General features: G+C 64.8%; 56 protein-coding genes (2 of these 56 running past the window's edge). 24 read left to right on the top strand and 32 right to left on the bottom strand.

Annotated features, from left to right (window positions below):
- The 15 genes from P5704_018125 to P5704_018055 all read right to left on the bottom strand — a co-directional run.
- Positions 1–693 carry the 5' portion of an HPP family protein gene (locus tag P5704_018125; GenBank protein WOF77933.1) on the bottom strand. The gene continues 447 nt to the left of window position 1, outside the view, so only the first 693 of its 1140 coding nucleotides appear in the window; its start codon is at positions 691–693; its stop codon lies off the left edge, out of view.
- A 100-nt stretch (positions 694–793) separates the two neighbouring features.
- Complete coding sequence (ccoN, locus tag P5704_018120; GenBank protein ID WOF77932.1) at positions 794–2239, bottom strand: cytochrome-c oxidase, cbb3-type subunit I; 1446 nt, start codon at positions 2237–2239, stop codon at positions 794–796.
- Between the two features lie 271 nt (positions 2240–2510).
- Positions 2511–3620 (bottom strand): methyl-accepting chemotaxis protein, encoded by a 1110-nt coding sequence (locus P5704_018115; GenBank protein ID WOF77931.1) that lies wholly within the window; start codon positions 3618–3620, stop codon positions 2511–2513.
- Positions 3621–3630: 10 nt separating this feature from the next.
- Entirely contained in the window at positions 3631–4374 is a 744-nt protein-coding gene (locus tag P5704_018110) for an SDR family oxidoreductase (protein ID WOF77930.1), read from the bottom strand.
- A 117-nt stretch (positions 4375–4491) separates the two neighbouring features.
- Positions 4492–5682, bottom strand: coding sequence for an NnrS family protein (locus tag P5704_018105; GenBank protein WOF77929.1), 1191 nt, complete (start codon positions 5680–5682; stop codon positions 4492–4494).
- 328 nt (positions 5683–6010) lie between these two features.
- Complete coding sequence (gene tatA / locus P5704_018100) at positions 6011–6193, bottom strand: twin-arginine translocase TatA/TatE family subunit (protein ID WOF77928.1); 183 nt, start codon at positions 6191–6193, stop codon at positions 6011–6013.
- 49 nt (positions 6194–6242) lie between these two features.
- Complete coding sequence (locus P5704_018095) at positions 6243–6800, bottom strand: nitrous oxide reductase accessory protein NosL (GenBank protein ID WOF77927.1); 558 nt, start codon at positions 6798–6800, stop codon at positions 6243–6245.
- A gap of 29 nt (positions 6801–6829) precedes the next feature.
- On the bottom strand, positions 6830–7660 hold the full coding sequence (locus tag P5704_018090) for an ABC transporter permease subunit (GenBank protein WOF77926.1): 831 nt from the start codon (positions 7658–7660) through the stop codon (positions 6830–6832).
- Positions 7657–8583 (bottom strand): ABC transporter ATP-binding protein, encoded by a 927-nt coding sequence (locus tag P5704_018085; protein WOF77925.1) that lies wholly within the window; start codon positions 8581–8583, stop codon positions 7657–7659. Before P5704_018085 ends, P5704_018090 begins: the two co-directional genes overlap by 4 nt.
- A complete protein-coding gene (locus tag P5704_018080) occupies positions 8580–9893 on the bottom strand; it encodes a nitrous oxide reductase family maturation protein NosD (GenBank protein WOF77924.1) in 1314 nt (437 codons plus the stop codon). The genes P5704_018085 and P5704_018080 overlap by 4 nt, the downstream gene beginning before the upstream one ends.
- Before the next feature lie 127 nt (positions 9894–10020).
- Complete coding sequence (gene nosZ, locus P5704_018075) at positions 10021–11934, bottom strand: TAT-dependent nitrous-oxide reductase (protein ID WOF77923.1); 1914 nt, start codon at positions 11932–11934, stop codon at positions 10021–10023.
- Between the two features lie 67 nt (positions 11935–12001).
- The gene (locus P5704_018070; GenBank protein WOF77922.1) at positions 12002–14179 is read right to left on the bottom strand and encodes a 4Fe-4S binding protein; all 2178 of its coding nucleotides are present in this window, start codon (positions 14177–14179) and stop codon (positions 12002–12004) included.
- Positions 14180–14436: 257 nt separating this feature from the next.
- A complete protein-coding gene (locus tag P5704_018065; GenBank protein ID WOF77921.1) occupies positions 14437–15687 on the bottom strand; it encodes an acyl-CoA dehydrogenase family protein in 1251 nt (416 codons plus the stop codon).
- 167 nt (positions 15688–15854) lie between these two features.
- On the bottom strand, positions 15855–16295 hold the full coding sequence (locus P5704_018060) for a hypothetical protein (GenBank protein WOF77920.1): 441 nt from the start codon (positions 16293–16295) through the stop codon (positions 15855–15857).
- Between the two features lie 70 nt (positions 16296–16365).
- A complete protein-coding gene (locus P5704_018055) occupies positions 16366–16719 on the bottom strand; it encodes a hypothetical protein (GenBank protein ID WOF77919.1) in 354 nt (117 codons plus the stop codon).
- Between the two features lie 209 nt (positions 16720–16928).
- Between P5704_018055 and P5704_018050 the strand changes: the two genes are divergently transcribed.
- Entirely contained in the window at positions 16929–17348 is a 420-nt protein-coding gene (locus P5704_018050) for a DUF488 domain-containing protein (GenBank protein WOF77918.1), read from the top strand.
- On the opposite strand, the gene P5704_018045 is transcribed toward P5704_018050, so the two are convergent.
- On the bottom strand, positions 17332–18327 hold the full coding sequence (locus P5704_018045) for a TRAP transporter substrate-binding protein (GenBank protein ID WOF77917.1): 996 nt from the start codon (positions 18325–18327) through the stop codon (positions 17332–17334). The genes P5704_018050 and P5704_018045 overlap by 17 nt on opposite strands.
- Before the next feature lie 347 nt (positions 18328–18674).
- Positions 18675–19634, bottom strand: coding sequence for a TRAP transporter substrate-binding protein (locus tag P5704_018040; protein ID WOF81275.1), 960 nt, complete (start codon positions 19632–19634; stop codon positions 18675–18677).
- A 393-nt stretch (positions 19635–20027) separates the two neighbouring features.
- Between P5704_018040 and P5704_018035 the strand changes: the two genes are divergently transcribed.
- Both P5704_018035 and P5704_018030 read left to right on the top strand, forming a co-directional pair.
- Positions 20028–20975 (top strand): NAD(P)/FAD-dependent oxidoreductase, encoded by a 948-nt coding sequence (locus P5704_018035; GenBank protein ID WOF77916.1) that lies wholly within the window; start codon positions 20028–20030, stop codon positions 20973–20975.
- 271 nt (positions 20976–21246) lie between these two features.
- Positions 21247–22623, top strand: a complete 1377-nt coding sequence (locus P5704_018030; protein WOF77915.1) for an L-serine ammonia-lyase — start codon at positions 21247–21249, stop codon at positions 22621–22623.
- A 160-nt stretch (positions 22624–22783) separates the two neighbouring features.
- On the opposite strand, the gene P5704_018025 is transcribed toward P5704_018030, so the two are convergent.
- Positions 22784–24340 carry a sigma-54-dependent phenylalanine hydroxylase transcriptional regulator PhhR gene (locus P5704_018025; protein WOF77914.1) on the bottom strand — a complete coding sequence of 519 codons (1557 nt, stop codon included), beginning with the start codon at positions 24338–24340 and terminating at the stop codon, positions 22784–22786.
- A 252-nt stretch (positions 24341–24592) separates the two neighbouring features.
- Between P5704_018025 and phhA the strand changes: the two genes are divergently transcribed.
- The 7 genes from phhA to codA all read left to right on the top strand — a co-directional run bounded on the left by phhA (position 24593) and on the right by codA (position 31512).
- Positions 24593–25378: a phenylalanine 4-monooxygenase gene (gene phhA / locus P5704_018020; protein WOF77913.1), complete on the top strand. Its 786-nt coding sequence runs from the start codon at positions 24593–24595 to the stop codon at positions 25376–25378.
- 274 nt (positions 25379–25652) lie between these two features.
- Complete coding sequence (locus P5704_018015) at positions 25653–26009, top strand: 4a-hydroxytetrahydrobiopterin dehydratase (GenBank protein ID WOF77912.1); 357 nt, start codon at positions 25653–25655, stop codon at positions 26007–26009.
- On the top strand, positions 26009–27205 hold the full coding sequence (locus P5704_018010) for an amino acid aminotransferase (GenBank protein ID WOF77911.1): 1197 nt from the start codon (positions 26009–26011) through the stop codon (positions 27203–27205). The genes P5704_018015 and P5704_018010 overlap by 1 nt, the downstream gene beginning before the upstream one ends.
- Before the next feature lie 203 nt (positions 27206–27408).
- Entirely contained in the window at positions 27409–28170 is a 762-nt protein-coding gene (locus tag P5704_018005) for a phytanoyl-CoA dioxygenase family protein (GenBank protein ID WOF77910.1), read from the top strand.
- 83 nt (positions 28171–28253) lie between these two features.
- Positions 28254–28703 carry a cyanase gene (gene cynS, locus P5704_018000; protein WOF77909.1) on the top strand — a complete coding sequence of 150 codons (450 nt, stop codon included), beginning with the start codon at positions 28254–28256 and terminating at the stop codon, positions 28701–28703.
- A 282-nt stretch (positions 28704–28985) separates the two neighbouring features.
- On the top strand, positions 28986–30263 hold the full coding sequence (codB, locus tag P5704_017995; GenBank protein ID WOF77908.1) for a cytosine permease: 1278 nt from the start codon (positions 28986–28988) through the stop codon (positions 30261–30263).
- A gap of 13 nt (positions 30264–30276) precedes the next feature.
- Positions 30277–31512: a cytosine deaminase gene (gene codA, locus P5704_017990; protein WOF77907.1), complete on the top strand. Its 1236-nt coding sequence runs from the start codon at positions 30277–30279 to the stop codon at positions 31510–31512.
- On the opposite strand, the gene P5704_017985 is transcribed toward codA, so the two are convergent.
- Complete coding sequence (locus tag P5704_017985; protein ID WOF77906.1) at positions 31506–32192, bottom strand: c-type cytochrome; 687 nt, start codon at positions 32190–32192, stop codon at positions 31506–31508. The genes codA and P5704_017985 overlap by 7 nt on opposite strands.
- Positions 32193–32527: 335 nt before the next feature.
- On the opposite strand from P5704_017985, the gene P5704_017980 reads away from it, so the two are divergent.
- On the top strand, positions 32528–33031 hold the full coding sequence (locus P5704_017980) for an acyl-CoA thioesterase (protein ID WOF77905.1): 504 nt from the start codon (positions 32528–32530) through the stop codon (positions 33029–33031).
- Between the two features lie 118 nt (positions 33032–33149).
- Positions 33150–33494 carry a zinc ribbon domain-containing protein YjdM gene (locus P5704_017975; protein WOF77904.1) on the top strand — a complete coding sequence of 115 codons (345 nt, stop codon included), beginning with the start codon at positions 33150–33152 and terminating at the stop codon, positions 33492–33494.
- 36 nt (positions 33495–33530) lie between these two features.
- Here the strand turns inward: P5704_017975 and P5704_017970 are convergent, their stop codons facing one another.
- Entirely contained in the window at positions 33531–34259 is a 729-nt protein-coding gene (locus tag P5704_017970) for a cold shock and DUF1294 domain-containing protein (protein ID WOF77903.1), read from the bottom strand.
- A 128-nt stretch (positions 34260–34387) separates the two neighbouring features.
- On the opposite strand from P5704_017970, the gene P5704_017965 reads away from it, so the two are divergent.
- A complete protein-coding gene (locus P5704_017965) occupies positions 34388–35218 on the top strand; it encodes an NYN domain-containing protein (GenBank protein ID WOF77902.1) in 831 nt (276 codons plus the stop codon).
- Between the two features lie 10 nt (positions 35219–35228).
- On the opposite strand, the gene P5704_017960 is transcribed toward P5704_017965, so the two are convergent.
- Positions 35229–36635, bottom strand: a complete 1407-nt coding sequence (locus tag P5704_017960) for a diguanylate cyclase (GenBank protein WOF77901.1) — start codon at positions 36633–36635, stop codon at positions 35229–35231.
- A gap of 217 nt (positions 36636–36852) precedes the next feature.
- On the opposite strand from P5704_017960, the gene P5704_017955 reads away from it, so the two are divergent.
- Positions 36853–37233, top strand: a complete 381-nt coding sequence (locus P5704_017955) for a hypothetical protein (GenBank protein WOF77900.1) — start codon at positions 36853–36855, stop codon at positions 37231–37233.
- 12 nt (positions 37234–37245) lie between these two features.
- Here the strand turns inward: P5704_017955 and P5704_017950 are convergent, their stop codons facing one another.
- The 6 genes from P5704_017950 to P5704_017925 are packed head-to-tail and all read right to left on the bottom strand — an operon-like array spanning position 37246 to position 43395.
- Positions 37246–38172, bottom strand: a complete 927-nt coding sequence (locus P5704_017950; GenBank protein WOF77899.1) for an ABC transporter permease — start codon at positions 38170–38172, stop codon at positions 37246–37248.
- Complete coding sequence (locus P5704_017945; protein WOF77898.1) at positions 38172–39308, bottom strand: ABC transporter permease; 1137 nt, start codon at positions 39306–39308, stop codon at positions 38172–38174. Before P5704_017945 ends, P5704_017950 begins: the two co-directional genes overlap by 1 nt.
- Entirely contained in the window at positions 39301–40875 is a 1575-nt protein-coding gene (locus P5704_017940; protein WOF77897.1) for an ABC transporter ATP-binding protein, read from the bottom strand. Before P5704_017940 ends, P5704_017945 begins: the two co-directional genes overlap by 8 nt.
- Positions 40872–41975: a BMP family ABC transporter substrate-binding protein gene (locus tag P5704_017935; protein ID WOF77896.1), complete on the bottom strand. Its 1104-nt coding sequence runs from the start codon at positions 41973–41975 to the stop codon at positions 40872–40874. Before P5704_017935 ends, P5704_017940 begins: the two co-directional genes overlap by 4 nt.
- 26 nt (positions 41976–42001) lie before the next feature.
- Positions 42002–42388: a VOC family protein gene (locus P5704_017930; protein WOF77895.1), complete on the bottom strand. Its 387-nt coding sequence runs from the start codon at positions 42386–42388 to the stop codon at positions 42002–42004.
- Positions 42385–43395: a 2-oxoglutarate and iron-dependent oxygenase domain-containing protein gene (locus P5704_017925; GenBank protein ID WOF77894.1), complete on the bottom strand. Its 1011-nt coding sequence runs from the start codon at positions 43393–43395 to the stop codon at positions 42385–42387. Before P5704_017925 ends, P5704_017930 begins: the two co-directional genes overlap by 4 nt.
- A 378-nt stretch (positions 43396–43773) precedes the next feature.
- Between P5704_017925 and P5704_017920 the strand changes: the two genes are divergently transcribed.
- The 3 genes from P5704_017920 (at position 43774) to P5704_017910 (ending at position 46416) form a co-directional block, all read left to right on the top strand.
- Complete coding sequence (locus P5704_017920) at positions 43774–44223, top strand: DUF2231 domain-containing protein (protein ID WOF77893.1); 450 nt, start codon at positions 43774–43776, stop codon at positions 44221–44223.
- Entirely contained in the window at positions 44220–45512 is a 1293-nt protein-coding gene (locus P5704_017915) for a sorbosone dehydrogenase family protein (GenBank protein WOF77892.1), read from the top strand. Before P5704_017920 ends, P5704_017915 begins: the two co-directional genes overlap by 4 nt.
- A 508-nt stretch (positions 45513–46020) precedes the next feature.
- Positions 46021–46416: a VOC family protein gene (locus P5704_017910; protein ID WOF77891.1), complete on the top strand. Its 396-nt coding sequence runs from the start codon at positions 46021–46023 to the stop codon at positions 46414–46416.
- Positions 46417–46563: 147 nt separating this feature from the next.
- Here the strand turns inward: P5704_017910 and P5704_017905 are convergent, their stop codons facing one another.
- Positions 46564–47589, bottom strand: coding sequence for a CNNM domain-containing protein (locus P5704_017905; GenBank protein WOF77890.1), 1026 nt, complete (start codon positions 47587–47589; stop codon positions 46564–46566).
- A 226-nt stretch (positions 47590–47815) separates the two neighbouring features.
- On the opposite strand from P5704_017905, the gene P5704_017900 reads away from it, so the two are divergent.
- Positions 47816–48316, top strand: a complete 501-nt coding sequence (locus P5704_017900; protein ID WOF77889.1) for a hypothetical protein — start codon at positions 47816–47818, stop codon at positions 48314–48316.
- Between the two features lie 39 nt (positions 48317–48355).
- On the opposite strand, the gene P5704_017895 is transcribed toward P5704_017900, so the two are convergent.
- The gene (locus P5704_017895) at positions 48356–48814 is read right to left on the bottom strand and encodes a carboxymuconolactone decarboxylase family protein (GenBank protein ID WOF77888.1); all 459 of its coding nucleotides are present in this window, start codon (positions 48812–48814) and stop codon (positions 48356–48358) included.
- 93 nt (positions 48815–48907) lie between these two features.
- Here P5704_017895 and P5704_017890 point away from each other — a divergent pair, with 93 nt between their 5' ends.
- The 3 genes from P5704_017890 (at position 48908) to P5704_017880 (ending at position 52183) form a co-directional block, all read left to right on the top strand.
- Entirely contained in the window at positions 48908–49708 is an 801-nt protein-coding gene (locus tag P5704_017890) for a helix-turn-helix transcriptional regulator (GenBank protein WOF77887.1), read from the top strand.
- Between the two features lie 216 nt (positions 49709–49924).
- The gene (locus P5704_017885) at positions 49925–50914 is read left to right on the top strand and encodes a GlxA family transcriptional regulator (GenBank protein WOF77886.1); all 990 of its coding nucleotides are present in this window, start codon (positions 49925–49927) and stop codon (positions 50912–50914) included.
- Between the two features lie 87 nt (positions 50915–51001).
- Complete coding sequence (locus tag P5704_017880; protein WOF77885.1) at positions 51002–52183, top strand: MFS transporter; 1182 nt, start codon at positions 51002–51004, stop codon at positions 52181–52183.
- A gap of 34 nt (positions 52184–52217) precedes the next feature.
- On the opposite strand, the gene P5704_017875 is transcribed toward P5704_017880, so the two are convergent.
- The 3 genes from P5704_017875 to rutR all read right to left on the bottom strand — a co-directional run bounded on the left by P5704_017875 (position 52218) and on the right by rutR (position 53876).
- Complete coding sequence (locus P5704_017875; protein WOF77884.1) at positions 52218–52667, bottom strand: hypothetical protein; 450 nt, start codon at positions 52665–52667, stop codon at positions 52218–52220.
- Positions 52668–52682: 15 nt separating this feature from the next.
- Positions 52683–53057: a glyoxalase/bleomycin resistance/dioxygenase family protein gene (locus P5704_017870; protein WOF77883.1), complete on the bottom strand. Its 375-nt coding sequence runs from the start codon at positions 53055–53057 to the stop codon at positions 52683–52685.
- A 108-nt stretch (positions 53058–53165) separates the two neighbouring features.
- The gene (gene rutR / locus P5704_017865; protein WOF77882.1) at positions 53166–53876 is read right to left on the bottom strand and encodes an HTH-type transcriptional regulator RutR; all 711 of its coding nucleotides are present in this window, start codon (positions 53874–53876) and stop codon (positions 53166–53168) included.
- A 283-nt stretch (positions 53877–54159) separates the two neighbouring features.
- Here rutR and rutA point away from each other — a divergent pair, with 283 nt between their 5' ends.
- The 3 genes from rutA to rutC all read left to right on the top strand — a co-directional run.
- Positions 54160–55242, top strand: a complete 1083-nt coding sequence (rutA, locus tag P5704_017860) for a pyrimidine utilization protein A (GenBank protein ID WOF77881.1) — start codon at positions 54160–54162, stop codon at positions 55240–55242.
- Positions 55242–55988: a pyrimidine utilization protein B gene (rutB, locus tag P5704_017855; GenBank protein ID WOF77880.1), complete on the top strand. Its 747-nt coding sequence runs from the start codon at positions 55242–55244 to the stop codon at positions 55986–55988. Before rutA ends, rutB begins: the two co-directional genes overlap by 1 nt.
- Positions 55989–56066: 78 nt before the next feature.
- Positions 56067–56351, top strand: the 5' portion of a protein-coding gene (gene rutC, locus P5704_017850) for a pyrimidine utilization protein C (protein ID WOF77879.1). 102 nt of this gene lie beyond the right edge of the window; the window shows 285 of its 387 coding nt (coding positions 1–285); its start codon is at positions 56067–56069; its stop codon lies off the right edge, out of view.

Raw genomic sequence — 56351 nt, 5'->3', positions numbered from 1 at the left:
CAGGGCGTGCTTCTCGGTCTGCTTGATCAGGCGGGCGAGATCGTCGCGGGTGATGTCGACGTACTCGCCGAATTCGGCCAGCGCCCGGTCGACGTCGTCCTGGACGAAGCTCATTCGCTCGCCTGGTCGAGGGTCGCGGGTGTGGTGCTCGTTTTCGCGCGGCAGGCGCGCCTTGGGATAGGGATTACCCGTGAGGTTGTTGAACAGCAGCGCGAAGGTCACCAGCAGCAGCGAGTTGAACATCACTGGCCAGAGCAGGCCGAAGTGCAGCTGGTGCAGGTCGGGGCTGCCCACGGCGGCCACCAGCGCCAGCGCGATGCTCGGCGGATGCAGGCAGCGCAGCGCAAAGAGACACAGCAGCGTCGCGGCGCCGGCCAGCGTCGCAGCGAGCACGCTGGGCAACCCAGTGAGCCCCAGGGAGACGCCGATCAGCGCGGCGAACAGGTTGCCACCGATGACTGACCAAGGCTGCGCGAAAGGGCTCGACGAGGCGACGAACACCAGCACGGCGGAGGCGCCAACCGGCGCGATCACTTGCAGCGCCAGCCCGGTGCCGACCAGCCAGCGGTCGCTGAGAAATACCAGTGGCATGACCAGGGCGACGCCGATGGCGGCGCGCAGCCAGTGTCGAGGGGCCGCATTCAGGGGCGCGGGAATGAAGGATTTGAACCAGTCGATCAGATTGTCTTGCATGGAAGCTCTTGTCAGACGAAGCACCGGCTATGGGAGCGTAGCCGGGTAAAAAAAGGTCCGTCCCTGGACCCTCAGGAGCTACAAGGGTAGCGAGGGGAAATCAAGCGGTCACAGCGGTCAGCTCTGCGTCCCGGGCCGGGGCGCGCCGCGCGTGGCGCACGGTCAGCCAGGTGTTCAGCGCCATCAGCAGCATGCCGCTGGCGAAGATGCCGCCGCCGGCCATGCGCACGATGTACCCGGGATGGCTGGCTTCCAGTGCCTCGACGAAGGAATAGGTCAGCGTGCCGTCTTCGTTGATCGCACGCCACATCAGGCCCTGGGTGATGCCGTTCACCCACATCGAGGCGATATAGAGCACCGTGCCGATGGTCGCCAGCCAGAAGTGCGCATTGATCAGGCCGATGCTGTGCATCTGCTCGCGCCCCCAGAGCCGCGGAATCAGGTGGTACAGCGAGCCGATGGAGATCATCGCCACCCAGCCCAGCGCCCCGGCGTGTACGTGGCCGATGGTCCAGTCGGTGTAGTGCGACAGTGCGTTGACCGTCTTGATCGCCATCATCGGGCCTTCGAAGGTGGACATACCGTAGAACGCCAGGGAGACCACCAGAAAGCGCAGGATCGGATCGGTGCGCAACTTATGCCAGGCGCCGGAGAGGGTCATCATGCCGTTGATCATGCCGCCCCAGCTCGGCGCCAGGAGGATGATCGACATCACCATGCCCAGGCTCTGCGCCCAGTCCGGCAGCGCGGTGTAGTGCAGGTGATGCGGGCCGGCCCAGATGTAGATCGAGATGATCGCCCAGAAATGCACGATGGACAGGCGGTACGAGTAGATCGGCCGCCCGGCCTGCTTGGGCACGAAGTAGTACATCATCCCGAGAAAGCCGACCGAGAGGATGAAGCCCACCACGCTGTGCCCGTACCACCACTGCACCATCGCATCGGTGGCGCCCGAATACAGCGAATAGGACTTGAGCAGGCTCACCGGCACCAGCGCGTGATTGATGATGTGCACCATGCCGGTGACGATGATGAAGGCGCCGAAGAACCAGTTGCCGACGTAGATGTGCCGGATGCGCCGGCGCGCGATGGTGCCGAAGAACAAGTAGGCGTAGAACACCCAGATCAGCGTCACCCAGAGCGCGATCGGCCATTCCATCTCGGCGTACTCCTTGGACGTGGTGTAGCCCAGCGCGTAGCTGATCGGCATCGCCATGCAGGCGGCCTGCCAGCCCCAGAACACCACGGCGGCCAGCCGATCGGAAATCAGCCGGGCATGGCTGGTGCGCTGGACGATGTAGAAGGACGAGGCGAACAGCGCGCCGCCACCGAAGGCGAAGATCACCAGATTGGTGTGGATCGGCCGCAGCCGGCCGAAGCTGGTCCAGGGCAGATCGAAGTTCAGCTGCGGCCACACCAGCTGAGCGGCGATGAACACCCCGAGGCCCATGCCGAGCACACCCCAGACCAGCGTCATCAGGGTGAACTGGCGCACCACGTGGTAGTTGTAGGCAATCGGTTCGGGGCTATTGTGCAGTTCGCTCATGCTCGCCGGGCAGCCGACGCGGGCGCCAGGGAACGAACATCGAAATCTGCCAGCGCAGCGCTGGCAATGGTCGACGGACCGGCACGCCGCATCCGCTCGCCGCTCCTCCAGGGATCGGTTCATATCGAGCGCGGCGGATTGCCGCGCAGACGGAATGCGTGCGCATTGTCTGCGGCGGGTTGAATGTTATCTAACGAATAGTATTGCTCGATAAGCGCAATATTTTTGCATCAAGCACCCTACAAGCGGAGCCGCGGCTTCTGAAGCCGTATCAGGCCGCGTGACTCGTTCCTTTCTCGTACTGATCGACCACGGCGGTGACGATGCGCATCACCTCCAGGTTGGCGTCCTCCATCTGGCCCAGGTGGCGCAGCGCGGTTTCCAGGGCGTTCTGGGCGAATGCATCCAGTGCCGCCTGCCCCTGAGCATGCACCGCCGTATGGGGCCGCTCGATCTGCCGGAAGCAGTCCAGCGCCTGGATATCGCGGTTGCCCTCGCCGTAGTACCAGCGACCGAAACGACAGTCGCGCTCGCTCGGCAGCTGCGGAATCGGCTGTGCCCGGTCGCTCAGCAGGTGGTTGTAGACCACGAACTTCAGTGACAGCTCGTCGAGATTGGCCAGCTCGATGCCGGCCCGGAAGGAAGACGCGGCGCTGCTCGCACGCATCGCCCCGGCCAGCTGGTAGAGCATGCGCATCGCCTCGACCGCCACCTCGGTGGTTCGGCTGAAGCCCTTGGCGTGGCTGCCCTGCAGTTGGATGTAGTCATGCACATTGCGTATTTCGCCCTGCACTTCGCCAATCTTGCGCACGATGTCATCGGTCGCCAGCGCGGTCTTTTCCGCCAGGCTGCGAATCTCCCCGGCGACCACCGCGAACCCGCGCCCGGCCTCGCCGGCACGCGCCGCCTCGATCGCCGCATTCAGGGCCAGCAGGTTGGTCTGGCTGGCGATGCCGCTGATGAGATCGACGATGCCGTTGATCTCCTGCGAGCGCTCGGCAAGGGTATCGACCTTGTGCGAGGCCAGACCAAGGCCGTCCTCCATCTCGGCGGCCTTGCCCTGCAGCTCGCCGAAATGCTTCTGGTTGCTCAGCGCCGCGGCGGCGACCTCGCCGGCACGGGCCTTGTTATCGCCCAACTGCTCGGTGAGAAACTCGAACGACTCGCCGAGATGGGCCACCGAGGTGCTGAAGCGAATCAGCCTTTCCGACACGCCCCGGTAATAGTCGAGCTGTCGCTGGCGTTGCTGGCTGGCCGCTTCTGCCGCCTGCAGCTGCTGCTCCAACGCAGCGATGCGTGCCGACTGTTCGGCGTGGCTGGCCTGCAGCGCGTGCAGCTCGTGCTCCAGGCGCGTCGTGCTGTTCTTCCGCTTGAACCACATGCCGTGCACCTCAGCTGACGGTGTAACCGTTGTCCACCACCCAGTCCTGGCCGAACACGCCGCGCGCGCCCTGGGACAGCTGGAACAGGATGACGTTGGCCACCGCCGCCGACTCGAGGAAATGCCCCGGCAGCAGACGCTTGGTGACGCCGTCGGCGACCGCTTCGAGCTGGTCGTCGTTGAGCCCCAGCGAACCCCAGATGGCGGTGGCGGTCGGACCGGGCGAAACCATGTTGATGCGTACCTCCAGCGGCGCGAACTCCACCGCCAGCGTGCGCGCCTGCGCCGCCAACGCCGCCTTGCTGGCGATGTAGGCCGCCAGCCCGGGGAAGGTCGAGCGGATCAGGAAGGTGCCGACGAAGACCACCGAAGCCGGCTTGGCCAGCTCGGTGCGCAGCGCAGCGAAGGTGTTCAACGCACCGGCGCCATTGACCGCCCACTGCCGGTCGAAGGCGGCCATGTCCAGGCCATCGGCCAGTTCGGCGATACCGGCGTTGGGCACCAGGTAGTGCACCGGCCCCATCTGCGCGGCGCGGCGTGCCAGCTGGGCCAGATCTTCAGCCGAAGTGACGTCGCCGCTCAGCCACTGCAGCTGGTCGGCGTGGGTTTCCAGCAGCGGTTCGAGACCGCCGATGCTGCGCGACATCGCCAGCACCCGGGCACCGCGCTGCAGCAAGGCCGCGCACAACGCCAGACCGATTCCGGAACTGGCGCCGGTGACGACCGCCAGACGATCCTGAAACTCGCTTTTCATCATCCTCTCCGAGCTCGGCGCACGCCGAGTCACAAGCCGCCTCGCGGCAGCGGTTCTAAGGCTTGGTATTGACGGGCAGGCGCGACGGGCACCTGCCCCGGTGAAACGACTCGGTGCTCAGCCCGGATGGCCATCGACCCGCGGTGCGACCAGCATCGGCGCGTAGCGCCAGACATACAGAACGAAGGCCGCCGCCCAGCAGGCCGCTGCCAGCCACAGACCGCCGACCGGCCAGATGACGGAGAGGAATACCCGCGCTGCCGTACCCAGGTTGAACAGCACGAAGGCACCGATGATGCCGGCCGGCAACTGCAGCGGCCGGCCGGTGTGGCCGAGAGTCACGCGGGCGATCATCGCCAGGATCAGCCCGCCCATGGAGCCGACGCTCAGCGCATGCAGCGAAGGGCTGGACTGTGCCAGCAGACCGAAATGCCAGAGCGCCAGGCCGAAGGCGGCAACCACCAGCCAGAGCATCGCCAGGTGCAGCGACCAGAGCAGGCCGACCTTCCAGATGCCGTGGTCGTACCAGCGCGCCAGGCGCAGCAGATGGCCGACGCCGATGGCGACGAACAGCAGGCCCAGCAGCGGATGCGGCTGCAGGGCAACGCCGAAGGCGTGCAGCAGCGCGACGATCCCGGTGCCCACCAGCAGGGCGACATCCAGCCAGACCCAGGGCTTGACCGCCTCGACCTTGCCCAGGCCGCGCTGGGTGAAGAACGGAATCACCCGGCCGCCGATCAGCGCCATCAGCGCCGCGACCAGCCACAGCCCGGCGAGCACGCCCTGGCGCTGCAGCGCATCGTTACCCTGCAGCAGGCCGGTCAGGATCAGCACGTCAGCGCCGAACATCAGCGTCAGCACCACCACGATCGGGTAGTTGCGCTTCTGCCGTACGGCCCAGAGCATCCGCGCCATCATCCAGGCCAACGCCAGCAGGAACAGCAGATCGAGCGGTGCCAGCCATGCGGCCGGCAGGCCGAACAGCCAGCCCAGGCGCGCGGCCAGCCAGAGCATCGCCAACCCCATCAGGCGGTTGCCGGAGGGCGCGGTCTGCCCGGTCCAGGTCTGCACCGCGGTGAGCAGAAAGCCGGCGACGATCGCCATGGCGAAGCCGAACAGCATTTCGTGACGGTGCCAGGCCAGCCAGCCACCGGTGGGCTGAAAGCCCGGCGAGAGCCCGGTCCACGCGGCGACCCAGAGTGGAATCGCCAACAGCGCGAACAGGCTGCCAGCGAGAAAGAAGGGGCGAAAGGCGAGCCGCCAGATAGGCGGAATACTCAGGGCTTTTCGCCGATCGATAACTTGCACGGAAGGGCCTCCAGACGTTCTATGTCCGGCGGCACAACGAAGGCGCGCCGGACGAATGAGCGCTCCCGATTGCAGGAGCCAGGATTACTTTCTACAGGGTAGGCGCCATCGACAGACTTGATTGCGATCAGATTTTCGCGGAGGCGGCGGGAAAGTGACGGTCGGCACGCGGAGGCCACCTGCAGACGCACCGTTGCGGTGCGCAACGGCCGTGATCATCGAACAGTGGAGCCGTCCGGGCGGCCCTCTACGGCGATGGGCCTACCCTCCCCGGCAACGCGCATGCGCCTTGTCCGGGGGTGTTGGCCGAGCGGAGTGGTCGTTGTGCTTACTTGATTTCCTGCTTGACCGTCTCGGCCTGAGACGTGGTCTCGGCGTCACTCACCGATTTGCGGAAGCCGCTGATCGCGCTGCCCAGATCGGAGCCCAGGCCGCGCAGGCGCTTGGTGCCGAACAGCATGACGACGATCAGAAGAATGATCAGAAGTTGCCAGACGCTGATACCCATCATTGTGCTTACCTCGAATGTGTCGGAAGACTGGTTGCGGTCACCGAGTACCTCAGTGGCCCTGGTGTGCGTTGTGTGCATCGCCGGACGTGTGCTCGTGCATGCTCGCCGCCTCCTGCAGCAGCGCCTGATCGATCTGCTCGAAGCGCAATACGCGACCACCGTGTTCCTCGGCGAGGCGCATGGCGGCCTGCTCGTCGGCGAAGGTCGCCAGCGACGCACCCATGGCGCCCTTGAGCGACGTACCGACTACATAGTAGGCGCTGGTTGCGTCGATCAGGTGACTGTCATCCGGCTTTTCCCAGACGCTACGGCCCATATCGTGTACGTACAGCCTGGCATCGAGCAGACGATTCTCCGGCTGCAGCCACCAGCCGAGCATCTCGGCCGTGGAGCAGAACTTCTTCACGCCGCCCTTCTCCACCGCCTGGCCCTTGGGCCCGGGGAAGTCGCTGATGATCATGCCGCAGACGTGACACTCGTCAGCGGCATGAAAGGCCACCGGCTCGAGCGCTTGCTGGACCTTCTCCTTCTCGCCGCAGCCGGCCAGGCCGAAGGCGAGCAACATGGCCAGGAGCGTTCCGGCGCCGATGCGATGCAGTGCGTTCATAGAGGGATTTCCTTTTCGATTCATGGAAGTCAGGTCAGGCGCCGGCGAAAGATGCCGAACGCCAGCAGCAGCGACACGCCGATCCAGGCCAGCAGGCACAGCCAGAGTACCGAAGCCGGCACGGGCAGGTCGGCACCGAGCGACAGCACGCCCATTGCGCTGGCGCTGCCTTCGAAGCCGGACAGGTTGATCAGCCGGTAGATGTCGGTGGGGTTGAGCAAGAGCAGCCAGGGCAGCAGCTCCGGGTTGAACTTGCCTTCGCTGAGTACCAGCAGCGCGAGCAGGACCAGGTCGAACACCAGCACGAAGAGAAACCACACCCCGAGCGCCAGCCCGGCGGCACTGGACTTCTCGTTGACCTTGCCGCTGAGCACATAGGCGAAGGCGAGAAACACCCAGCCGAGCAGCGTCGAGGAGATCATGAAACGGCCGAACGCCCAGAACAGCATGCCGAGTTCGACACCTTCGACCAGCACGGCGATGGCCAGCGCCGCGCAACCGAAGCCGATCAGCACCGCCAGGGCGAGAATCAGCCCGTGGCCGACGAACTTGCCGAGCAGGATCTGCCCACGCCCCAGCGGATAGGTCAGCAGCAGCATCAGCGTGCCGCCCTCGTCCTCGCCGACGATGGCGTCGTAAGCGAGCAGCAACGCGATCAACGGCATCAGGAAGGTGGCCAGACTGGCCAAGCTGGCGATAGTCGCCGGAATCGAGGTGAAGCCGAGCTGCCCTGACGCCGCAGCGCCGAGCCAGGCGATACCCACCGCGAGCACGGCGAAGAGCAGGCTGATGGCGAGCAGCCAGCGGTTGCGCAGGCCATCGCTGAGTTCCTTGCGGGCGATGTTCCAGACCTGGTTCATGGGCGACCCTCCTGGGCGCGTACGTCACCGGCGCGCTCCATGTAATAGCGGTAGAGGTCTTCCAGCGACGGCTGGTGGATCTCGATGTCCTCCGGCTCGCTCTCACCCAGCAGCTGGCGCAGCAGCACCAGCTTGTGGCCGTTGACCGCGACCACTTCCAGGCTCGATTCGCTGAGGCCGCGGGCGCTGTGTCCGGCATCGGTCCAGCGTTGCAGCCAGCTGTCGCGCTCGCTGATGCCGCTGGCACGGATGCGCACCGGCAGCCCGGCTTCGGCACGCAGTTGCGACAGGCTGCCCACTGCCTGCAGGCGGCCCTTGGCGAGGATCGCCGCGCGGTTGATGTGCGCCTCCACACCCGGCAGCACGTGAGAGCAGAGAATGATGCTGGTGCCGCGCTGACGCAGGCGGTCGATCAGCAGATAGAGGTCCTGGGTGGCGATCGGATCGAGGCCCACGGTCGGCTCGTCGAGCAGCAGCAGGCGGGGTTCGCCGAGCAGCGCCTGGGCCAGACCGAGGCGCTGGCGCATGCCCTTGGAATAGGTCTTCACCCGGCGGTCGGCGGCATGCGCCAGGCCGACCTGCTCGAGCAGCTCGTCTACCTGGCTCAGGGCTGCGCCCTTCAGGCGAGCGAAATGGCGCAGGGTTTCGCGGCCGCTCAACTGCGGATAGAAGGTGACGTTCTCCGGCAGATAGCCGAGCTGACGGCGCACCTGCGGATCGTTCGGCGCGCGGCCGAGGACTTTCACCTGGCCCTCGCTCGGCGCAAGCAGGCCGAGAATCAGCTTCATGCTGGTGGTCTTGCCGGCGCCGTTATGGCCGAACAGCCCCAGCACCTCGCCCTCACCGAGGTTCAGGTTCAGATCGTGCAGCACGGTCATGCTGCCGTAACGCTGGCTTACGCCCTGGATCTCGACGGCGTTCATGACGTTGGTTCCTGCTTTTCGGTTAGGAGTTCTTCAGTCGGCAGCTTCATCAGCGGATGGCTGTCCTGCACGCCCGGCGACTTGACCACCGGGAAGGCCCGCTGCACCCAGCTCAGCACTTCGATGCTCGGGCTGTTCATCAGCAGGCGCACCTGCGGGTAGAGCCAGAGCAGGCGATCGACGTTGTCGTTGGGTTCGTAGGCGACATCGCCCAGGCCGTCGTCGTTGCGGTCCCAGCCCAGGTAGTCGCTCCAGTAATTGCCACGGCCGTCCACCGACCATTCCTGGGTGCGGGTCGCCACGTACTTGACCTGCTGCTGGTTGCCGACGAAGGCGTTGCCGGAAATGCGGTTGTCTTCGGAGCCGGCGGTCAGGTGGATACCGAGCGAGCTCTTCTCGAAGTGGTTGTTCTCGATGGTGTTGAACAGCGAGTTGTAGATGAACAGCGCCTTGCCCTCGCCGCCGCTGATCATGCTGTCGCCGCCGGTATCGCCACGCTGCACCTCGCTGACGAAGTTGCCGGTGATGGTCGAATAGGTGATGTAGTTCATCAGGATGCCGTAGTTCTGATCCTGCTCGGAGCGGTTGCCCGTGACGATCAGCTTGCGGCTCTGCATCAGCGCGTAACCGGTGCGGGTACGGCGGGTGACGTTGTCGATCACGCTGTTGTCGTTGGCGAACATGTAATGCACGCCGTAGCGCAGATCCTCGAGGACGTTGGCCTCCAGGTGGTTGCCGTTGGAAGTGTCGATGTAGATGCCATCGCGCGAGTTGCGCACGTGATTGCCGACGATACGCGCGCCCTTGACCGCAAACAGGTGAATGCCATTGCCGCGATCCTGCGAGCGCACGTCCACCTCGCCTTCGATCTCGTTGCCGATCACCTGCACGTCGGCGGCGCCATCGACGAACACGCCGAAGCCCGCGCCCTGCATGCGATTGTTCTGGATCAGCGCCCGCGGCGCGGCCGGCAGGACGAACACCGCCGAATCCATGGCGGTGAGATCGGAGCCCCAGTCGCGCAGCGTGCAGCCTTCGACGACGACGTCGGGCGCGCTGATGAGCAGGCTGCTGCCCTGGCCCTGGGAGCGGATGACGGCGCCCGGTTCGCAGCGTAGCTGCATCGATTGCGCGATGCTGAACTGGCCCTGATATTCCCCGGCAGGCAGGCGCCAGCGGTTTTCACCGTCGGGCTGCAGCGGCAGGGTCGTGATGGATTGCGGTGCCGCCTGGGCCGCACCACTGAATAAAAGCAGCAGCGTGACTGCTGCGGGGTATCGCGAGAAAAAACCAGCCTGAGCTTTGAACACTGCGTTTTGACCTTCTTCAGCTTGCAGGCGAACGGCGGCTGCCGGAAGGGCCGCGGCAGCACACCGAAGCCCTTCGCGAAATCACGACACCATCGCCCGACCGCAAACGGGCGATGGCTGGAGCCGCTTACGCGGGCTCGACCATCATGCGGCCGACCATTTCCATGTGCAGCGCGTGGCAGAACCAGCTGCAGTAGTACCAGTGCAGCCCCGGCTTGTCAGCGATGAAGGTGATGGAAGAGGTCTGTTGCGGGCTGATCTCCATGCTCGCACCGTGATTGACCATGACGAAACCGTGGGATACGTCTTCGATCTGGTCGATGTTGGTGATGGTCACGGTGACTTCGTCGCCCTGCTTGACGGTGAACTCCTGCACCCCGAACGCCGGCGCCATGGAGGTCATGTACACGCGCACCTTGTTGCCGTCGCGGATGACCTTGTTGTCGGTCTCCAGGTTGATGCCATCCTTCTTCGCCCTTTCCACGGTCGGCGCGAAGAACGGATCGTTGCGGTCCCAGAGCTTCTTCGGCTTGATCTGGTCGCGACGGGCCATGATGCAGTCGTGCGGCTCGGCATAGGTCGGGCCGTCATGCACCAGCTTCATTTCCTCACCGGAGATGTCGATCAGCTGGTCGTTTTCCGGGTGCAGCGGGCCGGTTGGCAGGAAGCGGTCCTTGCCGAACTTGCACAGCGCCACCAGCCACTTGCCATCGGCTTCGCTGGTTTCGCAGAGCGAGGCGTGGATGTGGCCCGGCTGGTAGTGCACGTCGAGCTTCTGCTTGATGTAGTTGACCTTCTCGCCCTTGTAGGCGCGAACCGCGTCGGCCATGTTCCACTTGACCACCTGGCTGTCGATGAACACGGTGGTGTAGGCGTTGCCGCGACCGTCGAAGGTGGTGTGCAGCGGGCCGAGGCCCAGTTCGACTTCGGCGGCGATGGTGTCACGCGGATCGGCCAGCTTGTCGGCGAACAGGTCCGGCAGCCTGGCAATCTCGATCATCGACACGGTCGGCGACAGCTTGCCGTTGGCGATGAAGTACTTGCCATCGGACGAGGTGTTCAGGCCGTGCGGGTTCTTCGGCACCGGGATGTAGCGGGTGAACTGGCTGTCCTTCTCGGCCTTCTTGCGGCCGTCGAGCACCGGCACCTTGGAGTCGCCGAGGGTGATGAACTTGCCGGCCTTGACCGCCTTCTCCGCCGCCTCGATGTCGAACACCACGACCCAGTCACGCTCGTTGCGCATCATGCCGCCGAGGTCGTAGGCCTTTTCCGAGTTGTAGCAGGTGGCAGCGGTGAAGCGGCCGGTGTAATCGGCGTCGGTGTTGTCGAGGTTGCCGTCGACGATGATCTGGAAGGCCATCTCCATCTTTTCGGCGTCGATGACGTTGTACATGGTGTAGCTGTTTTCATCCTGCAGGTCGAAGACCTTGCCGTCGTTCGGATGCGGGATGACGAATTCGGCGTTGGCGAACACGTACTTGGTGTGCGGCACCTTCTGCAGACGCAGGCCGTGGATGGCCTGGCAGTTCGGCACGGTGATCATCTTGTCGCACTTCATGATATCCAGGCGGATACGGGCGACGCGGGTGTTGGCCTTGTCGTTGATGAACAGGTACTTGCCGTCGTACTTGCCGTCGGTCATGGAGATGTGCGGGTGGTGGCAGTCGCCATTGAGGAACTTGGCGCTGTCGCCCATGATCGCGCGGCTTTCGTTGGTCAGGCCCCAGCCGGTGGCGGAGTCGACGTTGAACACCGGGATGCGCATCAGTTCGCGCATCGACGGGACGCCCATTACACGTACTTCGCCCTGGTGGCCGCCGCTCCAGAAGCCGTAGTAGTCGTCCAGTTCGCCTGGCGCGACGTGGATGTTCTGCCGCGCTTCCTTGACCGCTGCGGCCCAGGACTCGCGGCTCATCACTGCGCCACCGAAGGCGGTGGCCGCAACAGCTGCGCCGGTAACCGCGCTGGCGCCGAGGAAGCCACGACGGCTCATGCCGCCCTTCTCCAGTACCTCGGGATTGTTCTTGCTCTTGTCACTCATGGGGTTTCGCTCCTTTGGGACATCTGCTTCAAACACATCGATCGAGCACCTCGCCTGCGGCGATGACTCAGGGTTCCACTACTTGCACTACGGGAATCAGCGACGGCTCGGCCGGTGCCTTCTTGCCGCGCTTGGCGCGCTTGTTCTTCAGGATCAGCGGCGGGCACTTGTTCTCGTTGTGATACGTCATCTGGCAGTCCAGGCAGTAATGGCACTCGTTGTGGTTGATGTGCCCATCCGGGTGGATGGCCTGGATCTCGCATTCCTTGGCGCACAGCTGGCAGGGGTTGCCACATTCCGGGCGCCGCTTGAGCCAGTCGAACAGGCGAACCTTGCTGCTGATCGACAGCGCCGCACCCAGCGGGCAGACGTAGCGGCAGTACACCTTGCGGGTGAAGATGTTGATGACCAGCAGGAACACCGCGTAGGCGACGAACCACCACTGGCGGTCGAACTTGAGGGTGATGGCGGTCTTGAACGGCTCAACCTCGGCAGCCTTCTCGGCCATCATCATCGACTCGAGGGAGATGCCGAACAGCACCAGCAGGACGATGTACTTGATCGCCCAGAGCCGCTCATGCACGGCAAAGGGCAGCTCGTACTGCGGCACCTTCAGCTTGCGTGCGGCCTCGTTGATCAACTCCTGCAGCGCACCGAAGGGGCACAGCCAGCCGCAGAACACGCCGCGGCCCCAGAGCAGGATGCTGGCGGCGGTGAAGGTCCAGATGATGAAGATCACCGGATCGGAGAGGAACAGCTCCCAGCGGAAGTCCTGGAACAGCGCGTGAACGAAGGTCAGCACGTTGACCACCGACAGTTGCCCCAGCGCGTACCAGCCGATGAACACCACGGTGAACACCAGGTAGCCGCGGCGCAGCCAGTGCAGGAACTGCGGCCGCTGGGTGAATTTGTCCTGCAGGAACAGGATGACCGTCAGCAGGCCCAGCGCCACGAGGATCACGCCGATCTGGAACGACTTCTGGTACCAGATGTTGACCCACACCGGGCGGTTGGCTTCCTCAATGGCGGCCAGTTCCTCGGCGGTCGGCTGTGGGCGCTCGATGTACTGCTCGGGCATCTGGTAGGGCAGCTCGAAGCTGGTGAACATGCCGCTGATCGGGCCGGTCTGACGGCGCACCAGCAGCTCCAGCGTCCAGGGCGAGCCCGGATCGAACGCGGCGTGTTCACGGACGATGAACACCGCCATCTCGCGGAAATCCGGAATGCCTTCGGCGTATACGTCGTCCAGGCGCTGGAAGTCCATGTCGCGGAAGCTGATGACGTTGCCGAACTGGCGCAGCTGGACCCGATCGAAGATGCCGCCGCGCACATAGCCCGAGCCCTTGAACGAGTACTCGCCACTGCCCATCACCGCGACGGCGTGCTCGCCGGGTTTGAGCTCATCCATCAGCGTGCGGTAGTGCGCATCGCCGAGCAGCGCGCGGCCGATGGTCGGCGGATTCAGATGGGTGGCGTAGAGGTCGATGAAGGTGTCCTGCACCTCATCCGCCGCGGCCTCGTCGATGCCTTCGCCCTCGGTACCCTTGAACGCCTCGTCGATGTCGCCCTTGGTCAGGTGCAGGCGGCGGATCGCACCGTTGCCGGTCAGGTCGCTCCAGGTCGCCTGCTCGTAGTAATCCTCGCGAACGGTGGCCGGTTTCTGCGCGATGCCGGCCTTGCTCTCCACCAGCCCAAGCGACACCGCGACGTCATGCGCCGCGCGCATGACGATCTCGTTGACCACCATCACCGTGACGGTGGCACCGGTGACGGCATCGATGGTGACCGCATTCTCGTCCCGGGAACGGCCGACCACGACGCGCTGGTCGACCCGGATGCCCTGGTACTTGGCATTGAAGGCGTGCAGCTCTTCTTCGGGAATGCCGATCAGCAGGATCGGCTCATGGTGTTCGAGCACGTAGGCATCGACGATCACACCCTGCGGATCGAGCAGCACCTGCATGTTGATGGGTTTGCCGGAATAGGCGGGAATGTCCACCACGTTGATGGACTGGAAGGCATAGCCGAGCACCTCGTCACCCTTGGTGATCGTGCGGACCTGGTAGTCGCCCTCGGCTGCCGAGAGGCTGGCTCCGGGGAAGAACTTGTCGAGACGCTGCTGTTCGGCTTCGTATTCCCTGGCCTGCAGCGACGCTGCGCAGACGCTCAGAATCAGCAGAATGACAAAGCCCTTGACCCAGGTACTGAATGTACCGGCCAGCGACCAGATTTCACGGGAAGCCATCGAGTTACCTGCGTGTACGGTTGGCGTAAGCAGATGGTAGGTGAGCGCCTACATGCCTCCCCTTGATTGCAATCAAGGACTCTCCCGGCGACTGGTTTCGTTGTCCCATGTCAAAAAACACCATGGCCGCGAACAAAGACTTGTCATGACCAGCCTAGGTCAGTGCACCAAAATGGCGAGCGAGGCGGCGCGGGTAGCGCCCAGAGCGGCGGGAACGACTGCGCCCAGGCGGGCGCAGTCGGCGGGAGAGGATGCACTCAGTGGCGGCCGGGCGGGGTGAGGTAGGCGGCCGTCGCACCGCGGCTGGCTTCACTGGCCTTGATTTCCATTTTCGCGATGCTGCGCAGGTGCACCTGGTCCGGGCCATCGGCGAAGCGCAGGGCGCGGCCACCGGTCCACATGTCGGCCAGCGGCGTATCCGGGGTCAGGCCCATGGCGCCGTAGACCTGGATGGCGCGGTCCACCACGCGGGTGTGCATGCGCGGCACCAGGGCCTTGATCATGGAGATTTCCTTGCGCGCCGCCTTGGCACCGACCTCGTCGATCATCCAGGCGGTCTTGAGCACCAGCAGCCGCGCCTGCTCGATCTCGATGCGCGATTCGGCGATCCAGTCGGCGACGTTGGAATACTGCTGCAGGTACTTGCCGAACGCCTTGCGCTCCTGGCAGCGCTCGACCATCAGCTCCAGCGCCAGCTCGGCCATGCCGATCGAGCGCATGCAGTGGTGGATGCGCCCCGGGCCCAGGCGTGCCTGCGCCATCATGAAGCCGTCGCCTTCCTTGCCGAGCAGGTTGCTAGCCGGCACGCGCACGCTCTTCAGCAGGAGTTCGCAGTGGCCTTCCGGGGCGATATGGTTCATCACCGGGATGTTGCGCACCAGCTCGACACCGGGCGTGTCGAACGGCACCAGGATCATGCTCTGCTGCTGATGGGTTTCGGCGTCCGGGTCGGTCTTGCCCATGACGATCAACAGCTTGCAGTTGGGGTGCGAGGCGTTGGTGATGAACCACTTGCGACCGTTGATCACGTAGTCGTCGCCGTCACGGTGGATCAGCGTCTGGATGTTGGTGGCGTCGGAGGACGGCACATCCGGCTCGGTCATGGCGAAGGCCGAGCGGATTTCGCCCTCCAGCAGCGGTTTGAGCCAGCGCTCGCGCTGTTCGGGGCTGGCGAACAGGTGCAGCAGCTCCATATTGCCGGTGTCCGGTGCGTTGCAGTTGAACACCTCAGAGGCCCAGTGCACGCGCCCCATGATCTCCGCCAGCGGCGCGTACTCGAGGTTGCTCAGCCCCATGCCCGGCTCATCCTCGCGGAGCGATGGCAGGAACAGGTTCCACAGCCCTTCCGAACGGGCCAGTGCCTTGAGGTCGTCCATAAAGGAAACGGGGTACTGGCCGGCCGCGACCTCGGCATGCCAGGCGCCAACTCGCGGCACGATGTACTGGTCCATGAAGGCGCGCAGCTGCTGGCGCAGCGCCTCGACACGTGGGCTGTAGGCGAAATCCATGGGCAACCTCTGCTGATCGGGAAACGATGCAGCCACCTTAGTCCCCGCTGCCGCTAAAGCAACGAGGCTGCGATGACTGAATCAGGCCCGATAAGCATGGAACGAAGCGTCGACCGAATTGACCGTGGTCATCACCGCAACCGACAAAACTGGTATGCAGCGCAGCCTCACCAGTGCACATAGAACATGCCCTTGGCGAGCAGCACGATGCCGATCATCTGTAGAAAGATGGCCCAGTGGATCGTCCGATAGCGAGCCGGCGTCATACGGCCGCTACGCAGCAACACGGCGACCAGGCCAAAGGTGAGGAATACGCCGATCGCCAGCAGGATTTTCAGCGACAGCAAGCTGGCGAAGCTGCTGGCCAGCGGGTTGGCCAGCGCCGCGCGGTGATACCAGCCCAGACCGATGCCGGCACCGTAGACGAACAGCACCACCCAGTGCAGCACCACCCGCGAACGGGCGCCGACGGCGCGCTCGACCAGCGGCATGGTCTGCTCCCCGACCTGCTGGCGGATACGGCTGAGGATCATCACCTCGAAGAACAGCGTGCCGATAAAGAAGATCGCGGCCAGCAGATGCACAACGTGCAGAACGGAATAACTCATCAGCGCCTCCTCGGTGACAGTCAGCCGCGATCATCCCCCAACACCCCGCCGCGGGACTACCTGCCCGCCGTCATTTCGCCGCCGCGGTGATACGCGCGCCGTCACGCTCGATGTGCTGCCCCTGCAGGAAGCGGTCATCGGACGTACGAATGCGACCGAGACTGCCGTCTTCGCGCTTGACCACATACAGCGTCTGCTCGAGCCCGGTAGCCTGCTGCGCGTCCTGCCCCAGCAGGTAGCCGATGCCGCCACCGACCAGCGCCCCGACCGGGCCACCCGCTGCCGCACCGAGCATGAAGCCACTGAGCCCACCGAAACCGCCGCCGACCGCGCGGTCTTCGTGCACTTCGAGGATTTCATCCGCGCTGACCAAACCGCTTGCCAGAATCGCTGCTGCCGCCATCAGAACCGTTGTCTTTTTCATGTCACGCTCCTATCGAGTAATGAATTGCACCCCTTCTTTTCTTCACGAAGCGTGCCCGATATTTAGCCTATAAAAATCAAATAGATAAGAAATAAATGGTAAATATAACCACGCACACTGAAGTCATATAAACCCTTTATTAAGTATTTTTTACCCTGGCGTTTGAGTATTTTCTACCTAGACTTCGACGGAGGCTTCTGGAGGTACTGATGACTCAGTACAAACGCGCGTATGAACCGCCATCGCCGGAGGACGGCCAGCGGATACTGGTCGACCGGTTGTGGCCAAGAGGCTGCCGCAAGGACAGCCTGGCGCTGCATGCATGGCTACCGGACCTTGCGCCTTCCACGGCACTGCGCAAGGCGTTCAAGGGCGGTGAGATCGATTTTGCGACCTTTCGCCAACGCTATCGGAACGAACTGGCGGCCCACCCCGAACACTGGTGGGCGCTACTGGAGATGGCCGGGCGCGGCACGCTGACGTTGATCTATGCCGCGCAGGACGAGCGTCAGAACAATGCTCAGGTGCTGGCCGAATGGCTGGAGGAGGAATTGCAGAGACTGGAGCCGCCCAGCTCGCCGGCCTGTCTGGCCGGAGAGCCGGGCGGAAGGTTCAACGGCGACGGTTGACCGTCATGGCCGCGCGGATCAGGTCGGCGCCGATTTCCGCTTCGTAGGTTTTCCAGACCGGCAGCATCTGCTCGCGCCAGGCCTGGCGCTCTTCCGGCGTCAGGGTGATCAGCTGGCTGCTGCCGCTGGCGAGGATGCGCTCGCGATCGCGGCGATTGACCGCAGCAGCCTCGCGGTTCACCGCCTGGGTGACTTCGAGGATGATGCCTTCCAGTTCGGAACGCACGGCGAAGGGCATGCTCAACCAGAACTCGTTGTTGGTGATCAGCATGTAGTCGAGCACGCCGTGGTTGCTCTCGGTGATGTATGGCTGAACGCTGTGCATGTTCTGGCTGAGGATGTTCGACCAGGGGTTCTCGGCGCCCTGGACCACACCGCCCTTGAGCGATTCATAGACCTTGGCGAACGGCAGCACGACCGGCTTGGCACCGACGGCGGCGAACTGCGACTCGAGCACCGGCGACGGCTGGATGCGGAAGGCCAGCCCGCTGGCATCGCTCGGCTTGCGCAGCGGCGTGGTCGCGGATAGCTGCTTCAGGCCGTTGTTCCAGTAAGCCAGGCCGTAGACGCCATGGGCGGCCATCGAACGCAGCAGTTCACGCGCCGCCTCGCGCTTCTGGAAACGCTGCAGCGCTTCGGCGTCATCGAACAGGAAGGGCAGATCGAACAGCTGCAGCTTCTTGGTGTAAGGCGCGAACTTCGACATCGACGGCGCCAGCAGCTGCACCTTGTTGTCGAACAGCGCCTGCATCTCCTCGGCATCGCCGACCAGGGTCGAGTTCGGATAGACCTCGACCTGGATCTTGCCCGCCATCCGCTCCTCGACCAGCTGTTTGAGCAGCAGCGCGCCCTTGCCCTTGGGCGTGTCGTCCGCCACCACATGGGCGAACTTGATGACGATCGGCGCATCGGCGGCCATCGCAGGAGCACTCAACCAATACAGGGCTGCGATCAGCGCAGCGACACAAGACTTGTACATCTAACCCCCAACGGGAAAAGCCCGAAGGCGCCTCGTGAGCACCGTTCGAGTAGTTGATCGATTTGATAAGGCCTGGCCTGGCGCAGGCGCGCAGCCGGTCTTTTATCTGAGGCGGCCAGATCCGCGCGTGTGGCAGTCGCCGGCTGGCCTTTATTGGAATGTAACTGGCGAGGAAAACGGCGCGAGAGCCGTCGCCAGCCAGTCGAAAGTCTTAGTGATCAAGGCGCGCGGCACAAGGCCGAAAAAGCCCGACCAGCTCTCAAAACGAGGCTTTGGTCGTAATTCGGCAGGCCTTGCCGCGGGGCCTGCAGGGGAACGCTCCGGCAGCAGAGGCCAGAGCGGCCGGGTCAGCGACGATTGACGGTCAGTGCCGCGCGCAGGATGTCACTGCCGATCCGCGCCTCGAACGACTTCCACACCGGCTGCATCTTCGCCCGCCAGGCCTGGCGCTGCTCCGGCGTCAGGGTGACCAGCGTGGCGCCGCCACTGGCGAGCAGCTGTTCGCGTTCACGCGCGTTGATCGAGGCGGCCTCGGCGTTCACCGTCTGGGTGACCTCGAGCAGGATGCCGTCCAGCTCCGAGCGCACCGCAAAGGGAATGCTGGTCCAGAACCTGGAGTTGGTCACCAGCATGTAGTTGAGCACGCCATGGTTGGTTTCGGTGACATAGCTCTGCTGGCTGCTGGCGCTCTGTCCGCGGATGTTCGACCAGGGCCCCTCGGTGCCCTGCACGGTGCCACTCTGCATCGCCTTGGACACCTCGGAGAACGGCAGGCGCACGGCTTTGGCATCCACCGCGGCGAACTGCGCCTCGAGCACCGGCGACGGCTGGATACGGAACGCCAGACCCGCCGCATCGGCCGGATTGCGCAGCGGCTGATTGGCCGACAGCTGCTTGAGGCCGTTATTCCAGTAGGCCAGCCCGTAGATGCCCCGACCGGCCATCGAGCGCAGCAGCTCGCGGCTGGTTTCGCGCTTCTGGAAACGCGCGACGGCCGCCTCGTCGTCGAACAGGAACGGCAGGTCGAACACTTCCAGCTTCGGCGAATACTCGATGAACTTGGACAGCGAGGGCGCCAGCATCTGCACCTTGTTGTCCAGCAGTGCCTGCATCTCGTCGGCGTCGCCGACCAGCGTCGAATTCGGGTACACCTCGACCTCGACCTGGCCGGCCAGGCGCTCGCGCACCAGCTTCTGGAACAGCAGCGCGCCCTTGCCCTTCGGCGTGTCGTCGCCGACCACGTGGGCGAACTTGATGACAATGGGTTCCGCGGCTTGCGTGATGACTGGCGACAGCAGCAGGAACAGCGCCGCACAGGGCGCAACAACCAGAGACTTGAACAACTTTTTACCCCCACGGGAAATGAGCTCGGCACGGCGCCTCGTGAGCTCCGTTCGAGTGGTTTTGCGACTGGATGTGGTTCGGCCCACGCCTGGTAGGGCGTTGCCGAGATGTGTAGCGCGGGATCAGCGCACGGCGAACGAATTCGCAGGCTGATCTTTATTGGAATGGCGGTGACTGTTCAGTATCGGTTGGATATGCGCGGTCATCGAGCAGCGAAGTGTTGGCCATCAGCGGCTCTGGCACAAGGCTCGAAGCTCCGACCAGCTCTCAAAACCGAACATTGCATCGCTCAACCCCGGCGAACTTTATCGCCGCCGCCGGCTTCTACTGGCAACGCCCCGCCACTGGCCAATGCAATGACGCCCGCACAAACCGACCCGCAACCCATCGTGATCGACTGCCTGATCGTCGGCGGCGGCCCCGCGGGCCTCACCGCGGCACTGTACCTGGCGCGCTTCCGACGCAGCTGCCTGGTGGTGGACGCCGGCTCGAGCCGGGCTTCGTGGATTCCGCGCTCGCGCAACTACCCGGGCTTTCCACCGGGCATCAACGGCAACGACCTGCTGGCAAGGCTGCGCGAACAGGCCAGCGGCTATGGCGCCCGCCTCGAACAGGGCCACGTCGAGCACATCGAGTCCCACGCCGAAGGCTTCAGCGTGCGCTACGGCGATCGACTGTGCATAACGCGGCGGATCATTCTCGCCACTGGCATCGAGGACACGCTGCCGGACATGCCCGGCGTCGAAAAGGCCATCGACGAAGGCAAGGTGCGGCTGTGCGCGATCTGCGACGGCTACGAGGTCGATGGCGACAACGTCGCGGTCTACGGCGAGGCGGAAAGCGCCATCACCCACGCGGTGTTCCTGCGCACCTTCACCGACCGGGTCACCGTGATCGTGCATGGCGAGCAGGATGCCTGCGATCAGGCCATTGCCCTGGCCGAGCACTACGCCATCCGGCTGATCGGCGACCGCGTCGAGTCCCTGCACCCCTGCGAGACCGGCATCGAACTGCTGACCTGTCGCGGCGAGCGGCACCACTTCGACATCATCTACCCCAGCCTCGGTGCACGCTTTCGTTCCGAACTCGCCGTGCAGCTCGGCCTCGACTGCGACGAGTGCGGCGGCGTCAACGTGGACGAACATCGGCAGACTTCGCTGCGTGGGCTCTATGCGATCGGTGACGTGACCATGGGCCTGAAGCAGATCAGCGTCGCCATCGGCCAGGCCGCCCAGGCCGCGACCGCCGTGCACAACAGTCTGGAAGCCAATCCCAGGGGCGGCTCGCTGGCTAGCCGCGCATAAAGCAGTTCGTGCGAAAGACCCTCCCGGCGAATCGCGCCGCGCGCCGAACTCGGCAACATCCATGCGCCATGGAAGGTCTAGGCTTAGCAGGCTGTTGAAAAGCGTAGGCGAGGTAGCCAACGCAAGGTGAAAACAGGCGAAAAAGCGCCGTTTACGGGCTGTAAATGAGCATTTTGACTGGCCTCGCAACCGAGCCTGTTTTTAACGCCGCGATGACAACGCAGGTAGTTTTTCAACAGTCTGTTAGACCAGCCTTGCAACGGAGCACCTCATGTCACTCAGCGTCTTCGACCTGTTCAAGATCGGCATCGGCCCGTCCAGCTCGCACACCGTCGGGCCGATGCGCGCGGCGTTGCGCTTTGCCGAGGGCCTGCGCGACGAGGGACTGCTCGCCGCCGCCGACCACCTCAGGGTCGAGCTGTATGGCTCGCTGGGGGCCACCGGCAAAGGCCACGGCAGCGACAAGGCCGTACTGCTGGGGCTCGAGGGGGAGCTACCGGAGAGCGTGGACACCGCGAGCATTCCCCAGCGTATAGCGGCGCTGCGTGAATCCCGCGAGCTGCGCCTGCTCGGCGAGAAGGCCATCCACTTCGATATCAGCAACGATCTGCAATTCATCCGCAAGCCGCTGGCCTTCCACCCCAACGGCATGATCTTCCGCGCCTTCGACAGCGCCGGCCTGCAGGTGCGCAGCCGCGAATACTATTCGGTAGGTGGCGGCTTCGTGATCGACGAGCAGGCCGCCGGCGACGACCGCATCGTCGAAGACACTACCACGCTGCCCTACCCCTTCCACAGCGCCGCCGAACTGCTGCAGCACTGCACCACGCACGGGCTGTCCATCAGCCAGCTGATGCTGGCCAACGAAGCAGCCTGGCGCCCGGAAGCCGATACCCGCGCCGGCCTGCTGCGGATCTGGCAGGTGATGCAGGACTGCGTCAAAGCGGGCTGCCGCACCGAAGGCGTGATGCCCGGCGGCCTCAAGGTCCAGCGCCGTGCCGCCGGCCTGTACCGTCAGCTCAGCGAACACCCGGAAGCCAATCTGCGCGATGCGCTGAGCGTGCTCGACTGGGTCGACCTCTACGCCCTCGCGGTCAACGAGGAAAACGCCAGCGGCGGTCGCGTGGTCACCGCGCCGACCAATGGCGCCGCCGGAATCGTTCCGGCTCTGCTGCACTACTACATGCGCTTCATCCGCGGTGCCAATGAGGATGGGGTGGTGCGTTTCCTGCTGACGGCGGCGGCCATCGGCATTCTCTACAAGGAAAATGCGTCGATCTCCGGGGCCGAGGTCGGCTGCCAGGGCGAGGTCGGCGTGGCCTGTTCCATGGCTGCCGGGGCGCTGTGCGAAGTGCTCGGCGGCACGCCACAACAGGTGGAGAACGCCGCCGAGATCGGCATGGAGCACAACCTGGGGCTGACCTGCGACCCGGTCGGCGGACTGGTCCAGGTACCCTGCATCGAGCGCAATGCCATGGGTGCGGTGAAGGCGATCAATGCCGCGCGTATGGCCCTGCGTGGTGATGGCCGGCACTTCATCTCGCTGGACAAAGTGATCCGCACCATGCGCCAGACCGGCGCCGACATGAAGAGCAAATACAAGGAAACCGCCCGCGGCGGGCTGGCGGTGAACATCATCGAGTGCTGACGTGATTCATCCCACGAGCCGGGCCGGGCCGCCTGGCTCGTTGGAACCCAGTTCGTCGGCGCACCGCACTCGTTGGGCTTCGCCGCTATGCGGCTCAACCCAACCTACGATCGGCATCGGCCGTAGGTTGGGTTGAGCGCAGCGAAGCCCAACACCGCACTTATCCCTCCCTGCCGATGCCGTGCTCGCGCAGCTTGTTGGCGATGGTGGTATGCGACACGCCAAGGCGCTTACCCAGCTGGCGGCTGCTCGGAAACTGCTTGTACAACCCCTCCAGCACCGCCTTTTCGAAGCGCCCGACGATGCTGGCCAGATCGCCCTCCAGCGAGAAATCGCCCAGCGGCTGTGCCGCGCCGTAGCCCGGCAGACGGATGTGCTCGGGCTTGATGGTGCCACCCTCACACAGCGAAGCCGCCTGGAACAGGGTGTTCTCCAGCTGCCGCACGTTGCCCGGCCAGTGGTAGCCGGCCAGTCGCTCCAGCGCCTGCGGCGAGAGCGTTGGCAGTGGGCAGCCGATCTGTCGGCTGGCCTGGTCGATGAAGTGCAGCGCCAGCGGCTGCAGGCCGTCGAGGCAATCGCGCAGCGGCGGAATATGCAGCGACAACACGTTGAGCCGGTGATAGAGGTCCTGGCGAAACTGTCCACTGGCGCAGAGCTCGGACAGGTCCACCTGGGTCGCGCAGATCACCCGCACATCCAGATAGACCTCTTCGTCGCTGCCGACCCGACGGAAGCCGCCGTCCTGCAGGAAGCGCAGCAGCTTGGCCTGCAGCCGCGGGCTCATCTCGCCGACGCCATCGAGAAACAGCGTGCCGCCGGCGGTCAGCTCCAGCAGGCCGAGCTTGCCTTCCGGCCGCGCACCTTCGAAGGCACCGGGGCCGTAGCCGAACAGCTCGGTCTCGGCCATCGACTCTGGCAGGCCGGCGCAGTTGAGCGCCATGAAGGGTGACTGCCCACGCGGGCTCGACAGATGACAGGCGCGTGCCAAGAGTTCCTTGCCGGTGCCGGTCTCGCCCTCGATCAGCAGCGGAGCATCCAGCGGTGCCATGCGCCGCGCCTCGCGCACCACCGCGGCCATCACTTTCGAGCTCTGGAAGATGCTGTCGAAGCCGCGCAGCTCCTGCTTGCGCACCTGGTAGATGCGTTCACCGACCCGGTCGGCGCGGTGCAGGGTCAGCACCGCGCCGGCCAGTGCCTCGCTGTCGTCGTGTTCGGATTGCAGTGGGGCGATGTCGGCGAGGAACACATCGCCCTTGATCTTCACCCGCAGCCCGTTGATCCGCGCCTTGTTGGCGCGCACCAGTTCCGGCAGGTCGAAGTCCTCGGCGTAGCGCGACAGGCTCATGCCCGGGACCTCGTCGACGCGCACGCCGAGCAGCTGCGCAGCGGCACGGTTGGCGGCAACGATGGCACCGCTCATGTCGATGGAGAGGACGGGGAATTCCAGCGCGCCGAGTAGTGCATTGAGCTCCAGGGAATGCCGCTCGCTGGGCATCAGGCTGACCTTGCGCAGCTCGAACACGCCGGGCAGCGCCTCGATCTTCGGCCGCAGGGCCTGCAGTTGCAGGTTCATCAGATTGGGACAGTGCAGGTAGACGGCATTGCCCTGCTCGCCACCGACCTCGCCGCGGGCGACGTTGATGCCGTAGTCCACCAACAGGTTGAGCATGTCGCGCAGGATGCCGACGCGGTTCTGGCAAAGAATCTTGATACGCATGGCGAAAGCCCTGTTGTTTTGTTGTGGGGCTGACGACGCTTCATTCGAGCGCCGCAAATTTCCGTCAAGATTATTTGCCAGTTAAGTCGCTTGGCAATGCCGTCGATCCAGCCACATACAAAAACGTCACACTTTCCTTACAGCCGATACCGCCCATGGTGCGACATTGCGCCACATCACCCCTCCCCTGCGGCACGCCTTCACGTTCGAATGAAGGCAACAACAAGATGCCCAAGCGGCCCAGGAGACGCGATGAAGACCACCCACTACGTAGCCCGCGAACCGGACGCGCAGGGGCACATTCATTACCCCGACGCCGAACATGCGGTGTGGCAGACGCTGGTCGAACGGCAGCTGAAACTGCTCGAAGGTCGCGCCTGCGACGAGTACCTCGACGGCCTCGAGCAGCTCGCCCTGCCCCGCGAGCGCATCCCGCAGCTCGGCGAGATCAACCGCGTGCTGGCCGCCACCACCGGTTGGCAGGTCGAGCGCGTACCGGCGCTGATCCCCTTCCAGCGTTTCTTCGAACTGCTGGCGAGCAAGCGCTTTCCGGTCGCCACCTTTATCCGCACACCGGAAGAGCTGGACTACCTGCAGGAGCCGGACATCTTCCACGAGATCTTCGGCCACTGCCCGCTGCTGACCAATCCCTGGTTCGCCGAATTCACCCACACCTACGGCCAGCTCGGCCTCAAGGCCAGCAAGGAGGAGCGGGTGTTTCTCGCGCGGCTGTACTGGATGACCGTCGAGTTCGGCCTGGTGGAAACCCCGTCCGGACTGCGCATCTACGGCGGCGGCATCCTCTCCTCGCCGAAGGAAACGCTCTACAGCCTGTCCGCCGAGCCGGAGCGGCAGCCGTTCGATGCCATGGAAGCCATGCGCACGCCCTATCGCATCGACATCCTGCAACCGCTGTATTTCGTCCTGCCCAATCTCAAGCAGCTATTCGACCTGGCCCAGCAGGACATCATGGCCATGGTGCGCGAGGCCATGCGCCTGGGCCTGCACCAGCCGAAATTCCCGCCGAAGGCGGCGTAGGGTGGACAACGCCGCAGGCTTGTCCACACGTTTCGCAAGACACCGTTCGGCCTACAGGCCAGGCGTGCTGGTCGAAGCCGACGCGTGGAAAACGCTTCGCGGATTTCCACGGGGTGGCCATCCACCCTACGCTGACCTAAACCCCTGCGGAAGGAACCTGGCCGCGAAGCCTCTTGCCTTGTAGGGTGGATAACGCCGAAGGCTTATCCACGCGGCCAGTAAGCCTCGCCATTTCACCTACCCTTTCCAATCATCAAACAAAAGGATCGACACGATGACCGCCCTTACCCAAGCCCACTGCGAAGCCTGCCGTGCCGATGCGCCGAAGGTCTCCGACGAGGAACTGGCCGAGCTGATCCGCGAGATTCCGGACTGGAACATCGAGACTCGCGACGGCCACATGGAGTTGGAGAAGGTCTTCCTGTTCAAGAACTTCAAGCACGCCCTGGCCTTCACCAATGCCGTCGGCGAGATCGCCGAAGCCGAGGGCCATCACCCGGGGCTGCTCACCGAATGGGGCAAGGTGACCGTGACCTGGTGGAGCCACTCGATCAAAGGGCTGCACCGCAACGACTTCATCATGGCCGCGCGCACCGACCAGGTGGCGAGCAGCGCGGAGGGCCGCAAGTAATGCACTTCGGCCAGATTCCCCGCGTGCCCGGCGACCCGATCCTCGGCCTGATGGATCTGTATCGCGCCGACCCCAACCCCGCCAAGCTCGATCTGGGCGTTGGCGTCTACAAGGACGCCCAGGGCCTGACGCCGATCCCGCGCGCGGTGAAGCTGGCCGAGCAGCGCCTGGTCGACAGCGAGCAGACCAAGAGCTACGTCGGCGGCCACGGCGACGCCCAGTTCGGCGCCCTGCTGCTGCGCCAGGTGCTCGGCAGCCGTTCCATTGCCATCGGCGAACAGCGCGCCGGCTGCACCCAGGCGCCTGGTGGCACCGGCGCGCTGCGTCTGGCCGGCGAGTTCATCGCCAGGTGCCTGCCCGGGCGCAGCATCTGGCTGAGCGATCCCACCTGGCCGATCCACGAAACCCTGTTCGCCGCCGCCGGCCTGCGCGTGCAGCACTACCCCTACGTCGGTGCCGACAACCGCCTCGATGTCGATGGCATGCTCGCCACGCTGCAACAGGTGCCGCCTGGCGACGTGGTGCTGCTGCACGCCTGCTGCCACAACCCCACCGGCTTCGATCTGAATCACGACGACTGGCTGCGGGTGCTGGGCGTGGTGCGCGCGCGCGAATTGCTGCCGCTGTTCGACTTCGCCTACCAGGGCTTCGGCGACGGACTGGAAGAGGACGCCTGGGCGGTACGGCTGTTCGCCGAAACGCTGCCGGAAATGCTCATCACCAGTTCCTGCTCGAAGAACTTCGGCCTCTACCGCGAGCGCACCGGCGCGCTGATCGCCGTCACCAGCGATGCCGAGCGCCTGCTCGACGTGCGCAGCCAGCTCGCCTCGCTGGCCCGCAATCTCTGGTCGACGCCACCGGCCCACGGCGCCGCGGTGGTGGCGACGATCCTGGCCGATGAGCCCCTGCGGCAGATCTGGCAGGACGAGGTGGAAGCCATGCGTCGGCGCATCGCCAGCCTGCGTCAGGGGCTGGTCGAGGCACTGACGCCCTATGGGCTGGCCGAGCGCTTCGCCCACATCGCTCATCAGCGGGGGATGTTCTCCTACACCGGCCTGACCGCCGAGCAGGTACGCCGGCTGCGCGCCGAAGATTCGGTGTATCTGGTGGAAAGCGGCCGGGCCAATGTCGCCGGGCTGGATGCCGAACGCCTGGACGATCTGGCCAAAGCCATCGCACGCATGGTGCAGAGCTGAACGACGTGAAGGTGCGCGCCGGTGACGCCGCTTCTGGCGACGCCGCCGGGTGCGCCGGAGCGAGAGAGCAGAGGCGCGGCTCGTGACCACGCGACTGGCTGCCGCAGCAGCGCCGCCACGATAAGCCGGCAAGCTTTCAGCCGGCTTTCAACGCGCCTCCGCGCTGCCTATGCTGAGTGACAGTCGTCCGCCCGATTACCGCCATGCCTGAGTCCAGCGTTCTCCAGCAACAGCTCGCCGCCCTGCACCAACAGGGCTTCGTGCTGCTGCCTGCCGTACTCGAGCCAGCGGGTATCGCCGCGCTGCGCGAAGCCATCGATTGCCTCGCCCCCATCCACTGGGATTACCAGGGCCTGGTCGACGACCACTACAAGTGCGTGTTCAATCGCTCGCCGTTCTGGCTGCGCTTTTTCGATTTGCCCGGGGTGATCGAACTGGCCGAGGCGGCGCTCGGCACGGACTGCCACATCATCGGCCAGACCGCCTGGCGCAGCCGCCCAGGCTTTATCGGCGGCGAGCTGCATGCCGACTACCTGGCCATGGAGCTGCCGGAAAGCCTGCTGGCTGACCCCGCCTTCGAGCTGCCGATGCAGATCTGCACCGCGCACCTGTATCTGGATGACATCGACGCCGACCTCTGCCCGACGCTGGTGATCCCCGGCAGCCACCGCGCCGGGCGCAAGCCGCACCTAGGCGAAACGCAGTGGCACGGCCGCACGGCCGAGCCGGTGCTGTGCCAGGCCGGCGACGTGCTGCTGTTTCGCAGCGACCTCTGGCACGCCGGCAGCCGCAACCGCAGCGCCGGACGCAGCCGCTACCTGCTGCAGATCCATTACGGCCGACGCATGGTGGCGCAGAAGTTCTCGCCCTACCTGCACTTCAGCTTCAACCCCGAGGTGCTGGCCGCCGCCACGCCGCGCCAGCGCCGTTTGCTCGGCGAGCACGAAGCGGCCGAATACGACTGACCCCCTGGCACCGAACCTGCATCGACCGAGGCCCGCCGCGCCCGCGCGGCCATTGACTCGCATTCCCCAGATGAGGATTCGCCATGATCAGCAGTCGTGAACAGGTCACCCAGATGATCGTCGCCGCCAAGGTGCGCAAGGACCTGAAGTGGGCACACGTCGCCGAAAGCATCGGCATGTCCAAGGAGTGGACCACTGCCGGCTGCCTCGGCCAGATGGCCTTCGACAAGGCCCAGGCAGAAACCCTGGGGCAGCTCTTCGAACTCTCCGACGAGGCCGTCGCCTGGCTGCAGATCGCCCCCTACAAGGGCTCGTTGCCCACCGCGGTGCCGACCGATCCGCTGATCTACCGCTGGTACGAGCTGGTCAACGTCTACGGCACCACCATCAAGGAGCTGATCCATGAAGAGTTCGGCGACGGCATCATGAGCGCCATCGACTTCTCCATGGATATCCAGCGCCAGAGCGACCCCAAGGGCGATCGCGTCAGCGTGGTGCTGTCCGGCAAGTTCCTGCCCTACAAGAGCTATTGAGGGATCAGCGCGTGCGGATCTCCCCGCGCGCCAGGCTTTCCACGCTGTTGCCCAGCGGGTCGGTCATGCTCAGGTCCGCACCGCACTCGGTGGCAGCAGGGTATGTCGCTCCACTTGGCGGAACTTCGCGCCAGGGCGCCATTGCGGTGCAAACAGCCAGCTCGGTGCCCCGGTACGAATCAGCGTTGGCGGCAGCGTCATCGCCCACGCCGGGTCGGCGGATCGGGCAGCAATGGCATGGCATCTGCACCTCTGCTGCATCCACCTTGCGGAGCATCCGACATGAAACAGCCCGTCGATACCGACTACCCCCTGAGCGAAGTCCCCGCCGGCGCGCGCAAGGGGCTGTGGTCCACCTCCATCCTGCTGTTCGGCTTCACCTTCTTCACCGCCACCATGTTCGCCGGCGGCAAGATCGGCCTGGCCTTCGACTTCAAGACCATGCTCTGGGCCGCGGTGATCGGCAACCTGCTGCTCGGCCTCTATGCCGCCGCGCTCGGGCTGATCGCCTGCCGCAGCGGGCTGAGCTCGGTGCTGATGGGGCGTTTCTGCTTCGGCGAGGTCGGCAGCCGGCTGTCCGACTTCCTGCTCGGCTTCACCCAGATCGGCTGGTACGCCTGGGGCACGGCGACCATCGCCATCGTCCTGGTGCGCCTGCTGGCGTTGCCGGAAAGCTGGACGACGCCGTTGATGGTGCTGTTCGGCTTCGGCTTCTGCCTGACCGCCTTCGTCGGCTACAAGGGCCTCGACCTGCTCTCGCGCATCGCGGTGCCGGCGATGCTGATCCTGTTGATCGCATCGCTGTGGACCGCCACCCGCGACATTGGCGGGCTGGACGGCCTGCTCGCGGTGCAGCCGGGCGACAGCCTGACCTTCGGCACGGCCATCACCATGATCTTCGGCACCTTCGTCAGCGGCGCGACCCAGGCCACCAACTGGACGCGTTTCGCCCGCAGCAGCCAGGTCGCGGTATGGGCCAGCCTGATTGGCTTCTTCATCGGCAACGGCCTGATGATCATCGCCGGCGCCTACGGGGCAATCGTCTATCAGCAGCCGGACATCGTCGAAGTGCTGGTGCTGCAGGGGCTGTCGATGGCCGCGGTGGTGATGCTGTTTCTCAACCTCTGGACCACCCAGGACAACACCATCTACAACTTCGCCGCCGCCGGCTGCAACCTGCTACGTACCGAGCGCCGCCGGCTGGTGACCCTCAGTGGAGCTTTCGTCGGCACGCTGCTGGCGCTGGGTGGCATGTACGAACTGCTGATCCCCTTTCTGATCCTGCTCGGCTCGATCATCCCGCCTATCGGCGGCGTGATCATGGCCGACTACTTCTACCGCCATCGCGGGCAGTACCCGAAGCTGGCCGAAGCGCACCTGCCCAAGTACAACAGCCTGGGCCTGGCGGCCTATGTGCTGGGCGCTGCCTGCGCCTACTTCTCGCCCTGGGTGGCGCCCATCGTCGGCATACTGGTGGCCGCCGCAGCCTATATTGTGCTGTACGAGGGCCAGCGCCTGGCCCTGTCGCGCACGGTGCTGACGCAAACCGACGCCCGCTGATCAAGGAGCCATTATGAACATCCTCAACGCACGCCTGCGCGGCCGCAGCGGCCTGTACCGCATCGAACTGGACGGCGCGCGCATCGCCGCCATCAGCGCGCAGCAGGCGCCAGCCGAAGCCAACGAGGGCGACATCGACGCCGCCAGCAATCTGGTGGTGCCACCCTTCATCGAACCGCACATTCATCTGGACGCCACCCTCACCGCCGGCGAGCCGGCCTGGAACATGAGCGGCACGCTGTTCGAGGGCATCGAGCGCTGGGGCGAGCGCAAGGCGCTGGTCACCCACGAGGACACCAAGGCCCGGGCCAAGAAAACCATCGACATGCTGGTCGACCACGGCATCCAGCATGTGCGCACGCATGTCGACGTTACCGACCCGACGCTGTCGGCGCTCAAATCCATGCTCGAGGTGCGCGAGGAAACCCGCCACCTGATCGACCTGCAGATCGTCGCCTTCCCGCAGGAGGGCATCGAGTCGTTCAAGGGCGGGCGCGAGCTGATGACCGAGGCGATCGCCATGGGCGCCGATGTGGTCGGCGGCATTCCACACTTCGAGAACACCCGCGACCAGGGCGTCAGCTCGATCAAGTTCCTCATGGACCTGGCCGAGCGCGCGGGCTGCCTGGTGGACGTGCACTGCGACGAGACCGATGACCCGCAGTCGCGCTTTCTCGAAGTGCTCGCCGAGGAGGCGCGGGTGCGCGAGATGGGCGAACGCGTCACCGCCAGCCACACCACGGCGATGGGCTCCTACGACAACGCCTACTGCTCCAAGCTGTTCCGCCTGCTCAAGCAATCGAAGATCAACTTTGTCTCCTGCCCGACCGAGAGCATCCACCTGCAGGGCCGCTTCGACACCTATCCCAAGCGCCGCGGCCTGACCCGCGTGGCCGAGATCGACCGCGCCGGGATGAACGTCTGCTTCGGCCAGGATTCCATCGTCGATCCCTGGTACCCGCTGGGCAACGGCAACATCCTGCGCATCCTCGAAGCCGGGCTGCACATCTGCCACATGCTCGGCTACGAGGACCTGCAGCGCTGCCTGGACCTGATCACCGACAACAGCGCGCGCACCCTGAACCTGGGCGAACGCTACGGGCTGGAGGTGGGGCGTCCGGCCAACCTGCTGGTGCTGTCGGCGCCGGACGATTACGAGATGCTGCGCACCCAGGGCCATGCCCTGCTTTCGGTGCGCAATGGTGAGGTGCTGATGCGCCGTACACCGGCGCAGATCCAGCGTTACTGAGCGGCGGCGGTGGTCTTGCGCAGACGGTTGAGGTTGGCCATTTCCTCGGCCGGCGTCAGCTTCAGCTGCGAGAGATAGGCCGCCAGCGCCTCTACGTCCGCCGCGGAAAGCTGCGCGGCGACGCCGATCATCACCGAACCTGCGCGGCTGGGGTCCTTCTCGCGAAAGCGCGTCAATGCCTTGCGAATGTACTCGTCAGGTTGTCCGGCCAGCCGCGGCATGGTCTCCATGCCCTCGGCGTGAGCGCCGTGACAACCTGTGCAGGTAGTCTGGAAGATCTTTTCCCCGCTGTTGCGTAGCGCGGCATCCACAGTGCCAGCCGGTGGATTGACCTTCTGCTGGCTGAAGTACACCGCGATGTTCACCCGCTCCTCCATGCTGAGATTCTGCGCCAGCTTGGACATGACGAAGTCGGTGCGCTCGCCGCTGGCGAACTTCTCGAAGGCATGGAACAGGTACAGCGGATTCTGCCCGGCCAGATTGGGAATGTGCTTGCGCTTGCTGTTACCGGTTTCACCGTGGCAGTAGGAACAGAATACCGCACGCTCCTGCCCGGCCAGGCTGGCCAGCTCGCGCCGTTGCTCATCGGCCATGACGTAGTTGAAACGCTCGACGACCGCCTCACTGGCATGGGACAGCGGAACGAAGCAGGCGAGCAGGGCAAGAGCGAGCATACGCATGAGGAGGCGTCCGTTACTGAATTAGTCAGGGTTTTTGGGGCGTCCGACTATAAGAAGCGCCAGGCCAGCGGACCCCGACACAGGTCAACAAAATTGCTCTTGAGCGAGGTGCCGGCACCATCCGTGCACCACGTCACAGAACCTGCCCAGGCCCGCCCCAAGGAACAGGACACTCATGCCGTAACTGGCGCTTTTTCCGCCAAATGACAGAAGTGCGCGCCTTTGCCGCATTGACGATAGAAAAAATCGATGAAGCGTTTTGCTGGAAACGCCAGACAGGAAGGAGGCATTCGACTAAAGTAGCACCCCTTCACCACCGAGGAGCCGTAACCCCCATGCTAGATGGACATGCAGAGCTGACCATGACCGTGCTGATGACGCCGGACAAAGCCAATTTTTCTGGCAACGTACATGGCGGCACGCTGCTCAAGTATCTCGACGAGGTCGCCTATGCCTGCGCCAGCCGCTATGCCGGGCAGTACGTCGTCACCCTCTCGGTGGATCAAGTGGTGTTCCGCCAGCCGGTGCATGTCGGCGAGCTGGTCACCTTCCTCGCCTCGGTCAACTACACCGGCACCACATCGATGGAAATCGGCATCAAGGTCATCACCGAAGACATCCGTTCGAAGACCGTACGCCACACCAATAGCTGCTTCTTCACCATGGTCGCCCTCGGCGAGGACGGCAAACCGGTACCGGTACCGCCGCTGAACCCGAAGACCCCCGAACAGCAGCGCCGCTTCGCCCAGGCCTATCAACGTCGCGAAATCCGCCGCGAGCTGGAGCACCGCTACAGCGAACTGCGTGCCGGCAGCGAGCGCCTCGCCGCGGTGAAGTGAGCCGCCCCCGCTGATCGCCGTGGACTCCGGCCAGCCCGGAGTCCACGCCAACCCCCCGATTTGTAACAAAACCTTATACAATGCACGGCTTTCCGCATTCCGCCCCTGAGGACCTGCCGTGAGCTCGCTGCCCCCCTGCCCCAAATGCAACTCCGAATACACCTACGAAGACGGCCAGATGCTGGTCTGCCCCGAGTGCGCCCATGAGTGGTCCGCCACCGACGACGCGGCTGCCGCGAGCGAAAGCGACAAGGTGATCAAGGACGCGGTGGGCAACACCCTGCAGGACGGCGACACCGTCACGGTGATCAAGGACCTCAAGGTCAAGGGCTCGTCGCTGGTGGTCAAGGTCGGCACCAAGGTGAAGAACATCCGCCTGGTCGATGGCGACCACGACATCGACTGCAAGATCGACGGCATCGGCGCGATGAAGCTGAAGTCAGAGTTCGTCAAGAAGGTCTGAGCCGCGATGCTCGTCCGAAAGCCGGGCTTTCGCGTTTCACTGCAGCCGCAACAGCCAGTCCAGCCGCTCGCGGGTAAAGCCGCTGCCGATGAACAGCAGATCGATCCAGAACGCCTGGTGCAGCACCACGATCAGCCAGAAGGTCAGCTGATAGCTCAGCTTGCGGGTCTTGTGGCGAAAGACCTGCTGCGCGACGAGCGCGCCCGGCCAGCCGCCGGCCAGCTCGAAGAAATGCAGTGTGGTTTCCGGCGTGCGCCAGCGATCCTTCAGCGCGCTGTGCTTGTCGCGCCAGTAGAGGAAGAAGGTCAGCAGGCTGGCGACGGCATAGATCGCCAACGGCAACAGCGCCCCGAGGCGCAGGAGGCTGCCCGCCAGCGGCAGCAGGCAGAGCAGCGCGAACAGCACCAGCTTGAGCGGAAGCCGCTGAATGTTCCCGGCGAGCAGCTGCCGCGCCGGCTTTCTGGCGGCACGCGCCGTCGCGCGCGGGCGGTCCGGTCGCTCGGTCTTCTGCCGCTGACTGCCCGGGCGCTGGCGAATCGCCGGCTGATCCAGCGTCAGCGGCGCATCCAGCCGCAGATGTTCGGCGCGCAAACGGCCTTGAGAATCGCGCCCGACCACGTAGAGCACCCGGTCGCCCACCAGCGGCCGACGCTCGCCATGCACGGCCGAGATGTGCGCGAAGACATCTTCGCCGCCCTGCTCCGGGCGAATGAAGCCGAAGCCCTTCTGGTCGTTCCAGTTTTTCAGCGTGCCTCGCTGTTCCATGCACCGAAACCCATGTGATCAAAGCCGCGCATGCTAACCGAGCTTGGCCGGCCTTGGCTGCACGCCGCTATGGCCAGGGTACGGTGCTCGGCGTTATGGTCGGGCGATCTCCAGCCCAGGGAAGAACCATGGCCAGCAAGCCCAACAGCTCGAACAAGCAGAAGCACCTCGCGGTTCTAATCGACGCCGACAACGCGCCCGCCGCCATCGTCGAGGCGCTGTTCGAGGAAATCGCCAAATACGGGGTCGCCAGCGTCAAGCGCATCTATGGCGACTGGACCAAGCCCAACCTGGGCAGCTGGAAAAAGGTGTTGCTCGACCACTCGATCCAGCCGATCCAGCAGTTCGCTTACACCTCGGGCAAGAACGCCACCGACAGCTCGCTGATCATCGACGCCATGGACCTGCTCTACACCCGGCGTTTCGACGGTTTCTGCCTGGTTTCCAGCGACAGCGACTTCACCCGCCTGGCCGCGCGTATCCGCGAGGAGGGCCTGACGGTGTACGGCTTCGGCGAGCAGAAGACGCCTTCGCCCTTCGTCTCTGCCTGCGACAAATTCATCTACACCGAAATCCTGCGCGCCGATGCCGCCAAGGCCACCTCCGAGCCACCGTCATCGGAAAAGCTCGCCGCCGCCGCGGCGCAGGTGGAAGAAAGCAGCAAGCCGCCGAAGGCCGGCGACAAGGGCGACACCATCAAATGCCAGCAGGTGCCGGTGGACTTCATCGCCAAGGTGCTCGACGACCTCTCGGAGGAGGATGACTGGATTCAGCTGGGCACCCTCGGGCAGAACATCAGCAAGCTGCGTCCGGCCTTCGATCCGCGGTTGTATGGCTGCAAGAAGCTCAGCGACCTGATCGCCAACCAGCCCAAGCGCTTCGACCTGGAATCTCGGGGCAGCAGCGCCACCGGTGGCAAGGACCTCTACGTGCGCCTGCGCAAACCCGGCAAGCACTGAGCGCCGCCACTCAGCTCGCCTGCGCGTCCGGGGCATGGCAGCAGACGCGGACGCGGTCCCGGCCCTCGTGCTTGGCCCGGTACAGCGCAGCGTCGGCACGGCGCAGCAGGCTGTCCACCGTATCCGTCGCATTCAACTCGGCGACACCGGCGCTGAGGGTCTGGCCGCGGTCGGTACTGAACGTGAATGCCCGCGACTCTTCGCAGAGACGCTCGGCAAACGCCAGCGCCTGCTGACCGCTGGTTTCCGGACACAGCAGGAGGAATTCCTCGCCACCCCAGCGGCCCACGGCGTCACTGCCGCGCAGACCGGATACCAGCAGATCGGCGAACTCCTTGAGGACGCGATCCCCCATCTGATGACCGAACTCGTCGTTGATGCTTTTGAAGTGATCGATATCCAGCATGACGATCGACAGCCGCCGGCTATAACGCCGCGCCTGCTCCAGCGCCCTGGCGAAGCGCCGGTCCAGCGCGGCGCGGTTGGCCAGCCCGGTGAGCGGATCGGTCTGTGATTTGACCTGCAGTTGCTCGTTCAGCCGCCGCAGGCGGCCGATCCAGAACAGGCTGGTCAGCAGCATCACCGAGAAGACCACCACGATCTGCACGATCAGGCGATAGTCGGTGCCCGACTCGACGCGAATCGGCGTGTGCCTGTTGGCGATCTGGTTCAGTTCCCCCGGCGTGATCGTCGCAATCGCCTTGTCCAGAATGTCGCGCAGCACCGGCTCGCCCTTCAGCACACCGATCCGGAACTGATTGTCGAGACTCGTCAGCTGCCCGGCGATTTTCAGGTTGAACCAGCCCTCGCGGCGAATGGTGTAGGCGGCCACGGTCAGCGAGCGCACGGTCAGATCGGCTTTACGCTCGTTCACCAGTGCCAACGCCTGGGCATCCGTGTCGGTGCTGATGACGCGCAACTGGGGGAAATCCCGGCGAACGCTTTCCTCGACGAACGTGCCCACCGGCAAAGCGACCGTCACATCTTCAAGAGCGGACAAGTCCGCCACATAGGGATGATCCTCCCGCGCGATCACCACATTGGCGTCGGTGAACAGCGGCTGGGTGAAGATCAGCCAGGCATCGCGCACAGGGGTCTGATTGAGGAAGCTGAGCAGCTGGCAGCGGCCGGCCTGGGAGAACGCCACCGACTGCCCCCAGTCGCTGGTCGATACGATATTCAGCTGCAGCCCCGCCCGTTGTGCAACGAGGCGCAGCAGATCGGCCGCAATTCCTTCGTGCTCGCCGCGGGCGTTGAGCATCTCGAACGGCAGCCAGTCCGGGTCGACACAGATACTGACCGAGCGGTTGCCAACCAGCCAGTCGCGCTCGACAGCGCTCAGGTCGAGCGTCACATCGGCCGCAGCAGACACCGTGCCTGACAGGGCCAACAATGCGATGAGCAGAAACCTAGTCACTTCAGCCACCCTCGGAAGGACCGCACGTAACATTGGTGACGGCTGAAGTTCAACACGGCACAAATGGCACGGCGAGATAGATCATGGCTTTGAGCCATCACAAATCATGCCAACCAGTTTTTTGACGCCTCTAATCATTTGCAATCATTGACTGACGCATCGATCGAACCGACCGTGGACGGGCTCTTCTAAAGGGGACCAAATATTGGAGGTTCACATGAGCAAGCACTCATTCCTCGCCTGCGGCCTGGCGCTCTGCGCCCCGCTGGCGTTCGCCCAGACGCCGCCGCCGGAAGTGGTCACCCACCTCAATGGTCTCGATGTGGAGATCAGCCCGATGGGCGTGCCGGCCAAATCCGAAGGGGTCGAAGGCGAATTGCTCGGAGTGCGGGCGGTGAAGGTGATGAACCGCACTGGCGGCCAGATCACCTGCGAATTCCATGTACCGAATGAAGCGCGATCGGATACCTCGGCATCGCCGGTTTTCACCGTCGCGCCAAATACCCAGCGCACCGAGCGGGTTCCGGGCGACTATTCGCCGGACGAGCCCTACGCGGAAATCACCTGCCGTTCCAGCGACCAGAGCCCGGCGCAATAAGCGCCGCGGCCCTCAGCGACGCTCCTCGCGGATAAAGGGAATGCCGAGCGCGCCTGGCTGACTGCCGGAAACGCTCTTGCCGCTGGCGACCCAGATCATCACCGCCAGGGTCACCGCGTAGGGCGTCATCAGCACGAAATACTGCGGCAGGCGCACGCCGGCGGCGGCCAGCTGCGGGATCAGCGCCTCGATGCAGCCGAACAGCAGCGCCCCGGCCAGCGCCTTCCATGGCGACCAGCGGGCGAAGATCACCAGCGCCACGGCGATCCAGCCGCGTCCGCCGGTCATGTCGGCGATCCACAGCTTGGTGCTGAGCAGCGAGATATAGCCGCCGGCCAGGCCGATCAGCGCCGAACCGGCGAGGATCGCCGCCAGCCGGTAGCCGAGCACGGAAATCCCCGCCGCATCCGCCGCCTGCGGGTTCTCGCCCACCGCGCGCAAACGCAGGCCGGTGGTGGTACGGGTGAGCAGCCAGACCACGGCGAGCACGATCAGCGGCGTCATGAACACCAGCGGGTTCTGCACGAAGAGCTTACCGAGTAGCGGCAGCTCCGACAGCGGCCAGAGTTCTATGGAACTCAGCCCCTTGACCGGCTTGTTGGTCCAGTCCAGCAGCGTGCCGAGCAGCCCGGTCAGGCCCTGACAGAAGAACACCAGCGCCAGGCCCGCGATCACCTGGTTGATGCGCAGCACCAGCACCATCAGCGCGAACAGCAGCGAGACCACCGCTGCCGCGCCCATCGCCAGCAACAGCGACGTGCCGTGGCTGCCGAACGCCAGCTGCGCGCCGATGCCGGCCAAGGCGCCGACCAGCATCAATCCTTCGGCGCCGAGCGCCAGCACCCCGGCGCGTTCGGTGAGGATCAGCCCCAGCGCCGCCAGGGCGAAGGGCACGGCGAAATCCGGGGTGTTGCCCAGCCAGTTGGCGATCATGTCCATCAGCTTTCGCCTCCCTGAACGCGGCGGATACGGTGGCGGATGAAGAAATCCGACGAGGCGACGCAGATCACCAGGATCGCCTGGATCAGCTGCACCATGGAAAACGGGATCTGATAGAACACCTGCAGGCTGCGCCCGGCGACGAACAGCATCGCCATCAGCAGCGCCACCACCAGCGCGGCGATCGGGTTGTTGCGCGCGAGGAAGGCGATGAGGATGCCGGAGAAGCCGTAGCCCTGGTAGAACGACTGGGTCAGCCGCCCCTCCTGGCCCGCGGTGACGAGAAACCCGGCAATCCCGGCCATGGCGCCGGAAATCAGCACCGTGCCGATGATCATCTTCTGCACCGGCACGCCGACCGCGCTCGCCACCCTTGGATTGGCATCGACGAAGCGCAGGTACAGCCCGGCGCGAGAAATACCGAGGAACCACAGCGCCAGCAGCGCGACGACCAGCGCCAGCGGCACCGCCGCGCTGATGCCGTCGAACAGCTCGGGCAGCCGCTCGAACGGCTGGAACTGCGGCGAGTAGGGAAACGAGCTCTTCGGGTCCTTCCAACTGCCGTAGAGCAGGTGCAGCAGGAAGTTGATCGCCAGGTAGTTGAGCATCAGCGTCGAGATGATCTCGTTGACCTTCAGGCGCAGCTTGAGCAGCACCGGCGCCAATGCCCAGGCGAGGCCACAGAGCATCGCCGCAGCCAGCATCAGCGGCAGGCGCAGGGCCTGCGGGCCGATCTCGAACAGCGAGATGGCGGTGGCACCGATGGCCCCCCAGATCATCTGGCCTTCCAGACCCAGGTTCCAGAACTTGGCACGAAAGGCCATGCAACCGGCCAGGCCGACGAGAATCATCGGCGAGGCCTGAAACAAGACCGCCTTCAAACTCTGCGCATCGAATACCGTGAGGATGACGAACTCGTTGAGTAGTTCGCCGGGCGGCACCCCCGCGGCGATCAGGATGGCGGCGGAAATACCCAGCCCCAGCAACAGCGCCAGGCCAATGATCAGCGCCTGCCAATGCCAGGCCAGTTGCTGGCGGATTTCCAGCGCATAGCGTCGCGACAGCAATGGCGGCTTGGCCTGTTTCGCCGCCTGCCTGGCCTGCTCGAGCATCATCGGGCGTACCTGTTCATTCATGGTTTGCCCCTTCAGCTGTTGGCTCTGCGTGGATCTGCTCGTCGTGACTGACCATGGCCCTGCCGATGTCCTGCCGATCCGCCGATCGGCCGAACTCGGCGACGATGCGCCCGGCATTCATCACGCCGATGCGATCGGCCAGAGCCAGCACTTCGTCGAGGTCTTCGCTGATCACCAGCACCGCCGCGCCGGCATCCCGGGCGGCACGCAGGCGTGCATGCACGGCGGCAGTGGCACGCACATCGAGGCCGCGGCTGGGGCTGTGCACCAGCACCAGTTGCGGGTCGCGGGAGAACTCGCGGGCGATCACCAGCTTCTGCGCATTGCCGCCAGAGAGCAGCGCCGCCTTCTGTTTCAGCGAACGCACGCCCTGCACATCGAACCCTGCCACCGCCTCGGCGGCATCGGCCTCCAGGCGCTTGCGCCGCAGCTTGAAGAACGAGCCATAACGATCGCTGTGAATCTGCCCGACGGCAAAGTTCTCCGCCACCGACAACTCGCCGGCCAGCGCCGTGCCATAGCGGTCGGCAGGAATGGAAGCGATGCGCAGCTCCCGGCGCTGTTCAGGGCTGGCCCGGCGCAGGTCGCCAAAACCAGACAATTCCAACGAACCTGCGCAGGGCTCCGGCAGGCCCATCAGCACATTGGCCAGTTCGCCCTGGCCGTTGCCGCCGACCCCGGCGATGCCGTAGATCTCGCCGGCGCGCAGGCTCAGCGTCACGCCGTTGAGCGCGCCGTGCCCGCCACTGCGCGAACGCAGATCAGACACCTGCAAGCGCACCTCGCCCGGTATCGCCGGCTGGTATTCGCTGGCCGGCGCGGACTCGCCTACGGTCAGGCGCACCAGCTCGGACACCGAGACCGTCTGCGGATCGAGGGTCTGGATAGTGCGCCCACCACGCATCACCGTGACGCGGTCGGCGAAGCGCTTGACGTCGCTCATCTTGTGCGTGACCAGAATCACCGCCGCGCCCTGGCGGGCGAAGGCGCGCACCGTCTGCAGCAGGCGCTCGGCCTCCTGGTCGGTGAGCACCGCCGTCGGCTCGTCGAGGATCAGGATGCGCGCACCGGCCAGCAGCACCTTGAGGATTTCCACCCGCTGCTGCTCGGCCACCGACAGCGATTCGGTGATCTTGCGCGGGTCGATGCTGAAACCCAGTTCTGCTGCCTTGTCGCTGATTCGCTGCTCCAAAGCCGCCAGACGCTGCCGGTGACTGCCAGCGAAGACGTGATTGCCCGGTCCCTCAGGCAGGGCCAACTGGATGTTCTCGGCCACGGTGAAGGGCTTAACCAGCTTGAAATGCTGGTGAACCATGCCGATGTGGTAGCGGCTGGCATCCCGCGGGCCGCTGAGCCGCACCGCGTTGTCATTGATCAACAGCGATCCGCTTTCCGGTGCGTAGAGGCCGGCAGCGATGTTCATCAGCGACGACTTGCCCGCACCGTTCTCGCCGAGCAGCGCATGCACCTCGCCCCACTTGGCGGTGAAATCCGCCTGGGACAGGGCCATGAAGCCGTCGAACGACTTGCTGACCCCGGAAAGCTGGATCGCGTTGAGGTTGCTCATTGCTGAGTAATCACTCCCTTGACGAACCAGTCCATCTGCCACAGCGCCGGGTCGGCCATCACTTCACCGGCTGCGATGCGCTCGGTGCCGTCGCGGTCGAGCATCGGGCCGGCGTAGATCTGCTTCTCGCCTTTGAGCAGTTCTTCGCGCGCGGCCATGATCTTGGCCTGGTCCGCCTCGGAAACCGCCGGGCCGCAGCAGGCCGCGTCGGTGCCGCCTTCGGCCATGGACAGCAGCGCGCCGTTTTCCGGTGGCACCCAGTTGCCGGCGCTGATCTTCTTCAGCTCAGGCGCGAGGAACCTGTCCCAGACCCAGACCGAGGAACAGACGGTGGCTTCAGGAGCGAACTCGCGCATGTCGCGGTGGTGGCCGGTGCCGTGCACACCGCGCTCCTGGGCGACGATCTGCGGCGTCGGGCTGTCGACGTGCTGGCCGAGTACGTCGGCGCCAGAGTCGATCAGCGCCATGGCCGCGGCGCGTTCCTTGACCGGGTCGTTCCAGGCGCCGGTGTAGACCACGGTGACGGTGGCGTCCGGGTTGATCGCCTGGGCGCCGAGGGCGAAGGCGTTGATGGTCCAGTTCACCTGGCCGAAGGGGTTGGCGGCGACGAAGCCGAGCTTACCGGTCTTCGACGCCGCGCCGGCGGCCATGCCGCACAGGTACTGGCTCTCGTAGGTGCGGCCGTAGAAGGATTCGAGGTTGGCGCCGTTGGTGGTGCCCGAGCCATTGAGGAAGGCCACCTGCGGGTATTTGTCGGCCAGTTCCTTGAAGGTGTCCGAATAGCCGAAGGCGGTGCCGATGATGACGTTGGCGCCGCGCTGGATCAGCCGGTCCACCGCCGGGCGGATCGAGGAAGCGTTTTCCGGCACGCTCTCGACGTACTGGATCTTGGTATCGAGCTCGCTTTCCAGCTTCTGCCGCGCCTCGTCGAAAGCCTGGGTCCAGCCGCCATCGTTGCGCGGGCTGATGTAGAGCATGGCGATCTTCGCCGGTTTATCGAGGGTCAGCCCCTGGCCTTCCTGCGCCGCGGCGACGCCGACAGTCGTCGCCAGGCCGAGAGCCACCGCCGCACACAAGGTCCGTTTCATCTGTTTGAGCATTTTTGGTCTTCCTGAGGGTTGGCACGTCAAAGCATGTGGTTGATGCGAAACACGTTGTCTTCCGGGTCCAGCAGCACCGCCTGATACCAGTGGTAATAGGTTTCGTAGGGCGTCTTGATCAGCCGCGCGCCCATGGCGACGGCGATGGGCACCAGACGCTCGACCTCGTCCTTCGACTCGACGTCGATGTTGAGCAGGAACTTGCAGCCGCGGGTGTCGGCGAAGTCCTCCAGCTGCAGCAGTTCGTAGGCATCCGGCGCGTTGAAACCGATGCAGCTCTTGCCGGTGTCCAGGCCACGAAAGATCGGCGAGGCGATCTCGGGGATGTCGCGAAAGCCGAACAGCTCACGATAGAAGCCGCTCAGGGCCTCGATGTCGCGGGCGAAGACATTGACGTAGGACAGCGTGTTCATGCGACCTCCAGGCCCTTGCCGAAGGTGGTCTGCTTGACGAACTTGGAGAGCAGGTTGTCGCCAGAGGTGACCGGCGCATGGCGTGGCGGATTGTTCACGCTGCAGCAGCCCGGCAGGCATTCGATCAATGCGTCGTAGTTGGGCTGATGGAAGAACACCAGCGACTGCCGGCCATTGTCCACCGGGCTGTCCTGCGGCGGGTTGACCACCCGGTGCAGGGTGGAGATCCACTGGTCGTTGGTCCACTGCATCATCAGGTCGCCGATGTTCACCGCGAAGCCGTTCTCCACGTAGGGCACCTCGACCCACTCGCCCTGGCGGTTGCGCGCCTGCAGGCCGCCCAGGGCGTTGTCCGGCTTGACGATGGTCAGGCTGCCGTAGTCGGTATGGGCGCTGGCGCGCATCTGCCCGGGCTCGACCTCGCCCTTCACGTCCGGGTAGCTGAGGCTGCGGAACATGCTGATGTGCCGGTCGATCTTGTCGTCGAAGAAGGTCTCCGGCAGCTCCAGCGCCAGGGCGAAGATACGCATCAGCGACTGCGCCAGCTCGCTCATGGCGGCGAAGTATTCGCGATAGGCCTGCTCGAAGCCCTCGATGCCGCTGGGCCAGACGTTCGGCGCGAAATGCGGACCGGCGGCGGCGCAGTGGTAGTAGTCATCGGGTGGCACGTCGCTGGGGCCGATGGAGAAGGATTCCTTCAGATCGCCGGGGGCCGCCTCCTCCATGGAATACGACAGGCTTTCCTCGGCCACCGCGCTGTAGCCACGCACCATTTCCGGGCTGGGCCGGTCGACCTTGCGCTTTTCCGGCAACGGCAAGGCGAAGAACCGGCGGGTCAGCCGCGACACGCGCTCGATGAGTTCGGCGGGAATCCGGTGATTGGTGATGACCAGGAAACCGATGTCGCGACAGGCCTGGTCGACGGCCCTGGCCACCTCGGCCTTGCTCTCCGGCGTGCCGTCGAAATACGGCGCCAGGTCGATGATGGGAACGTATTGCAGAGTCATGGTGACGCACTCCTCTGACGCAAGGCTGAAACCTGAGCGCGTCGCCGATGGTGCGGGCGCTTCTCTGTATGTGCGAAGCCGTCGCCCGTTGCACACGGGCGGCTGCCGAGAAGAGAGCAGAAAGCGTGCCACCGGATCGATTCGCTTATGGATCAGTGACTTAGCATTTTGGTCAGAGCAAAACGGATCAAATGGTCCGGTTTGGAGCACTTGGTTTGTGCGTGAGGCACGAAAAGCGGGCGCGGGCTGCAGTAGCCGAGGCCAGCACGCCGCTCAGCGATATGAGTGAACTAACGGCCCGACGATACGATCCCCTCTTAAGCACCTTCAGAGCGATCCGGCCGCGCAGGGCTGGTCGAAAGCAATGAGGAGTTCCTTGTGACCGTCATCACCCATCGCACCACAGAAACCACTCACAGCGTTTCCCGCCACGTGCCGCATCCGCTGCATTCGATGCTGCTGGCCGGAAGCGTGCCGTTGTTCCTCGGCGCTCTGCTGAGCGACATCGCCTACTTTCGCAGCTTCCAGATCCAATGGGCCAACTTCTCCGCCTGGCTGATCGCCGGCGGCTTGGTGTTCTGCGGGCTGGCGATCCTGTTCGCGGTCGCGAACCTGATCAAGGCCAGACACAGAGCGGGGCGACCACTGATCTACCTGCTGTTGCTCGTGGCGACCTGGGTACTCGGCTTCATCAATGCCCTGCAGCACGCCAAGGACGCCTGGGCAGTGATGCCGACCGGCCTGGTGCTGTCGGTGATCGTCACGCTGCTGGCCTGCGCCGTCGCGTGGATCGGCCTGTCCAACCTGCGTGACGGAGGTGAGGCATGAAGCACACCAATGCACTCTCCGCACTGACCATCGCGTTGTTCCTGAGCGCTTGCGGTGGCGATGAGCAGGACGCCGCCAGCCTGTACGGCGCCAACCCCAAACTGCCGGAACCCGAGCGTGGGCTGTTGCCCAGCATGAAGATCGCCGAGCCGACGCCTTGGGGCGATGCGACACCGACGGTGCCGGAGAACTACAGCGTGACGGCGATCGCCACCGATCTGAAAATCCCGCGCCAGACCCTGGTGCTGCCCAACGGCGACATCCTCGTGGCCGAAGGTCGTGGCGGCAACGCCGCCAAACTCAAACCGAAAGATGTCATCGCCGGTTACATCAAGGCGCAGGGCAACACTTCGGTTGAAAGCGGCAACCGCCTGACCCTGCTCCGAGATGCCGATGGCGACGGCAGCTATGAAATGCAGACCGTCTTCGCTGGAGACCTCAACGCCCCCTACGGGCTGGCCTTCCACGACGGCAATCTGTACGTCGCCAACCAGGACGAACTGCTGCGCTTCGAATACGAGGAAGGCCAGACCGAAGCCAGCGGCCCGCCGACCAAGGTCGTCGACCTGCCCTCGGAGATCAACCACCACTGGACCAAGGCGATGACCATCAGTCCCGACGGCCAGTACCTCTACGTCGGCATCGGCTCGAACAGCAACATCACCGAGCGCGGCATGGAAGCCGAGGTCGACCGCGCCATGGTCTGGCAGATCAACACCGAGACCGGCGCCTATAAACCCTACGCAACCGGCCTGCGCAACCCCACGGCCCTGGCGATACTGCCCGGCACCGACCAGCTGTGGTCGGTGGTGAACGAGCGCGACGAGCTGGGCGAAGACCTGGTGCCGGACTACCTGACCTCGGTGCAGGAAGGCGGCTTCTATGGCTGGCCTTACAGCTATTGGGGCCAGAACGTCGACGACCGCGTCCGCCCGCAGGACCCGGACAAGGTCAAGCAGGCGATCACGCCGGACTATGCGCTCGGCGCCCACGTCGCTGCGCTGGGTCTGGATTTCTCCTCGGCAGTCATGGGCGAGCAGTTCGCCGAAGGCGCGTTCGTCGGCGAGCACGGCAGCTGGAACCGGCAGGATCCGTCCGGCTACAAGGTGGTCTTCGTGCCGTTCCGCGATGGCCGCCCGGCAGGCGAACCCATCGACTTCATGACCGGCTTCCGCGAGGACGGCAAAACCCGCGGCCGGCCGGTGGGCGTGACCGTCGACCCGAGCGGTGCGCTGATCGTCGCGGACGATCTGGCCAATGTGGTGTGGCGGGTGACGCGCAACCAGTAAGCCATCGTGAGCGCATGGCAGCCGGTGATCGCTCGATGATCACTGGCCGCCCGTTCAGCGCGCCAGCGCAGGGAACGCAGCAGTCGAGGCGTCAGTACTCAAGCAATGCCCGTGCTCTGCTCGAATATGCCTGAACGGTGAGCCCTACCGAGTCGAGAGCCAGTTCTTCGGCGTGCCGGCGTGGCGCGAAGGGCGGCCCGTTCCAGCGCTCGTTTGGCCAACGACGCCAAACATTGGCCGAATCAAACGAGTGGACGCTATCTATCCTTGCAATGGCGGCCTCGGCACCTGAGTTGCACTCGCCTTCTTAGCCATGGCGACGGGCCGACTCCTGCGTGCATATCATCGGCGAATCAAGGCAAGACCAGAGCCAGCAGAAAGAGAGGCAGCATAGAAACTGCTCGGCGCTCGACTGATCGCCCGAAGAAAAGCAGGTACGGCCGCTGTCCTTTACCTTCACACAGCACCGCAAACCGACGCTCCATCCAACCGTCTCGCAGGACCGCCCATGCTCCGCTCCATCCACCACGTCGCGATCATTTGCTCGAACTATGCCGCGTCGAAGCGCTTCTATACCGAGACGCTGGGGCTGGCGGTGATTGCCGAGCATTACCGCGAGGCACGTCGCTCCTACAAGCTCGACCTCGCGCTGCCGCAGGGAGGTCAGCTCGAGCTGTTCTCCTTTGCCGACGCGCCGCCGCGCCCTTCTCGTCCGGAGGCGCAGGGATTGCGGCATCTGGCGTTTGCGGTGGATGACGTCGCGCAGTGCAAGGCATGGCTGGTATGTCAGGGCGTTGCGGTGGAGGCGATTCGGCTGGACGAGTACACCGGTCGCCGATTCACCTTCTTCGCGGACCCGGACGGCCTGCCGCTGGAGCTGTACGAAGCGGCGCCTGCTCACTGAGTCTGCAAGTTCCAGCACCGACATCCGCCTGCCGGCGCAGCCCAAGCGCGTCACCGCGCTGCCCATCGGTGGCCGGCCGGATTCCATCGACATCAGTCCGAGGCACCGCTATTCATGCGCAGCGGCAGACCCGCTCCGCATGGCCGGTCAGCTGTCGCGGGCGCGCTTGATGCGGTGATCCCAGCGCCGCTTGGCGAAGCGGCGCATGTTCGGGATGTCGTCCGTTTCGTCCATGATCGGCTGGCCGATGATGGTTTCCATGACGTCTTCCAGGGTCACCAGGCCGCGCCAGCTGCCGAACTCGTCGTAGACCAGGCACATGTGCTGGCGCTCGTGCAGCAGCTGGGTCATCAGGCTCTCTACGCTGGTCATTTCCGGCGCCACCCGCAGCGGCTTCATGATCGTCGACACCGGCGCTTCGTCGTCGGTCGCCGACAGGGCGTCATAGCGGAACACCACACCCAGCGGGCTCTCGTTGACGCCGATCACCGGGTAGCGCGAGAACTGGCTGTCGGCGACCTGCTCCTTGAATGCACCGATGCTGGTCTCCGGCGACGTGTAGTCGCACACCGTGCGCGGTGTCATCACGTCACGAACCTTGATCTCGTGCAGGTCGAGGATGTTCCTGATGACGCGCTGCTCGTCCTCGTCGAGGCTCTTGTTCTCGCGGCCAAGCACCGTCAGCGCCTTGATCTCCTGACGGATGTCGTGCTCCGGCTCCTTGCCGCCGACCAGCCGCATGATCATGTCGGACAGGTAGATGAAGGGCTTCAGAATCCAGATCATGCCGTTCAGCAGAGGCGGCAGGTACGGTGCCAGCGTGCGCCAGTAACGGGCACCGATGGTCTTGGGCAGGATTTCCGACAGCACCAGGATCAGCACCGTCATCACCGCGGAGGCGATACCGACGTAACCGTTGCCGAACACCACGGTGACCTGCGCCCCGACGCCGGTGGCGCCGACGGTGTGGGCGACGGTATTGAGCGTAAGGATCGCCGCGAGCGGCTGGTCGACCTTGTCTTTCAGTTCTTTCAGGCGCTCGTACAGCTTCGGACGGGTCGTCTTCTGGTGCGCGATGAAGCTCGGCGTCAGCGAGAGCAGTGCAGCTTCGAGGATCGAACAGATGAATGAAACGAGGATGGATAAGACAGCGAACGCTATCAGGAGGGTCATGTAAGGGAGGTTTCATTGCCAATGGCAGGCCAATTTACAGCAAAGCCGCCAAACATTAGCCGGATGCTGCGATGGGCTTGCAACATTTCATTTCCCCACTCGAACGCATGCTGGACACACTGTTTTCGACCGCGGCCGGCAAGGGAGTTCATGTCCTCGATCCGCTCCCTGTTTAGCCGCTCCCACGCTTGTTTCCCGATACATTCCTCGGCTAGGGTGCGGCCCGATGAAATGGCCCTTCGGAGCATTGCAGATTGATCAGAACAGGGATGTTGACGCTGGCTTGCTGATGGCGCTCACGGCACAGGCGGCCGAACAGCGGGTCTATCTGGTCGCCACGGTACAGCTGGACGGCACCAGCCCGGCGCAGAGCGCGTTTCTACATGAAGCGGATATCACCGAACTGGAGGGTTGCCGCCAAGCGGTACGCGAGGGCCAGCGCGCGCGTGACTGGCAGAAATACCATCACATCTTCCGGAACGATCTTTTCAAGGGCTTCGCCGGTCACATGCACTATCGCTGCGCCTACAGCGATCTGCAGTTCAGCAGCTGGCACGATGGCCCGCGCTACAACCAGCCCTACCTGATCGCCGTTGACGAGAACGCCATGCTCAGCGTGGAACGGACGCCAAGCCAGGCCCAATGCATGAGCCGGCTGCGCGCACTGCCGGCTGCCCGGCAGGCGCAGAGCTTCTGCGCCATGGGCAACCAGCAGATCAAGCCCTGACCGCCCGATCTTCCAGTCGGGCGGCGGCAGGCATCCGTTCTACCCCGGCTGGTAGCTGCCCGGCACCGGCGCGAAGGACACGCCGAAGCGGTTCCAGGCGTTGATGGTGGCGATGGCCAGGGTCAGGTTGGCGAGCTGGGCCTCGGAAAAGTACTCACGCACCTCCTCGAACAGCTGTTGCGAAACGCCCTGGGGCAGCAGGGTATTAGCCTCGGCCCACGCCAGCGCGGCACGTTCGCGATCGCTGAAGAACGGGGTTTCGTGCCAGGCGCTCAGGGCATAGATGCGCTGCTCGGTTTCGCCCAGGGCGCGAGCATCCTTGGTATGCATGTCGAGGCAGTAGGCGCACTGGTTGATCTGCGAGACGCGGATCTTCACCAATTCCATCAGCGGTTTGTCGACGCCGTCCTCGCGGCGGCTCTGCCGCGCCAGGTAGGTTTCCAGCCCGATCATCGCGGTCATCACGTCGGGGGCGGCAGCTTGGTAGTTCATGCGCATGGTGGTCACTCCTCGGTTTGAATGTGCCACCAAGGCTACGCAGCCGCCATGCTGCGCTATTGTAGATTTTCGACATCTTCCAAGCGGCCCGTCATGAGCGAGTCCCTCCACGCCCGCCTGCCCTTGCTGCAGGGTTTCATCGCCCGCCCGCCAAGCCCGGCGCTGGCGGCGTACGTGCAGCGTTTCTGGTGGATGGAAGGCGACGGCTCGCAAGGCTATGACGAGCAGATGCTGCACCCGGACGGCGGCAGCGGCGTCATCTTCAACTTCGCCGACCCGCTGAATTTCGATGGCACCCAGCGCCGGCCGCGGGCCCTGATCGCAGGGCCGCAGCTGGCCAGCAGCCGCCTGCAGCTGGTCGGTCGGATCAGGATGATGGGCGTGCGTTTCCACCCCGGCATGGGCGCCGCGATGTTCGGTATCGGCCTCGACGAACTGGCCGGATTCCACGACGCCGACTGGCCCAGGCTCGGACTCGCACATCTGGTCGACCAGCTGGACGAGCTGGACCGCAGCGCGCAGCAGGCCGTGGTCGAGCACGAGCTGCTCGGTCGTCTCCGTGCAAGCCAGGCAAGTCGTATTCCGGTGCAGCAGCTGCTGGCGCAGATCGCCGCCAATGGGGGCCGTGCCCGCCTGGCCGATCTGCTGCAGAGCGTACCGCTCGGCCAGCGCCAGCTGGAGCGCCTGTTCCGCCATCAGGTGGGAATGACGCCCAAGCAGTTCAGCCGGATCCAGCGCGTGGCTCTGGTGCGCGCCCAATTGCGTACCGGCCAGCCGCTGCTGGACACCGCCCTGGCCTGCGGCTACAGCGACCAGGCGCACTTCATCCACGACTTCAAGACGGTGGTGGGCATGACGCCGGGACAATATCGGTTGCGAGCCAAGAACAGCTGAGCCCCAGGCACCATCGAAGCAGAACCGTCCTTTCGCCGCCCCGCGTAACCCACAGCACCCGCATGCAGGCGCCAATCCCTACTCGCGGTGGCGTCCTTGGTCACGAAGGCTGCAGGTTTGCATCGCAGCACATCTGGCAAGATCCGTGCGAACCTTGTCATTGCGACACGCACGGGGCGGCCGCAGACTGCAGGCATCTTCCCTGAGAGGTGCACCATGGACGCCACTCGCACCATCGCCTGCCTGATCTACCCGGATGTGATGAGTCTGGACGTCACCGGCCCGATGCAAGTGTTCGCCTCGGCCAACGTCGAGCGGCAACGACAGGGTCTGCCGCGGCATTACGAGCTGGTGTTACTCGGCGCCAACGTCGGCCCGGTCGCCACCTCGGCAGGGCTGAAGCTGATGGCGGATGCCAGCTGGGCCGAATGCGATCCCGCCACGCTGGATACCCTGCTGATCCCCGGCGGGGTTGGCGTGGATGCGCAGAAGGGCGACCAAGCGCTGCTCGACTGGCTGCGCGCCGCCGAACCCAGGATGCGACGCCTGGGCTCGGTCTGTTCCGGCGCGCTGATCCTGGCCGAGGCTGGGTTGTTCGATGGACGCAAGGCGACCACGCACTGGGCGGACCTCGCGGCGCTGGGCGAGTACCCGGCCATCGAGGTGCAGGGTGATCGCCTGCACACCTACGACCCGTCCGATCCGCAGGCGGCGCACCTGTTCAGTTCGGCGGGCGTCACCGCCGGCATCGACCTGGCACTGACCCTGGTCGAGGCCGATCTCGGCCGCTCACTGGCGCTGGCAGTCGCCCAGCGCCTGGTGATGTTCCTGCGCCGCCCCGGCGGGCAGACCCAGTTCAGCCCGATGCTGGCAGCACCGAGCGGCAGCGTGGCGCGTCTTGCCGCGCTGCTGGAATGGATTCCCGGGCACCTGGGCGACGACCTGTCCATCGAGGCGCTGGCCGCCCAGGCGCATATGACGCCGCGTACCATCTGCCGTCTGTTCAGCCAGGAGACCGGCATGGGGCCGGGCCAATACATCGAACGGGTGCGCCTGGAAGCCGCACGCAACCTGTTGCTCGACGCCCAGGCCTCGATCGCGACGGTGGCGCGGCTGACCGGCTTCGGCCATCCGGAAAATCTCCGGCGCAGCTTCCAGAAGCACCTGTCGGTCAGCCCGCGGGACTTCTACCAACGCTTCGGCTGACGCGCCCTACTCACTCACCGTTCCCAGCTCGCCCGGCATCTGGCCAGGCAGCGCTGTGCCCGCCTATCACACTCAAGGGGCCACACCATGCACCTATTGTTCAGCAACCCTCAGGTCCTGCGCCTGTTTATCGCCCAGGCGCTGTTCTGGTCCTGCTCGATGACCGGGATCATCTTCACCTCCATCGTCGGCCTGCAGCTGGCACCGGCCGCGGGGTTCGCCACCTTGCCGCTCGCCCTGCTAATGCTCGGTGGTCTGCTCGCCCTGCCGCCACTGGCGGGGCTGATGCAGCGCCGCAGCCGGCGGACCGGCTTTCTCATCGGCGCCCTGGCCGGCGTGCTGGGCGGGCTGATCAGCGCGCTGTCGCTCTGGCTCGACAGTTTCACCCTGCTCTGCCTCGGCGCCCTGCCCATCGGCACCTATCAGGCCTCGGCGATGTATTACCGCTTCGCCGCGCTGGAGGCGGTAAGCGACACCTTCAAGGGACGCGCCACGGCCTGCGTGATCGGCGGCGGCGTGCTAGCGGCGCTGATCGCGCCCACGCTCGGCCATCTGGCGCACGACTTGGCCGGTGTGCCCTTCGTCGGCACCTATCTGCTGATCGCCAGTCTGGCGGCGCTGGGCGTGCTGGTACTTGCTGGATTGCCTGCGAGCAGCGGAGCAGCAACCATTCAGACCGTCCTGCCGGCCGTCAGCTGGCAGGCACTGCTGGCGCGGCCGACCATTCGCGCCGCGGTGCTGACCACCGCCGCCGGCCACGGTCTGATGATCCTGGTGATGAACGCCACACCTCTGGCGATGCACGGCGAAGGCCTTGATCTGCAGGCCAGCGGACAGGTCATCCAGTGGCACATGCTCGGCATGTTCCTCCCGGCGTTCGTCGCCGGGCCGCTGGTGGATCGCTTCGGCTGCCGGCTGATCGCCTGCGGTGGTGGAGCATTACTGATCGCCAGCGCAGTGGTCGCGCTGCTTGGCGTCAGTCATTGGCATTTCCTGCTCAGCAGCTGCCTGCTCGGCATCGGCTGGAACCTGATGCTGGTCGCCGGCACCACTCAGCTGGGCCAGGGCCACGCGCCTGACGAGCGCGCCCGGGCGCAGGGCCTGATGGAGCTGAGCAACGGTAGCGTCGCCGCAGCCATGTCTTTCGCCTCCGGCGCGTTGATCGCCCAGGCTGGCTGGGCGGCGGTGAATATCGGGCTGCTGCCGATCGTGACGCTGGTGGTGCTGGTGCAGGTCGCGCAGGGGTATGGGCCCAGGCAGGCGGTTTGAAGGCGCGGCGACTGCTGGCACTACCCGGCGGAGCTCAACGCTCAGGATTCACACGTCCCTGAAAAGGAAAGGCTCCGCCAGCCTCCAGCACGCGCTCCAGCGAACGAGCCTCCTCACGGCTCGCCGTAATCCGGAAACGGAGGTAGCAACGCTCTTCGAGAAACGCCTGCCGACCCGCTTCCGTTCGGAGGTCGTAGCCATCGATGCTGCCGGCAAAGTACAGATGTTTAGCCAGTATCGACTGGGCACTCCGGACATCGGCAGGGTTGTTCCAGTCACCGCCAGCCCTGAGGATCAGCCTGCTCTGGCGAGACTTCCGATGTTGAGTCAACCGCTTGCGCAGGTTGACGCCAATCCCAACCTTCAACGCCGCGCCGTCATCCTTGTAGATCTCATAGAGCCCCGGCAGCGCAGGCACGTACCGTTCGATCTCCGAGAAGCGGATGCACGTCATAGTCCAGGAATCACAGGTAGCGCTCTTCATCAGGCCGCCTGAATGTCAGGACGCGGTGTCTTCGGAAACCAGATGGATGATATTCGCCGGGCTCGATATCCAGAATGCCCTGAAGCCCTCCGGCAGGGGTTCGATTTCGTCCCGGCGGGCACAGCCGTGTTCTTCAAGGCGGGCGGCGGCACTCTCCAGTTCATCCGTGACGACCTCCAGCCATATTTCCGCCTGGCTGATGCCCGGCACGCAGTCCAGCCAGAGCACCTTGCCGCCGAAATCGAAGCGCGGCGTGTGCTCACCCTCAGCCCCCGCCGGGGTGAGTTCTGCCAGTGCGAGCATCTCGCGGTAGAACGCGAGCGTCCGCTGGTACTCATGGGTAGGCACCTTCATCGCGATGTTTCGGCCGGGGTGGAATCTCGGTTTCATCGTTTCACTCCATGGGGGCGCTGATACCGGAGGTCGCCCAGGCGCTTCGGCCCCGCGGGTAGAGCAGGCAGTACAGACCGCAGTGGCCGTTCGCGCAAGCTCAGAGGCTCAACGCGGCCTCACCCCATCGAGTATCAGCGCCTGCAGGCTCTTGAGCGTTTCCTCGAAGAACGCCGGATCATCCAGCGTCTTGCCGGCCACGGCCTCGACCTGCACACGGAAGTCGGCGTAGTGCTGGGTGGTCGCCCATAGCGAGAAGATCAGGTGGTGCGGCGCGATGGCTGCGAGCTTGCCGGCGTCGATCCAGGCCTGGATCACCGCGACCTTGTTCTCCACCAGGTCGTGCAGCGGCTGCTGCAGCTCGCCCAGCAGCAATGGTGCGCCCTGCATGATCTCCATGCAGAACAGCCGCGATTCGGCGGGATGGTCACGGGACAGTTCGAGCTTGACCCGCAGGTAATTACGAATCGCCTCGACCGGGTCCTGCTCGACGGAGAACGCCTGCAGCGGCTGCAGCCAGACCTCCAGCAGCTGGCGCAGGACGTTGGTGTAAAGCTCTTCCTTGCTGCCGAAGTAGTACAGCAGGTTGGTCTTGGACACGTCCGCCTGGGTCGCCACCTGGTCGAGGCTGGTGCCGTGCAGGCCGAAACGGGAGAACAGATCGAGCGCGGCCTGCAGGATCGTGGCGCGCTTGCTTTCGATCATGCGCAGGCGGCGGTCCTGGGCGCTGGCGCTCGGCACGCGAACTGCGCCCTTTGGCCGTGGACTCTTGCTGGCGGTGAGGCGCTTGCGGGGCGGAACGAGGGGCTGGTCTGTCACGGGATTACCGGATGGGTTCGAACGAGGCGCTACTGTAGCGCGGCGAGCGCGCGACGCACGAGCGACGAAGGCGGCGAGCGACTGCTGCACGATCTTCGTGCGCCGCGCACAAACCAGGTGCTCCGATTCGGACCAAACGGTCCACATCACACTCTATAAATCACTCATCTGATTGATTAAAAAGGCAAATCACTTTCTGGCCTGCATCCTGCAAAGCCCCTGCGACCCTGCCCGTCACGTTCGGGCAGCGCTTTCTAAGCCATTGCGTACAGAGGTGCTACCCATGGATGTTGGTGTTTTCATTCCGATCGGCAACAACGGCTGGCTCATCTCCGAGAACGCGCCGCAGTACATGCCGTCCTTCGAACTCAACAAGGCCATCGTGCAGAAGGCCGAGGGCTACGGCTTCGACTTCGCCCTGTCGATGATCAAACTGCGCGGCTTCGGTGGTAAGACCGAGTTCTGGGAGCACAACCTGGAGTCCTTCACGCTGATGGCGGGCCTGGCCGCGGTCACCAGCAAGATCCAGCTGTTCGCCACCGCCGCCACCCTGACCCTGCCGCCGGCCATCGTCGCGCGCATGGCCTCGACCATCGATTCGATCTCCGGTGGCCGCTTCGGCGTGAATCTCGTCACCGGCTGGCAGAAACCGGAATACACGCAGATGGGCATGTGGCCGGGCGATGAGTTCTTCGGCACCCGTTATCAGTATCTCGGCGAGTACGCCCAGGTGTTGCGCGACCTCTGGGAAACCGGGCGCAGCGACTTCAAGGGCGAGCACTTCCAGATGGAGGACTGCCGCGTCAGCCCGACACCCCAGGCGGACATGAAGATCATCTGCGCCGGCTCCTCTGACGCGGGCATGGCCTTCTCGGCGCAGTACGCCGACTACAACTTCTGCTTCGGCAAGGGCGTCAACACCCCCACCGCCTTCGCCCCGGCCGCCGAACGGCTGCAGGCGGCCTGTGCCAAGACCGGCCGCCACGTCACTTCCTGCGTACTGTTCATGGTCATCGCCGACGAAACCGACGAAGCCGCCCGAGCCAAGTGGGAGCACTACAAGGCCGGCGCCGACGAGGAAGCCATCGCCTGGCTCGGCGAGCAGGGCGCCGCCGATAAGGGCGCCGACAGCAACATCCGGCAGATGGCCGATCCGACTTCGGCGGTGAACATCAACATGGGCACGCTGGTGGGCTCCTACGCCAACGTCGCGCGGATGCTCGACGAGATCGCCACGGTGCCCGGCATGCAGGGCGTGATGCTGACCTTCGACGACTTCCTCGAGGGCGTCGAAGCCTTCGGCCAGAAGATCCAGCCGCTGATGCAGAGCCGCCGGCACATCACCGCGCTGAAGGAGTCGGCCTGATGAGCGCCGTCGAACAGGTTTCCGGCTACGGCCTGAGCGCGCCCGACGAACCCGTACAGCTGCCGGCGCGCCCCGAGCCACTGGCGATGAAAGCCAGTGAAACCGCGCTGATCGTGGTGGACATGCAGAACGCCTACGCCAGCCGCGGCGGCTATCTCGACCTGGCGGGCTTCGATGTTTCGGCGACCCAGCCGGTGATCGCGAAGATCCGCCAGGCGCTGGCTGCAGCCCGCGCCGTCGGCATGCAGGTGATCTTTCTGCAGAACGGCTGGGACAACGGGTACATCGAGGCCGGTGGACCGGGCTCGCCCAATTGGCACAAGTCCAACGCGCTGAAGACCATGCGCAAGCGCCCGGAACTGGCCGGCACGCTGCTGGCCAAGGGCGGCTGGGATTACGCGCTGGTGGACGAACTCGCACCGCAGCCCGGCGACATCCTGGTGCCCAAGCCCCGTTACAGCGGCTTCTTCAATTCGCAGCTGGACAGCACCCTGCGCGCCCGTGGCATCCGCAACCTGGTGTTCACCGGTATCGCCACCAACGTGTGCGTGGAATCGACCCTGCGCGACGGGTTCCACCTGGAGTACTTCGGCGTGGTGCTGGCCGATGCCACCCACCAGGCCGGGCCGGAATTCGCCCAGCAGGCGGCGCTGTACAACATCGAGACGTTCTTCGGCTGGGTCTCCAGCGTCGATGCCTTCTGCCAGAGCTTCGCGACCGCGTCAGAGGTGGCGGTCGCCAGCTGATTACCCCAAATGCCCGACCGCGGCGCCCGCAGAGGCGCCCGCCGGGTTCGCCTGAATGCCTTGCAAGGAATCAACGATATGCCCAAGCAATCCATCATCCCCGCCGGCTCCGGCAAACCGCTCGCGCCCTACGTGCCCGGCTCGATGGCCGATGGCGTGGTCTACGTCTCCGGCACCCTGCCCTTCGACAAGGACAACAACGTGGTCCATGTCGGCGACGCCGCCGCGCAGACCCGCCACGTGCTGGAAACCATCAAGGGCGTCGTCGAGGCCGCCGGCGGCAGCATGGACGACGTCACCTTCAACATGATCATGCTCACCGACTGGGCCAACTACGCCAAGGTCAACGAGGTGTATGCCGAG

The organism is Pseudomonas sp. FeN3W (genome assembly GCA_030263805.2).
Classification (GTDB): Bacteria; Pseudomonadota; Gammaproteobacteria; order Pseudomonadales; family Pseudomonadaceae; genus Stutzerimonas; species Stutzerimonas stutzeri_G.
This window is presented reverse-complemented; position numbering and strand designations above follow the sequence as displayed.

Excerpts from the sequence above, each read along its gene's own strand:
- ccoN (WOF77932.1), bottom strand. The coding sequence starts at position 2,239 with ATGAGCGAACTGCACAATAGCCCCGAACCGATTGCCTACAACTACCAC.
- P5704_018115 (WOF77931.1), bottom strand. The coding sequence starts at position 3,620 with ATGTGGTTCAAGCGGAAGAACAGCACGACGCGCCTGGAGCACGAGCTG.
- P5704_018110 (WOF77930.1), bottom strand. The coding sequence starts at position 4,374 with ATGAAAAGCGAGTTTCAGGATCGTCTGGCGGTCGTCACCGGCGCCAGT.
- tatA (WOF77928.1), bottom strand. The coding sequence starts at position 6,193 with ATGATGGGTATCAGCGTCTGGCAACTTCTGATCATTCTTCTGATCGTC.
- P5704_018095 (WOF77927.1), bottom strand. The coding sequence starts at position 6,800 with ATGAACGCACTGCATCGCATCGGCGCCGGAACGCTCCTGGCCATGTTG.
- P5704_018090 (WOF77926.1), bottom strand. The coding sequence starts at position 7,660 with ATGAACCAGGTCTGGAACATCGCCCGCAAGGAACTCAGCGATGGCCTG.
- P5704_018085 (WOF77925.1), bottom strand. The coding sequence starts at position 8,583 with ATGAACGCCGTCGAGATCCAGGGCGTAAGCCAGCGTTACGGCAGCATG.
- nosZ (WOF77923.1), bottom strand. The coding sequence starts at position 11,934 with ATGAGTGACAAGAGCAAGAACAATCCCGAGGTACTGGAGAAGGGCGGC.
- P5704_018070 (WOF77922.1), bottom strand. The coding sequence starts at position 14,179 with ATGGCTTCCCGTGAAATCTGGTCGCTGGCCGGTACATTCAGTACCTGG.
- P5704_018065 (WOF77921.1), bottom strand. The coding sequence starts at position 15,687 with ATGGATTTCGCCTACAGCCCACGTGTCGAGGCGCTGCGCCAGCAGCTG.
- P5704_018060 (WOF77920.1), bottom strand. The coding sequence starts at position 16,295 with ATGAGTTATTCCGTTCTGCACGTTGTGCATCTGCTGGCCGCGATCTTC.
- P5704_018055 (WOF77919.1), bottom strand. The coding sequence starts at position 16,719 with ATGAAAAAGACAACGGTTCTGATGGCGGCAGCAGCGATTCTGGCAAGC.
- P5704_018050 (WOF77918.1), top strand. The coding sequence starts at position 16,929 with ATGACTCAGTACAAACGCGCGTATGAACCGCCATCGCCGGAGGACGGC.
- P5704_018045 (WOF77917.1), bottom strand. The coding sequence starts at position 18,327 with ATGTACAAGTCTTGTGTCGCTGCGCTGATCGCAGCCCTGTATTGGTTG.
- P5704_018035 (WOF77916.1), top strand. The coding sequence starts at position 20,028 with ATGACGCCCGCACAAACCGACCCGCAACCCATCGTGATCGACTGCCTG.
- P5704_018030 (WOF77915.1), top strand. The coding sequence starts at position 21,247 with ATGTCACTCAGCGTCTTCGACCTGTTCAAGATCGGCATCGGCCCGTCC.
- P5704_018025 (WOF77914.1), bottom strand. The coding sequence starts at position 24,340 with ATGCGTATCAAGATTCTTTGCCAGAACCGCGTCGGCATCCTGCGCGAC.
- phhA (WOF77913.1), top strand. The coding sequence starts at position 24,593 with ATGAAGACCACCCACTACGTAGCCCGCGAACCGGACGCGCAGGGGCAC.
- P5704_018015 (WOF77912.1), top strand. The coding sequence starts at position 25,653 with ATGACCGCCCTTACCCAAGCCCACTGCGAAGCCTGCCGTGCCGATGCG.
- P5704_018010 (WOF77911.1), top strand. The coding sequence starts at position 26,009 with ATGCACTTCGGCCAGATTCCCCGCGTGCCCGGCGACCCGATCCTCGGC.
- P5704_018005 (WOF77910.1), top strand. The coding sequence starts at position 27,409 with ATGCCTGAGTCCAGCGTTCTCCAGCAACAGCTCGCCGCCCTGCACCAA.
- cynS (WOF77909.1), top strand. The coding sequence starts at position 28,254 with ATGATCAGCAGTCGTGAACAGGTCACCCAGATGATCGTCGCCGCCAAG.
- codB (WOF77908.1), top strand. The coding sequence starts at position 28,986 with ATGAAACAGCCCGTCGATACCGACTACCCCCTGAGCGAAGTCCCCGCC.
- codA (WOF77907.1), top strand. The coding sequence starts at position 30,277 with ATGAACATCCTCAACGCACGCCTGCGCGGCCGCAGCGGCCTGTACCGC.
- P5704_017985 (WOF77906.1), bottom strand. The coding sequence starts at position 32,192 with ATGCGTATGCTCGCTCTTGCCCTGCTCGCCTGCTTCGTTCCGCTGTCC.
- P5704_017980 (WOF77905.1), top strand. The coding sequence starts at position 32,528 with ATGCTAGATGGACATGCAGAGCTGACCATGACCGTGCTGATGACGCCG.
- P5704_017970 (WOF77903.1), bottom strand. The coding sequence starts at position 34,259 with ATGGAACAGCGAGGCACGCTGAAAAACTGGAACGACCAGAAGGGCTTC.
- P5704_017965 (WOF77902.1), top strand. The coding sequence starts at position 34,388 with ATGGCCAGCAAGCCCAACAGCTCGAACAAGCAGAAGCACCTCGCGGTT.
- P5704_017955 (WOF77900.1), top strand. The coding sequence starts at position 36,853 with ATGAGCAAGCACTCATTCCTCGCCTGCGGCCTGGCGCTCTGCGCCCCG.
- P5704_017950 (WOF77899.1), bottom strand. The coding sequence starts at position 38,172 with ATGGACATGATCGCCAACTGGCTGGGCAACACCCCGGATTTCGCCGTG.
- P5704_017945 (WOF77898.1), bottom strand. The coding sequence starts at position 39,308 with ATGAATGAACAGGTACGCCCGATGATGCTCGAGCAGGCCAGGCAGGCG.
- P5704_017940 (WOF77897.1), bottom strand. The coding sequence starts at position 40,875 with ATGAGCAACCTCAACGCGATCCAGCTTTCCGGGGTCAGCAAGTCGTTC.
- P5704_017935 (WOF77896.1), bottom strand. The coding sequence starts at position 41,975 with ATGCTCAAACAGATGAAACGGACCTTGTGTGCGGCGGTGGCTCTCGGC.
- P5704_017930 (WOF77895.1), bottom strand. The coding sequence starts at position 42,388 with ATGAACACGCTGTCCTACGTCAATGTCTTCGCCCGCGACATCGAGGCC.
- P5704_017925 (WOF77894.1), bottom strand. The coding sequence starts at position 43,395 with ATGACTCTGCAATACGTTCCCATCATCGACCTGGCGCCGTATTTCGAC.
- P5704_017915 (WOF77892.1), top strand. The coding sequence starts at position 44,220 with ATGAAGCACACCAATGCACTCTCCGCACTGACCATCGCGTTGTTCCTG.
- P5704_017910 (WOF77891.1), top strand. The coding sequence starts at position 46,021 with ATGCTCCGCTCCATCCACCACGTCGCGATCATTTGCTCGAACTATGCC.
- P5704_017905 (WOF77890.1), bottom strand. The coding sequence starts at position 47,589 with ATGACCCTCCTGATAGCGTTCGCTGTCTTATCCATCCTCGTTTCATTC.
- P5704_017900 (WOF77889.1), top strand. The coding sequence starts at position 47,816 with ATGAAATGGCCCTTCGGAGCATTGCAGATTGATCAGAACAGGGATGTT.
- P5704_017895 (WOF77888.1), bottom strand. The coding sequence starts at position 48,814 with ATGCGCATGAACTACCAAGCTGCCGCCCCCGACGTGATGACCGCGATG.
- P5704_017890 (WOF77887.1), top strand. The coding sequence starts at position 48,908 with ATGAGCGAGTCCCTCCACGCCCGCCTGCCCTTGCTGCAGGGTTTCATC.
- P5704_017885 (WOF77886.1), top strand. The coding sequence starts at position 49,925 with ATGGACGCCACTCGCACCATCGCCTGCCTGATCTACCCGGATGTGATG.
- P5704_017880 (WOF77885.1), top strand. The coding sequence starts at position 51,002 with ATGCACCTATTGTTCAGCAACCCTCAGGTCCTGCGCCTGTTTATCGCC.
- P5704_017875 (WOF77884.1), bottom strand. The coding sequence starts at position 52,667 with ATGAAGAGCGCTACCTGTGATTCCTGGACTATGACGTGCATCCGCTTC.
- P5704_017870 (WOF77883.1), bottom strand. The coding sequence starts at position 53,057 with ATGAAACCGAGATTCCACCCCGGCCGAAACATCGCGATGAAGGTGCCT.
- rutA (WOF77881.1), top strand. The coding sequence starts at position 54,160 with ATGGATGTTGGTGTTTTCATTCCGATCGGCAACAACGGCTGGCTCATC.
- rutB (WOF77880.1), top strand. The coding sequence starts at position 55,242 with ATGAGCGCCGTCGAACAGGTTTCCGGCTACGGCCTGAGCGCGCCCGAC.